General features: G+C 28.8%; 43 protein-coding genes and 1 tRNA gene. 4 read left to right on the top strand and 40 right to left on the bottom strand.

Translation table 11 applies throughout. The features are described from left to right. Positions 1-74 precede the first annotated feature (74 nt). The 6 genes from L21TH_RS08685 to L21TH_RS08660 form a co-directional block, all read right to left on the bottom strand. Entirely contained in the window at positions 75-1,811 is a 1,737-nt protein-coding gene (locus tag L21TH_RS08685) for an ABC transporter ATP-binding protein (RefSeq protein ID WP_006314213.1), read from the bottom strand. A 13-nt stretch (positions 1,812-1,824) separates the two neighbouring features. Further along, positions 1,825-2,265, bottom strand: a complete 441-nt coding sequence (locus tag L21TH_RS08680) for a MarR family winged helix-turn-helix transcriptional regulator (protein ID WP_006314212.1) — start codon at positions 2,263-2,265, stop codon at positions 1,825-1,827. A gap of 142 nt (positions 2,266-2,407) precedes the next feature. Then, positions 2,408-4,375 carry a hypothetical protein gene (locus tag L21TH_RS08675; protein ID WP_006314211.1) on the bottom strand — a complete coding sequence of 656 codons (1,968 nt, stop codon included), beginning with the start codon at positions 4,373-4,375 and terminating at the stop codon, positions 2,408-2,410. Positions 4,376-4,642: 267 nt separating this feature from the next. Continuing rightward, positions 4,643-4,849 (bottom strand): hypothetical protein, encoded by a 207-nt coding sequence (locus L21TH_RS08670; protein ID WP_006314210.1) that lies wholly within the window; start codon positions 4,847-4,849, stop codon positions 4,643-4,645. A 50-nt stretch (positions 4,850-4,899) separates the two neighbouring features. Continuing rightward, positions 4,900-6,531 (bottom strand): MBL fold metallo-hydrolase RNA specificity domain-containing protein, encoded by a 1,632-nt coding sequence (locus tag L21TH_RS08665; protein WP_006314208.1) that lies wholly within the window; start codon positions 6,529-6,531, stop codon positions 4,900-4,902. A 130-nt stretch (positions 6,532-6,661) separates the two neighbouring features. Beyond that, positions 6,662-7,027 carry a helix-turn-helix domain-containing protein gene (locus L21TH_RS08660; RefSeq protein ID WP_006314207.1) on the bottom strand — a complete coding sequence of 122 codons (366 nt, stop codon included), beginning with the start codon at positions 7,025-7,027 and terminating at the stop codon, positions 6,662-6,664. A 239-nt stretch (positions 7,028-7,266) separates the two neighbouring features. On the opposite strand from L21TH_RS08660, the gene L21TH_RS08655 reads away from it, so the two are divergent. Continuing rightward, complete coding sequence (locus L21TH_RS08655; RefSeq protein ID WP_006314198.1) at positions 7,267-7,476, top strand: hypothetical protein; 210 nt, start codon at positions 7,267-7,269, stop codon at positions 7,474-7,476. A 76-nt stretch (positions 7,477-7,552) separates the two neighbouring features. Further along, positions 7,553-8,347 carry a methyl-accepting chemotaxis protein gene (locus L21TH_RS08650; protein WP_006314197.1) on the top strand — a complete coding sequence of 265 codons (795 nt, stop codon included), beginning with the start codon at positions 7,553-7,555 and terminating at the stop codon, positions 8,345-8,347. Between the two features lie 384 nt (positions 8,348-8,731). Here the strand turns inward: L21TH_RS08650 and L21TH_RS08645 are convergent, their stop codons facing one another. The 12 genes from L21TH_RS08645 to L21TH_RS08590 all read right to left on the bottom strand — a co-directional run bounded on the left by L21TH_RS08645 (position 8,732) and on the right by L21TH_RS08590 (position 23,365). Next, the gene (locus tag L21TH_RS08645; protein WP_006314196.1) at positions 8,732-9,001 is read right to left on the bottom strand and encodes a hypothetical protein; all 270 of its coding nucleotides are present in this window, start codon (positions 8,999-9,001) and stop codon (positions 8,732-8,734) included. A gap of 110 nt (positions 9,002-9,111) precedes the next feature. Further along, complete coding sequence (locus L21TH_RS14970) at positions 9,112-11,448, bottom strand: coiled-coil domain-containing protein (protein WP_006314195.1); 2,337 nt, start codon at positions 11,446-11,448, stop codon at positions 9,112-9,114. Positions 11,449-11,648: 200 nt separating this feature from the next. Continuing rightward, a complete protein-coding gene (locus tag L21TH_RS08635; RefSeq protein ID WP_006314194.1) occupies positions 11,649-13,547 on the bottom strand; it encodes a coiled-coil domain-containing protein in 1,899 nt (632 codons plus the stop codon). Next, positions 13,531-14,283 (bottom strand): DUF6063 family protein, encoded by a 753-nt coding sequence (locus tag L21TH_RS08630; protein WP_006314193.1) that lies wholly within the window; start codon positions 14,281-14,283, stop codon positions 13,531-13,533. Before L21TH_RS08630 ends, L21TH_RS08635 begins: the two co-directional genes overlap by 17 nt. Beyond that, a complete protein-coding gene (locus L21TH_RS08625; RefSeq protein ID WP_006314184.1) occupies positions 14,273-15,787 on the bottom strand; it encodes a hypothetical protein in 1,515 nt (504 codons plus the stop codon). The genes L21TH_RS08630 and L21TH_RS08625 overlap by 11 nt, the downstream gene beginning before the upstream one ends. Next, on the bottom strand, positions 15,784-16,797 hold the full coding sequence (locus L21TH_RS08620; RefSeq protein ID WP_006314183.1) for a Wadjet anti-phage system protein JetD domain-containing protein: 1,014 nt from the start codon (positions 16,795-16,797) through the stop codon (positions 15,784-15,786). Before L21TH_RS08620 ends, L21TH_RS08625 begins: the two co-directional genes overlap by 4 nt. Positions 16,798-17,218: 421 nt before the next feature. Next, positions 17,219-18,271: a hypothetical protein gene (locus L21TH_RS08615; protein ID WP_006314182.1), complete on the bottom strand. Its 1,053-nt coding sequence runs from the start codon at positions 18,269-18,271 to the stop codon at positions 17,219-17,221. Then, positions 18,268-19,449: an FtsX-like permease family protein gene (locus L21TH_RS08610; RefSeq protein ID WP_006314181.1), complete on the bottom strand. Its 1,182-nt coding sequence runs from the start codon at positions 19,447-19,449 to the stop codon at positions 18,268-18,270. The genes L21TH_RS08615 and L21TH_RS08610 overlap by 4 nt, the downstream gene beginning before the upstream one ends. A 4-nt stretch (positions 19,450-19,453) precedes the next feature. Next, positions 19,454-20,131: an ABC transporter ATP-binding protein gene (locus L21TH_RS08605; protein WP_006314180.1), complete on the bottom strand. Its 678-nt coding sequence runs from the start codon at positions 20,129-20,131 to the stop codon at positions 19,454-19,456. Further along, entirely contained in the window at positions 20,124-21,836 is a 1,713-nt protein-coding gene (locus L21TH_RS08600) for a hypothetical protein (RefSeq protein WP_006314177.1), read from the bottom strand. The genes L21TH_RS08605 and L21TH_RS08600 overlap by 8 nt, the downstream gene beginning before the upstream one ends. Positions 21,837-21,930: 94 nt before the next feature. Continuing rightward, the gene (locus tag L21TH_RS08595) at positions 21,931-22,404 is read right to left on the bottom strand and encodes a hypothetical protein (RefSeq protein WP_006314175.1); all 474 of its coding nucleotides are present in this window, start codon (positions 22,402-22,404) and stop codon (positions 21,931-21,933) included. Positions 22,405-23,095: 691 nt separating this feature from the next. Next, complete coding sequence (locus L21TH_RS08590) at positions 23,096-23,365, bottom strand: hypothetical protein (RefSeq protein WP_006314174.1); 270 nt, start codon at positions 23,363-23,365, stop codon at positions 23,096-23,098. 246 nt (positions 23,366-23,611) lie between these two features. On the opposite strand from L21TH_RS08590, the gene L21TH_RS08585 reads away from it, so the two are divergent. Next, a complete protein-coding gene (locus L21TH_RS08585) occupies positions 23,612-23,968 on the top strand; it encodes a P-II family nitrogen regulator (RefSeq protein WP_006314170.1) in 357 nt (118 codons plus the stop codon). A 141-nt stretch (positions 23,969-24,109) separates the two neighbouring features. Here the strand turns inward: L21TH_RS08585 and L21TH_RS08580 are convergent, their stop codons facing one another. The 11 genes from L21TH_RS08580 to L21TH_RS08530 all read right to left on the bottom strand — a co-directional run bounded on the left by L21TH_RS08580 (position 24,110) and on the right by L21TH_RS08530 (position 36,740). Then, entirely contained in the window at positions 24,110-24,877 is a 768-nt protein-coding gene (locus tag L21TH_RS08580; RefSeq protein WP_006314169.1) for a helix-turn-helix domain-containing protein, read from the bottom strand. A 176-nt stretch (positions 24,878-25,053) separates the two neighbouring features. Further along, complete coding sequence (locus L21TH_RS08575) at positions 25,054-28,446, bottom strand: UvrD-helicase domain-containing protein (protein ID WP_034429792.1); 3,393 nt, start codon at positions 28,444-28,446, stop codon at positions 25,054-25,056. Further along, entirely contained in the window at positions 28,364-31,561 is a 3,198-nt protein-coding gene (locus L21TH_RS08570; RefSeq protein WP_006314163.1) for a PD-(D/E)XK nuclease family protein, read from the bottom strand. The genes L21TH_RS08575 and L21TH_RS08570 overlap by 83 nt, the downstream gene beginning before the upstream one ends. Before the next feature lie 247 nt (positions 31,562-31,808). Continuing rightward, complete coding sequence (locus tag L21TH_RS08565) at positions 31,809-32,156, bottom strand: DUF5320 domain-containing protein (protein WP_006314162.1); 348 nt, start codon at positions 32,154-32,156, stop codon at positions 31,809-31,811. A gap of 146 nt (positions 32,157-32,302) precedes the next feature. Next, on the bottom strand, positions 32,303-32,737 hold the full coding sequence (locus tag L21TH_RS08560) for a hypothetical protein (RefSeq protein WP_006314161.1): 435 nt from the start codon (positions 32,735-32,737) through the stop codon (positions 32,303-32,305). A gap of 125 nt (positions 32,738-32,862) precedes the next feature. Continuing rightward, complete coding sequence (locus tag L21TH_RS13805) at positions 32,863-33,315, bottom strand: hypothetical protein (RefSeq protein WP_006314160.1); 453 nt, start codon at positions 33,313-33,315, stop codon at positions 32,863-32,865. Beyond that, positions 33,315-33,557 carry a DUF6429 family protein gene (locus L21TH_RS08550; RefSeq protein WP_006314159.1) on the bottom strand — a complete coding sequence of 81 codons (243 nt, stop codon included), beginning with the start codon at positions 33,555-33,557 and terminating at the stop codon, positions 33,315-33,317. Before L21TH_RS08550 ends, L21TH_RS13805 begins: the two co-directional genes overlap by 1 nt. Before the next feature lie 299 nt (positions 33,558-33,856). Further along, positions 33,857-34,462: a hypothetical protein gene (locus tag L21TH_RS08545; RefSeq protein WP_006314158.1), complete on the bottom strand. Its 606-nt coding sequence runs from the start codon at positions 34,460-34,462 to the stop codon at positions 33,857-33,859. Between the two features lie 114 nt (positions 34,463-34,576). Continuing rightward, entirely contained in the window at positions 34,577-35,143 is a 567-nt protein-coding gene (locus L21TH_RS08540) for a hypothetical protein (protein ID WP_006314155.1), read from the bottom strand. Positions 35,144-35,326: 183 nt separating this feature from the next. Beyond that, a complete protein-coding gene (locus L21TH_RS08535; protein ID WP_006314154.1) occupies positions 35,327-35,806 on the bottom strand; it encodes a hypothetical protein in 480 nt (159 codons plus the stop codon). Between the two features lie 424 nt (positions 35,807-36,230). After that, positions 36,231-36,740 (bottom strand): DUF134 domain-containing protein, encoded by a 510-nt coding sequence (locus L21TH_RS08530; protein ID WP_006314153.1) that lies wholly within the window; start codon positions 36,738-36,740, stop codon positions 36,231-36,233. Between the two features lie 236 nt (positions 36,741-36,976). Between L21TH_RS08530 and L21TH_RS08525 the strand changes: the two genes are divergently transcribed. After that, the gene (locus L21TH_RS08525; RefSeq protein ID WP_006314149.1) at positions 36,977-37,318 is read left to right on the top strand and encodes a bactofilin family protein; all 342 of its coding nucleotides are present in this window, start codon (positions 36,977-36,979) and stop codon (positions 37,316-37,318) included. A 70-nt stretch (positions 37,319-37,388) separates the two neighbouring features. Here L21TH_RS08525 and L21TH_RS08520 read toward each other — a convergent pair whose 3' ends face one another. The 11 genes from L21TH_RS08520 to L21TH_RS08470 form a co-directional block, all read right to left on the bottom strand. Further along, positions 37,389-38,840, bottom strand: a complete 1,452-nt coding sequence (locus L21TH_RS08520) for a methyl-accepting chemotaxis protein (RefSeq protein WP_006314148.1) — start codon at positions 38,838-38,840, stop codon at positions 37,389-37,391. Between the two features lie 139 nt (positions 38,841-38,979). Next, positions 38,980-40,107 (bottom strand): YibE/F family protein, encoded by a 1,128-nt coding sequence (locus L21TH_RS08515; protein ID WP_006314147.1) that lies wholly within the window; start codon positions 40,105-40,107, stop codon positions 38,980-38,982. Positions 40,108-40,458: 351 nt separating this feature from the next. Continuing rightward, positions 40,459-40,758, bottom strand: coding sequence for a PAS domain-containing protein (locus tag L21TH_RS08510; protein WP_006314144.1), 300 nt, complete (start codon positions 40,756-40,758; stop codon positions 40,459-40,461). A 126-nt stretch (positions 40,759-40,884) separates the two neighbouring features. Continuing rightward, a tRNA-Lys gene (locus L21TH_RS08505) sits at positions 40,885-40,961 on the bottom strand. Between the two features lie 70 nt (positions 40,962-41,031). Further along, a complete protein-coding gene (locus L21TH_RS08500; protein WP_006314143.1) occupies positions 41,032-41,601 on the bottom strand; it encodes a GNAT family N-acetyltransferase in 570 nt (189 codons plus the stop codon). Positions 41,602-41,701: 100 nt separating this feature from the next. Beyond that, the gene (locus L21TH_RS08495; protein ID WP_006314142.1) at positions 41,702-42,703 is read right to left on the bottom strand and encodes an ABC transporter permease; all 1,002 of its coding nucleotides are present in this window, start codon (positions 42,701-42,703) and stop codon (positions 41,702-41,704) included. A gap of 14 nt (positions 42,704-42,717) precedes the next feature. Beyond that, a complete protein-coding gene (locus L21TH_RS08490) occupies positions 42,718-43,773 on the bottom strand; it encodes an ABC transporter permease (RefSeq protein WP_006314141.1) in 1,056 nt (351 codons plus the stop codon). Beyond that, positions 43,774-44,628: an ABC transporter ATP-binding protein gene (locus tag L21TH_RS08485; protein ID WP_006314140.1), complete on the bottom strand. Its 855-nt coding sequence runs from the start codon at positions 44,626-44,628 to the stop codon at positions 43,774-43,776. 14 nt (positions 44,629-44,642) lie between these two features. Continuing rightward, positions 44,643-45,260 (bottom strand): TetR/AcrR family transcriptional regulator, encoded by a 618-nt coding sequence (locus L21TH_RS08480; RefSeq protein WP_006314139.1) that lies wholly within the window; start codon positions 45,258-45,260, stop codon positions 44,643-44,645. Between the two features lie 205 nt (positions 45,261-45,465). After that, entirely contained in the window at positions 45,466-46,329 is an 864-nt protein-coding gene (locus tag L21TH_RS08475; RefSeq protein ID WP_034429790.1) for a DegV family protein, read from the bottom strand. Between the two features lie 234 nt (positions 46,330-46,563). After that, on the bottom strand, positions 46,564-47,016 hold the full coding sequence (locus L21TH_RS08470; protein ID WP_081627945.1) for an MFS transporter: 453 nt from the start codon (positions 47,014-47,016) through the stop codon (positions 46,564-46,566). Positions 47,017-47,060 lie beyond the last annotated feature (44 nt).

Below are 47,060 nucleotides of genomic sequence, written 5' to 3'. Positions count from 1 at the left end.
GTCAGGCCTGAATAAGTGAATAACTTTAAAGTTATTCACTTATTCAGGCCTGACCCCTTATCTGACCCCTTCTGCTAAGCTACTTCATCAGGAATAAAGCCTTTAAACTGTGCTTTATAAAGTTTAGCATATAATCCATTACTTTCGAGTAACTCTTCATGTTTACCTTTTTCTTGTATACCTTTATCTGTAAGAACAACTATTTCATCTGCATTTTTAATAGTAGAAAGTCTATGAGCAATAACTAAAGTAGTTCTTCCTTCAGATAATCTTTCAAGGGCTTCCTGTATAATAATCTCTGTTTCATTATCAAGTGCTGAAGTAGCTTCATCTAATATTAATATAGGTGGATTTTTAAGGAATACTCTTGCTATGGATATCCTTTGTTTCTGTCCTCCAGACAGTTTAACTCCTCTCTCTCCTATATAAGTATCATATCCATTTGGTAGTGTCATGATAAAATCATGTATGCTAGCATTTTTAGCCGCTTCTATTACTTCTTCATCCGTTGCATCTGGTCTACCATATAATATATTTTCCTTTATAGTTCCTGTAAATAGAAATACATCCTGTTGTACTAACCCTATATTGCTCCTTAAAGATTTTATTTTTATATCTTTTATATTAATGTCATCAATCTTTATTTCACCCGTATCTACTTCGTAAAATCTAGGAATTAAATGACATAATGTAGTCTTTCCTCCACCAGATGGCCCAACTAAAGCTAAAGTCTTACCTGCTTCTACTGTTAAGTTTATATTAGATAAAACTGACTTTTTCTCGTTATAACTGAAAGTAACATTTTTTATATCTATCCTTCCGTCTACATCTTCTAATTCTACTGAATCTTCCTTGTCAACTATTCTAGGTTTTATGTTCAATATCTCTATAAATCTTTCAAAACCAGTCATACCATTTTGAAATTGCTGAGTAAATTGTGTTAGACGTCTAATAGGCATCATAAAGAAGTTTACATATAATACATAAGCAAACAAATCTCCTAGCTGTATAATACCTTTATAGACAAAAAGCCCTCCAACGCTTATAACTACCACGTTAAGTATATTAGATAAAAAGTGAATACCTGTAAAGAATTCAGCCATAGATTTAAATGCAAACTCCCTAGACTCTTTAAACTCTCTATTTCCTACACTGAATTTATCCATTTCATATTCTTCATTTGTAAATGACTTAGCAACTCTAATACCTGATATACTGTTTTCAAGCTGTGCATTTATATTTGCTATCTTCTTTCGTACCTCTCTAAAGGCCTTCATCATTTTCTTTCTTTTATAAATAGCAAATATAAGCATTATAGGAACAAATGCAAAAACAATTAAAGTAAGTCTCCACTCAACTGTCATAAGAATTACAAATGAACCCGCAAGCATAATTATAGATAAAAATAAGTCCTCTGGTCCGTGGTGTGCAAGTTCTGATATTTCTCTAAGGTCATTAACTATTCTCGACATTAATTTCCCAGTTTTCATATTATCAAAGTAGCTTATATCTAAAGTTTGAAGGTGAGCGAATAAGTCCCTTCTCATATCATGCTCCATCCTAGTACCAACAACGTGTCCCCAATAATCTACTATGTAATTGAATATAGCTCTCATTATATATAACACTACTAACACTGCTGTAATAATATAAAGTAATCTTATATTTCCTTCAGGTATAATTTCATTAATTACCTTTCTTGAAGCAATAGGAAAAATTAGGTCTAAAACTGCTATCATTAAAGCACAAAACATATCTAGTATAAAGAGTTTCATATGTGGTCTGTAATAAGATATAAACTTTTTAATCATTTTAATATACCCCCTATCCTTTATTTAATTGCTCACTAAGCTCTTTTAATCCCCCTAAGAGATTATCTACTATTTCATTGTCTATTTTTTCTAATGCATTATACACAAATTCATATCCTGCTTGACGCTTAATAGTGTCTAATAATTTTTGCCCTTTTTCTGTAATTACCACTCTACTTATTCTTCTGTCTTTTTCGTCCCTTACTCTTTTTACTAATCCCTTTTCCTCAAGTCTTGTTACCTTTTCCGATATAGTATTATGAGCTTTACTTGCTCTATCTGCTATTTCACTTATCGTAGGTGGTTCTTCTCGTTTTGGTAAATGTACTAATAAATGAAACTGGTCAAGGGTCAAATTATGCTCTTTTGCTACTTCATGGTGCTTCGTATGTACAAGTCTATTTATCTGTTTAATGTGCTCTATTATCTGCTGTGATTTTTGCCTTGAATCCATACTAATCACCCCTTTACTTCGTAAGTCGAATATATCGTGACACGATACATTCGACTTACGAAGATTATATTTCATATGCATATATGTGTCAATGAATGAGCAAATATGTTAAAAAAATTTAATAAAAAGAAAAGAACTCGCTTTAAAACAAGTCCTTTTTTTCTATATTATGCAAACCTATTATAATACTTATTAGATATGTATTCATATAAGCAAAGGCTATAACCCCAGTATCATTAACAAACAATGTAATTATAGAGCCTATAAATATTACAAAGGATGCTCTTACCATATCAGGATACTTTTCTTTCAATCTTTCAATAATTATTTTATTCCTATTATAAACTCTAATTATAAAATAAAATTGTGAAACAAGAATTATACTCCAAGGGGGAACTATTATCATAAATATAAGCTGCTTGAGCTTATTAGTTACAAATCTAATCAATTCATTTATTCCTAAAATTTCTGTTCTTATAACTAAATCGCCTAAATGACTTTTTTCTAAACTATTTAAATCTATAAATATATTAGCAATAAAAATAACTATTCCTATCAATAGCAAAATTACAATACTTCTCTTATTCATAGCCTTATCAAATAAAGTAATATATATCATCATTAAAAATACTGCTACTGCCGTTAAATATCCACCAATATTAGCTCCAAATCTACTAGATAAAGAAATTATAACTATAGGGAAATAAAAAAATAAAAATGTAAGTTCAAGTGTTTTAAATTTTATCAAACCTTTTATAAAGAAAAAACTAATGATAGATGTCGCTATTAAAACACCCATTATTTCATTGTTAAGCCCATAAAATCTACCCCCTGCAACAATATTGTTATATCCTATATATGAATCGTACAAAATCTCTCTTTTAAAAAAATTACTAACAAGTATAAAAATATTAGTGAGTAATGAAAAGAAAAATATACAATAGTACTCATAATCCTTTAATAGTATTGATATTCCTGTAGATAGTAGAATAAGTACTATATAATATAACAGAATATTTCTATGAAACTTAAATATACCTATCACGAAGGACAAAAATATTCCTATAACTATACTACTAATTAAAAAAGTAAAAACATCGTCTTTTTTTATACGTCTATTAAAATAATTAATAATAATATATAGCTGAACTATTACAACAATTCCATGGGAAAGATATTTAATAATATTTAGATTAAGAAATTCTTTGAATAAATTAACAGTTTCTTGTTTTGGATTTGTACTAGGCAATATTTTAATACTTTTTCCTATAAATTGATTTGTATCTTGTTTATATAAATTGGCTACAGTTGGAAAAATATCTAGATTAGTTATAACTCCTCTTCTTCTTGTACTTTCACTTGTTATAATTCCATTCGTTTTGTTAGGAGTTTTATATACAAAAGGAACAAGTGTATTATTCCATTTTAAGTTTATGTCTCCTTTTATAGCTTCAGGGAAAATTATTACATTATAATTTTTTAGTTGAGCAATATAACTCTGTAATATTGAAATTCTTTCATTATTTTCATTTGTCTTATATGTAACAACTAAAATATCGGTATATTCCAAAAGCTCTTTAGTTTTGTCTATTAACCACTTACTATCATATTTTATTGTTGGTTCCCCATACTCAATATAACCATTTTTATCTGCAGCTAACAAAGAACCGGTCCCGCCACCTATACAACCTACAGCAATATAACGTTTTTTAAAATACTCACCAAAACGGGGTATTTCCCGGGAAAAATCTACATACTTATCTTCCAACTGATTAAGTATATTATTATATCCTTTTATACGTAATTTACCATCTTCCTTTATAAGTCCTTTATACAATCCCGATTTAACGCTTACCCTTTTTCCCAATGCTATTGTCATAAATAAACTTTCTTTACTATTATTTTTATATATACCATCAGTTTTTGTACTCATAATACCTAAAGATGTATCTTTATTATTTACAATTTTGTCTATTAGTTGGTTATCTAATCTGTCCGTTACCATAATTATAGTTTCTGTTATTCCGTCATAGGCAAAGGCTCTAGGCGTATGAATACTGAATATAAGTGGTAATAGTAAAAGTATCAATATAAATTTTCTTCTTTTCATTTATACACCTTCTCACAAAGCAGCCAAGCTACTTTAGGTACTGGGTACTAGATACTAGCTTTTAGCTGTTGGTTTTAGTTAGGCAATTCATCTAATCTTGAGGGACGTGGGCATCCCTCGACAACAGGGACGAAACTTATCGTTATTGAGGGACGCCCACACCACTTAATATTTTCTAGGTTTGATTATCCATTTTCTTTAACTTCTCTTGTTACGCATACTCTAGCACTACTATATACGTTTTTATAACGTCCTTCTAGACCATCATTAAATATAAAAATAGTTAATCAAAGAAAAAACTCCAACAACTATAGCGAATAATCCTACAGCTAACTTAAACTCATAAAATCCATCTGTCTTAAATTTTTTTCTTTTCTTGATTTCTCTTTCCTTTATAAACACCTCTATATTAATAACATCCTTAACTATGGTATATAACCCCATAGCTATTAGTATAACCCCTATATACAACATAAAAAACACCCCTTTTTAGTATTGTAAACTTTTTAAAGGGGTGTTATTCACTATTCACCTAATAGTATGTTTATATCCATAAGCTTTTGATGAAGCTCTATAAGACTATTTTTCAAATTGTCATAATCACTTTTCAAAAACTCTGTATCTAAAAGCTTGTTGGTTCTTGATACTATACTTTCAAATTCATCATAAACCTGTTGTAGTTCTTTCTTAATACTTTCCTTCTGTTTTAGTGGTACCATAACTTCACCAGAATAGCATTTACTAAATTCACAAGATAGCTCAAATACATCACCTATATTAGGTACTATTGTTTCAACTTTAAACTTTTCAGATATAGTCTCTGCAAAGGAATGTGATGCTTCTTTTTCACCATGTACTACAAATACTTTGCTTGGAAGCTTTTTAAATCCCTTTAACCAATCTACTAGTCCATCTCTATCTGCATGTGCTGAAAATCCTTCTATACTATGAATTTCTGCTTCAACAATTACCTGCTCTCCTAGTAGTTTTACCCTTTTTACTCCATCCTTTAATAATCTACCCAATGTACCCTCTGCTTGATAACCAACAAAGATAACACTATTTCTTCCTTTCCATAAATTATATTTTAAATGATGTCTAACTCTACCTGCAGTACACATACCACTGGCTGAAATAATCACCTTTGGATATATAGATTTATTTAACTTAATTGACTCCTCCTGACTTCTTATATAATGAAGATTAGTAAATTCAAAGGGATTATCTCCACCTAATATTAGCTTTTTAGCTTCTTCATCAAAGCAATCAGAGTTTTTTCTAAAGGTATCTGTTGCTGATACTGCCATTGGACTATCTATATAAATTGGAATTCTCATAAATTCTTCTATATTATTGTTATATTCATAATACTTGTTAAGTTCATATATTAACTCTTGTGTCCTACCTACTGCAAAAGATGGTATTACTACTGTTCCTCCACGTGATACAGTTTTATTGATTATGTCCACTAATTTTTCTGCTCTCACTTCTACATCTTCATGGAGTCTATCACCATAAGTAGATTCAATGATAAGATAATCAGCATCCTCAATAATCTCTGGGTCCCTTATTATAGGTCTATCTTTCATACCTAAATCCCCAGAAAATACTATCTTTATCTCTTTACCTTTTTCTGTTATCCATAACTCAATTATTGATGAACCTAGTATATGTCCGGCATCTCTAAACCTAACAGTAATATCTTCATTGATATCTATTTTCTGTCCATATAAGGCTGTAGTAAAGTAATTTAGACTCTTAACTGCATCTTCTGCTGTATAAAGAGGCTCAATTAATGGTTTCCCTGCCCTTTTTCTTTTATTATTTTCCCACTTTGCATCAGTTTCCTGTATATGACCACTATCTACTAGCATTATGTCACATAAATCCTTGGTAGCTTTTGTACATACTATCTTTCCATTGAATCCCTCTTTAACCAGCTTGGGTATCCTACCACTATGGTCTATATGTGCGTGACTTAAAAATAGAAAATCTATTTCTTCAGGAACAAACTGAAAATCTTCAAAATTAAGCCTTTCAAGCTCTTTACTTCCTTGGAACAACCCACAGTCTATTAGTATCTTATATTTGTCTGTAGTAATTAAGTAATTTGAACCAGTTACTACTTGTGATGCTCCTAAAAACTTAATTTTCAATACAACTCCCCCTTCCTAAAGGCTACAAAGTCGCTTTGTTTTTTTGATTTTTCTGACATCGTTATATATAATATTCTATTTTTCTTTATTAAAATCCTTTTTTATAAAAGTTTATGATATAGGAGGAATTTTAGTCTTTAAAAAGCTTTATAGCTTCTGCTATTTTTTCAATTGTTGATGCTGATAATTCATCAATCTCTGTAAATAATTTTTTGATTGCTTGGTTTTTATATGAATAATTTGACTTGGTCTCTTTTAATTCTTTTGTATTATAATTTCCATATCCTAATCTTATATTAGAAGCTCCTAATAAATAATCTAATGATACGTTAAAATAACTTGCTAATTTTCTAAGGAACTCCTCATCGTTTGGAAACCTAGAACTACTTTCATAATTACTTATTGTCTGCCTACTAATTTTAAAAGTTTTAGCTAAATCCTCTTGACGTAAGTTTCGCTCTTTTCTTAATTTCTTTAACCTAGCTCCAAAGTTCATTTTATCACCTCTTTCCTCTAGTGACCTAAAAGTGCTATATATTTAATTATATCTGTTATAAACCTTAATGTTTTTTGTTTGCTGTTGTAATTATTTACCAACATCTTGTTGTTACAAAATTTTAATTTTGTTATTTTTTGTTTAAATTCCCTAAAATTCAACTGAATTTGTATACAATGTGTAGATTTTTTTGGTATAATGTTAATGAATGTTTTTATAGTATAAGGGAGTGGAAATTTATGATAAATTCGTTACTAAAAAACTTAGTACAAGAAGAATTAGACATTAGAAATAGTGACTTAAAAATTTCAGATATTGATTTAGATGAAGCTATCGAGCAAGTTATGAGAGATTTGGCCTATAATCATTTTGCTTTTAAAAAAAATGTAACTTATGAAACCTTTATCAATACTCTAATTAACTATGTTACTTTAAGAAAAAGATATTAGAAAAAATATTTGCACTTTATATTTTTTATGATATTATATGTAGTATAAAATGTAGTAGTATAAAGGAGTGATAGAGGTGAATATAGCAATTGTAGGAGCGGGAAACGGTGGCACTAATATCTTAAAATCCTTATCTAGAGTTGACGAAGTAAATGTAGATATAATAGTTGACACTAATCTAAATGCACCTGGAATTTCATTAGCTAAGGAACTTGGAATTAACTACTCTAAATCTGTAGATGATATAAATGCAAGCAACTTAGATGTAATAATAGAAGCTACAGGAATAGAAGCAGTAGCAAATGAAGTTTACGAAAAATTTAGTTCTGACTGTAAGATTATCGACTCCACTGGTGCTTTTTTAATTATGACCTTAGTTGAAAGGGATATAGAAACACTTGAAAAACTTAATAAACAAATGGATATTATTAATGAAACTTCAACTGTTGTACAAGACCAAATAAAAGAAATATCTGACTCTGTAGAAAGAATACACGATGTTACTAATAATCTAATAAGTACTACCGAAACTTCAAATAAATACATAGATAAAAGTGACAAAATCATAAACTATGTAAATAAAATAGCTCAACAAACTAAAATTCTAGGACGAAACGCTAATATTGAAGCGGCAAGAGCAGGAAAGTATGGAAAAGGTTTTTCTGTAGTTGCTAATGAGATTCAAAAGCTTGCAGGCAGTAGCGAAAATTTTGCTAAAGAAATTAATAATATTTTAGTAAAACTATCTAACGAGTTAAGGAAAATTAATTCAGAAATTGATAACCTTAAACAACTTTCCGAAATACAATTAGGAGCATCAGAGAAAGTTGAATTTGTAGTGGACAAGCTGAAAAAGCAAACTGATATGTAACACTTTTTTCACCCCTTGCATACTTTGTACCACACAAAAAAGGGGTGAATCTTGATGGATAGAAATTATAACGATGACTATTATCGTGACCAAAATTTCAGATGCCCTTACCCATATTGTCCTTATCGAAGATATTGTCCTTATTATAGATTTAGAAATAGTCCCAGATTCAGTCCCGGTCCAGGATATGGGCCTGGCCCTGGCTATGGTTATGGTCCACGTCCTTACCCTTATCGGTAGTTAATAATATATTATCTACTAACCAGCTAATTAATTGATACTAGTAATTTAAATCAAATTCATTTTATATCTTTATTATATCAGAATTATTATCTGTATAAAAACAAGGTCAAGCTTTTATATTTCTCTAGCTTGACCTTTAAATTATTTCGCCGTCTTTAATACTTGTAGTTTTATCTCTTGGTTCTCCACTTTATCATTTAATTTATCTACTTTTTCTTTTAATTCATTTATACCTTCGATACTTTGCTTATATCCATCGTAAAGTGCTTTGACGTCGTTTTTCAATTCATTTTCCATTCTCATCATATTGTTTTCTAATCTCTTTATATCGTCCTTTGTTGCCATCTTTGATTCAATTTGCTGCATTTGTATATATAATTTCTCTAATAGGTCAAATACTTTTTCTTCCACAATAGGACCTCCCTGTTTTAAAATTGGAACACCTTAATCTTCTTCTAAGATCCGTACCTTATACCTATTCTTTTATTTTATATCAAAAGCTTATAAATAACAATTAAGATTTAGGTTTCAAATAAACTAAGTTGCTCTTGTTCTCCAAGTCTTTCTAATGATTGAGGGTCATTATCCTTAAAGAATGTATATCGTATTTCCTTTTCTTTAGTTATAATCAAACTCTCGTTATTTACCGAAGGTCTTAATTTGCAACTATATACAACTGGAAAATAATTTCTTATAAACTTTCCTTCAGCATGGGCAGTAAGTGCTATTATTTGAAATCCTAATTGTTCAGCTATAAAAAATACAGGGTCTAAAACATGGTCACTTGAAGCCTTACCAAATGGATTATCCATGATAACTGTTCGATTTCGTTTTTTATTTACAGATATATGTTGTCTTTTTTCTGCTAAATAATTTAATATACCTAAAAATAGAGCCATATTCTTACTCCATTTTTCTCCACCTGACCATTTATTTGACCTTTCCCATGAATGTGGAGCACTATTTACTTTACCATCGTTTGTAACCTTTCTACATTTAACCTTTATCTCATTACTCTTCATTACATTTTTTAAAAGTTGCTTAGATTGTAGCCATTTTTCAATGTTTTTCTTAATAAGTGCATAATCTTCTTTTCCATTCTCATCTTTATATGTATCCCCTTCTAATTGAGATACCATCCAATCAATATGCTTTCTTAACTCTTCTTTACCCTCTTGTTCATCCCAACTTGGCACATCAAATATATATATTTCCTTCCATCTACCATCAATTTTAACCTTTGTTTTCTTAGGTATCATACGAAGTTCTTCAGCTAAATTACTTAAATAAGTGTGTAAATGGTTTATAAAATGCTGAAGTTCCTCATCATGTTGTCTCATATCATCTTCTGCAATTTTTATAGTTCTTGATATTCTATCTTTTAGTTTTGTCTTCCAGTTTAATATTTCATTATATTTATTCTTATTTTCAACTCCCTTTACTGCCATTTTCTTAAGCTTGATATCCTTTATATTATCTTCACAAAAAATTATAAACTTATTCTTGCGTTTCTCTACTATTTCATTTAGTTTATCTACATTGATATATAATTCTTCTAATTTTTCTATCAGATTTTTTACTATTTCTTTACGTTTATAAGGATAGTCCTGTATTATTTCTGGAGATAAAGATTTTACTGTCACTTCATCTATAAGGAAACTATATCTCATATTGTATCTTTCTAATTCATTAATTGAATTGTCTATATCTTTTAGTTCCTTTTTACATCTATCTATTAGTGTACTAATATATGTGTTTTCCTTTTGTAGTTCAGTTTCTTCCCTATCTAGTTCTTCCTTCACTAAAGATAGAGATTTTTTAAACGTATATATATCATTATATTGTTCATAAAAATCTTTTTCTCTTATTTCATATTCTTTAAACTTATCATTATATTCTTTTGTTCGTTTTTCAAATTCTTTCTTTATTTCATCTATTTTAGGTTTTAATTCATTTATTTGATTAATCAATCTGTCAATTTCATCTTCTCCATTAATAGGAAAGATAAATCTCTCATCTATATCATATTCAGCTTGTCTATAGGTTTTATTCAGTTCTATTTCCAAATCAGCTTTTATTTGTTCATAATGTTTAAGCTCATTTTCTATTTCGCTACGTCCACTTTGTTTTTCGTTTAATATGTCTTTAAGATATTGCCTCTCCTGCTTTAAAACTTCTTTACTTTTATCAGTATGTTTAGCTGGAAATTTTTTAACCTCTTGATAAAGTTGATTTGTTTTTATATCGTTAATTAACTCATTTGTTTCTCTAAGATCTTCGTTTATATCTACTAGTTTCTCGTTTATATGTTTAACTTCAACATCATATTTATCAATATCATTATCAATAGCTTTAATTCTTTCTTCTACTCTATATTTATCTTCCTCTGTCCTTTGCTTTTTATCTTTTTCTTCAATATATTCAAAATACTTTTGAATCTTGATATTTAACAGGTTTTCTTCACCTTTAAATTCTTCTATCTTTCTTTGATAGTCATTTATTTGCCTGTCAATCTCACTTAACCTTATCTCCCTATCTTTGATTTTAGTTTCTAGTTTATTTATACCTTTCTTTAATTCCTTCAAAGTTTCTTGTAGTTCTTGATAATACTCATAAGGATATTCATCATAAAATCTTTTTAATTCATGTAAGAATCTATTATACCTTTCAATTTCATTTTCTTTTTGTTTTCGGTTTTCTGTGGATTCTTTTGCTTTTACTCCTACAATTTTCTTCCAATTAGTGAAATTATCTTGCTCTAAGTTCTTTTCCCATGAGGTTGGATATAAATATCTTTCTTCTATCACTTCATCCTTTTCAATTATATTTCTTCCTTCATAATCTGTAATAATGAACACTGGATGAGTTAAGGTATCAACCTTTGACTGTATTTTCTTTATGAGCTTATTTACTTCACCCTCAGAAGTAACTACAGTAATTGACCAATATGGATAGGAATTATACAGTTTGGATTTAGAAACATCAAGGACATTAGATATCCTTTGGAAAAATTCAGTTCCACTTTCAAGTAAGTTAAACTGACTCTTCCAGGATTCTATTAAATTCTGCAGTTGTGGGTCGGCTGTAAAATATTCATTATCTTTATATTCTGTATAAAACCTATTGGATAGCGTTCTTCATTTAATAGCTTCTCTTTTTCAAATCTTAACTTCTCTATTCTACCTTCAAAGAAATTAGTAATAGAGTTTTGCTTTAAATATAAAGAATCATAGCGCTCCCAATCTAATGTAAACTCTCTTAATTCTAATAATAATTCTTCTTGATTTTCTGATATTCTATCTAATATACTACTAGTTTTACTTTCTTTCCTTAATAAACTCTTTAGTTCATTTCTTAGTACGGGTAATTCTCTTGTTTTTAAGTTTTTTTCCTCCTGCAATACATTTACAGCCATAGTTATATTATTTAAGTTTTTGCTAAGTTCTTCTATTCTTTTTTTCCATTTCATATATTCTTCTTCTATGTCTTCATATTTGTAATTATCTAAAACCCGTCTACATATATTATCCATTCTCTCTTTTGTTTCGGTTATTATTGCATCAAAGGTTATCTTTTCATTGTTTAACTTTTCTCTTAAATCCTGATATTTTTTTAATTCTTTCTCGCTATATTTAAGCTCTTCTTTTAACCTATCTATTTGTCCTTTTATATATCTGTTTTGTTTTTGTAATTCGTCTTCTTGTTCTTCAAATATTCCTTTTAATTCTGAAGAATTAGTTTCGAGTCTTTGTTGAATATCTAAAATGTCATTGTCTTTATCTAGTTCTTCAAGCTGTTTTTGATAAAATTCTATTTTATCTTGACTCTCTTTTATTTTCTTTTTAAGTCTTGCTACCTCTAGATTTAATTTTCTTTTTTGTTTTTCTTCATATATTCCTTTTATATGATTATAGCTTTCCTTGACTTTTTTGTACCTTGTTTCAAAATCTATTAGTTCTTCTTTTAATAACGCAAGAGCATAGGATGCTTTTTTTCTATTTAATTCTTCTATCTTTTCTTCTGTTTCGTTTTTAGCTAATTCATTTTCTTTTATTTTATGCTCTATTTTGTTTTTTTCTGCTATTGCATAGTTGAATAATGCTTTAGCTTCTTCCTTCTTTTTTGAAAAATCTTCTTCAGCTTCATGCAAATTAGAATAAGTTAAAACATAATCATCTATTTCTTTTTCAATAATTCTACTTTGTTCAATTCTCTCTCTTAATTGCTTATGTTTTTTAAATCTCTCCCTTTGTTTTTCAAAAGTCTCTACAAAATCCTTTGTCCCTTTGCCTGCTAATGCTTCTTCAACAGTTGGAATTAGTAAGTTATCTACAAGTTGACCTGTTGTCTTACATCCATCAAAAAAATCCTCAACTCCACCTTCTGCACTATTTATAAGCACTATATTTTTCCATTCAGAAGATATTATTTTATAATTTTCTTCTAAATATTTATGATAGCTCTTTATTGTTTCGAATAGTTTTGCATTCATATGGTTTTGCTTCATGTATTGATAATATTCATATATTTCCTCTTTACTAGATGGACGAGCTTTTCCGTCTTTAGTTCTTTTAGTAAAAGGAATGTTTTCTAAAGAGTGGTCATCATTTCCTTCGTATTCGTATAAATACTTATAAGAATTCAATTTACCTTTATTAATAAAAAGAGTAACTGCCGTAACTAAATACCTTCTAGGTCTTTCATTAATTATCCATTCTATAGCTATATGAGCTGCATTACCTTCAAGGGATAATGTTTCTTTTATTTTTCTTTCTGCTAAATCAGAATGTGGAAGTATAGCTTGTATAGCCGTTTGAATAAATACCGTTTTTCCTCCACCATTTTCTAGTAATATTGCTCCATTATGTCCATCAAAATAAAATATATCGTCATTATATCTTTTTTGTCCTCCTTCATATATCACATTTGTAAATCGTATTTTAGATATGGCTGGCATCTTTGTCTTCCTCCTCTCTTTTATCCAACTGATACATAAATTCCAATATCCCTCTATTGTATTCTAATTCCATATAATACCGTTGTATAATCGTCTTAGCTTTTTCAGTCAGTTCTATTTCATCATTTCCTATATCGTTAATTAACCCTTGTTCTTCTAAAAATTTCTTTACAGTGTTTAAAAAGCTTAGTCTACTATTAGTTCTTGCATCTTGGGTCTTTACATTCTCTTTAAGATCATCCATTGCATCCCATTTTTCTACTATTGAAATCCAATTGTATTCATAATCCTTCTCTAATTCCTTTAATTCTTCTTTATCATATTCCTTTAATGCAAGTACCCTTTCATTTATACTTAGAAGCCAATTCTCTAAGGATATAAAATCCCTTGTTGCTTCAATAGTTTGATAGCTATCATAAAATTCTCCAAAAAGGACTATAATAGCCACATACATCATGTATATGTCTAAATTTACTGCTTTAGATGGTAGGTATTTTCGTTTTATAGTATCATTAGATACATGAAAAATTGAATCCATAGAGATCGGTATAAGATATATATAATCTCCTGCTGTAATAATGGTACAGTCTACTTCCTTTGCAAATTGGTCCACAAGTCCCCTTATCTCATCATCTGCTAAATATAATCTCAACTCATCTTTTTCACCGTAGCCATTAACAGATAATTTTGTATACAAATTAAATGCTTTTATGACTTCTTCATGATTATACATCATTGTTCTTTTCCTCCAACTCTAGTTTTATATTTCCTATACTAAATCGGTGGCTTCCTTCTATTATGCCTTCTACTTCTGTTGCTGTTATTATTTTGAATTTACCCTTTAGAAGATTCTTTACTTCGACAAATATGTCCCTTCCCTCTTTCTCAGTCTTATCTATAACTAATGGAGAATACTGATGTAATATAATCCAAAAATCGTAGAAAAAACGGTAATTTAATAGCGGTCTGTATTCTTCACTTTCTTTTATATATTCAACTATCTCTTTAAGAGTTATTTCCTTTCTATCACCTAAAATAGCTAAAATCATTTCCATTACTGTTCTAAAGTTTTTCTTTAATATATCCCAATGTTCATCTATTGAACTTTCATCACTTACTTCTAAAAATTCATAAGAATTTTGTTCTTTTGTTTCCGATTCAATTCTTTGAGAAGCAAATACCGTTAAAGGAGACCATGTTTCAAACCTTTCCATAAATAAGAATGGTTCGATTAATCTACGAGATGCTTCAACGGGTAATGGTGAAGATATTAGTCGACTTGTTATTTCTTGGTCAAAGTTAAAGGAATCTATTCCTACATAATATAGAGATTCTTGAGCTGCCTGTAATGCACTTGTCTTTAAGATAATACTTTCCTGAAGCAACTTGTTATGCTGATGATGTACTATTCCTAGCTCTTTATCAATGTCTAAAATTAGTTGATAGGCTTTTCTATCCTTTTCTTCATTTGCTTCATATTCAAGTCTCTCCTTTGTATCCCTTACAAAAGCCCTTAATTCATTAAATTCTTCATTTTCACGATTTAAGCGTAGATTTACATCTTCTATAATTTTCTTGTATCTTTCATATGTATCATCGGATATTATATTCCGTTGTATTTCATGCTTTATTTTTATTATTCTATCCTTAAGATTTTGTACATCTATTGCCATTTCATCTATTTGACGAAGAGCACTAACAAATTCACCCTTTTCTAACTGCTTCCTTAGTACCAACTGATTTATTGAAAGCTGAAATTCACTAAAGTATTCCTTTGTTGCAAATACAAGCTCTAATCCTTGCTCATCCAATGTATAATACTGGGTATTGTTTTTTATATCTGATTTTTCTGCTTTCAATATTGAATACTGTACAATTTCTTCTTTTCTAGTCTCCCAATTATAAAACTTTCTAAAGTTACGTTTACCTCCTGGAGGTCTAAAGGTTTCAATGATTGTTCTTGCAGCCTTTTCAAAGCCTTCTAAGTCTAAATCTATTTCGCCTTGATTAATTTCATAAAAAAATTCTGCTAACTCCTTTACCCCTGTCTTTTTATTCCTCATTAACATATTTTCAAAAAAGAAAAGCAGGGCTAAAAGTCCAAGACTATGATAATCAATAATATTACCACTATTGTCTCTTGTTTTCTTTCTCTTTAGATCAAACAAGGGGTCAAATAAAGCTAATCTCTGTACTCTCTCCCTATAGTTTTCAGTTAAAGCTTTAGTGTCTATTATCATAGGATTTTCCTCCATATTTCCCGTAATTCTTCTTTATTTAATCCTTCTTGGGGGTAATATCCTCCATTTTGTAAGACGTCTTTAATTTTTTCTTGGTCTTCTTTATCAAAGAAAGCTAAAAAGTCATTTAAAGCTTCTTTATTTTTAGCTTGATTTTCTTTCCCCTTTGAATAATCCTTTTGTAAAAGAGATGTATAAAATTCTATAGCAAGCTTTACTAGCTTTTTATTGCTTAATGCATACCAAATAGATATTCCTTCAAAGTCTAAATCACCAAAATAGTATAAAATATGCTCACTATCCTCTAATCCCAGCTGTTTTTCCAGTGCCTCAATACCTGATACTATTTTCCAGCCAGCTCCATAGATTAAAGATGTGAATTGAGTATTTTTTAGTTCTTCTAATAATCCATAGTAAGTTGCTTTGTTTTCAACTATTAAATGTCTATGTACTGAGTATGAAAAATTTTGTGGGTTTACTGCTAACATAAGAGGGTCTGGCACATTGTTTATTTTTAATTTATCCCAAAGCTCTAACCTCTCTAATAACTTTTTACCTCCACCTTCATCTATCCATTTTTCATCACCTACAAGATAATATGATCGTTCTTGTGATGTAGCTGTACTTTTGGGTAATCCCTTTTCCTTTAAATATGCATCTATCTTTTCTATATATGGTAAATCTTTTTCCCATTGTTTTTCAGTTAAGGATAAATAGACGGTGAGATTGATGTGTGGACTAATTTTTAGCTGCATATTTTGAATTTCGTCAATAAATACTTTTTTTAAAGCATATTTATTTAAGCGATAGGTATTAGCTAAAGGAATTATTTTATGATTGGTTCCATGTTTCTTTACTTCTTTGAGTATATCCATCTGTACAAGCTTATTTATCTCTTTAGCAAAGTCTTCGTATTCTTTATCCCCTGAAAACAGCTTTTCTAATTCTCCTAAAGTCACAGTTTTTCGCCTTTTTAATGTCTTTAAGTAAGATAAAATCTTCTCATCCATAAATATCACCTTTATTTTACGAAATTAAACCATTCTATATAATTATATCATTATTTGAAAAAGTCCACTATGTAGATTTGTCAAAGAATAGGGGCTGGGATTATGGCATTAAAAAAACTCTAACCTCTGACTTAAGGTTAGAGTTTATAATTTGTTCATATTTACCTGACAAACGAAACGTCCTCCTGTCACTTAACTTTTTTCGTAGCAGCATGTCCAACTAAAAATAATCCCACATTGAAAACTAATATTAGTAAATCACATATGTTTATTGAAAAAACCACTATCATTCATCGTGGGTTTTTCAATATCCTAAAAGCAGCTAAAGCTACTTTTAGATACTAAATGCTTAATGCTAGGTCTAAAGAACAGATAGTATGTTTTATAGTTATTGACAATACAAAAAGGTAAAAATGCTAAATTACTTACTTAGAAAAACTAACTCTTTACCATCAAAGCAATAAAAGCCATTATTAACGACATTAGCTACTTTTATGTTAAAGTTATTCATAGAATCTTTCTCTATCAAATCACCAAAAGGATTTATTTTAAATACTTTGATAGTACCATTTCCTTTATACTTAAATAGCATTGAATAACTACCATCTTTATTTAGTACAGCCTCAAGACAATCACTACCGTTAAGCTCATTGTTTTTATCTTTTATGTTAACTATCTTATCTATACTTGCTTTTAATTGGTTTTTTTTAATATTATAAGTTACAAAAAGTATTTTAGGCTCACTAAAACTTTTCAAACCATTTTCCCTATAACCTTTATATATTACTGCTTTGTTTTCTTCATTTGCTAATATTTTTATATCCCTCATAATATCATCACTTATTTTCTCATATATTACATTCTTATCGTTGACATAGGCAAGATAAGTGCCATCTGCTTCCCTAAAAAGAAATATAAACTGATTATTTCCTAAACTTACACCTTCGTTCATTTCTGAACCTGTTTCATTTATATCTTTATAAAAAACACTTTCGCTTATTGTAGCATTAAATTTGTTAAATATCTCTAATGTCCATTGTTTTTTATTATGATTGAATCGCTGTAATAGAATACTTTCATTATCTTCAGCTATTATTTGATAACCACTAGATTTAAGTATATAACTCTTTAAATTATCTAGTGATATAAGTTTATCTATACCTTTCCCCATATTTTTCTGAGTCAATATATAATTTCCACTACTACTTAAAGTCAAAAGATCTTCTTTTTTTATGTCTTCATATCCAATATTTATTTTTTCAACTATTGAATTAGTCCTGTCATAATATGTATATTTAATATATCCGTCATAAGGCTCTACATAAAAAATTGAATTCTCAGTTATATCTAACCTCTCATTGTTTTTATTGTTTTTTTTATCAATATGGAGGTCAACTTTTGTACTAATGTTACACCCACTTATAATCACTAAACATATCAATAAAAGTGTAATCAACCTTAAGACTTTTGTCATTGTTTTAACACCTCTTTGTAAAATTTCATACTATTATTAGATTTAAATGTTGTATTAAGTTTTATAATTCCAATTAAAACTAGCATACCAACAGCTAAAACAAAATTAACTAATATGTATAAGTGTATGTACTGTGAAAATATATCGAATTCTAAAAATCTCTTAAGTAAATAAAATAAAACTCCTGTAATTGTGGTGCTAATAGTAAATGTCAATATCCCGTGTATTGCAAGTTCAATCATAAACATTCCTTCCACTTTTTTATCCTCTATCCCAAATATATTAAACAATACAAAATCTCTTTTCCTTAAGTTGAGTATTTGGCTTATATTAGATGAAACATTAAAAATACTAATTAAAAACAAAATTCCTATTATTAATACACTTACAGCTACAATTATTACTGCAAATCCTGGTAGATTACCTGTTGATTCTAATGTATATCTTGCTGTTAAATTGTTGTTTTTGCTTTCAATCATATTTGCTACATGTTTTAGTTTATCTACTTCAGGTACAATAACTATAAACCTACTAAAATATGGTTTTCCTGTTTTTGTCATGCCTCTTGCAATTTTTTCAGCTGTATTATAGTTAATTAAAGATATATTGTTTCTGAATATGTGGTTTTCATTAAACTCAAAAAAACCATAAAAGGTTCTTTCCGTTAGATATTCAACTCCATTCATCTCACCATCTTTTTCTACATATTTATAGTCTCTAATATAAACTTTATCTCCTTTTTTTAGTCCCTTAAACTTTTCATTATTAGAAAGTTTTTTATTTATAAAAATAAAATCATCTTTAACATTAGTATCCTCAATATTGAAATATTTTAATGCTTTTATCTCAACTCCAAGTATATTCGTCATATCAAGATTATTTTTTTGGCTATCAGTAATCTTTACTGGATGTGAAAAGTCAAAAAAGGATGATTCTACTCCATCAAAGGAATTAACTTCCTTCCTTAATTCAGGAGGTATATCCATAGGTGAATCTTCATTAAATACTTCTATAAAATATAAATCACTATTATCTACTAAATCATTCTTAAAATGTTCTTTTACAGATAATACTATCCCCAATATAAGATTCATAACTAAAAGGAACGATATCATTGAAAACATTATGCCTGTGAATTTTTTGAAGTTTCTTCTGAAAAATAATAAAACTATTTTCATGTTCTTACCCCCAATATGTCTCACTTAAGTTTCCGTTTTTCAAAACATATATTTTATCTGCAAGTTTATCGTAGTAATCATCATGTGACACAATTACTATGGATTTACCAGCTTCCTTTAATTCTATTAAATAATCACTTATTATTCTTTTGTTTTCATCATCTATATTGGCTGAAGGCTCATCAGCAAAAACAATAGATGAGTTAATTAGAAAGGCTCTCATTATAGCAACTCTTTGTCTTTCTCCCCCTGATAAAAATCTAGTATGTGTCTTTTTTCTATCCTCCATTTGAAATTTCTTTAAATATTCCTTTATTTTCTTTTGTATTTCATCTTTTTTCATTTCTGTTGTTAGGGATAAAAAAACTTCTAAATTTTCTTCAACTGTCAGATTTTCAAATAGATTAAAATCCTGAAAAATAAATCCCATTTCTGTTCTTCTAATATTTTTCTTTTGTTTTGTATTCAAATTTTCGGTTTTTTGACCTTTCCATAGGAATTCACCAGTATCCTTTGTTTCTAAAAAGGCTAGTATATTTAATAATGTTGTTTTTCCTGCTCCAGAGTTACCCTTTATTATTACTAATTCGCCTGCGTTAAGCTTTAAACTTACATTATCTAATACTTTTTTATTTCCATACCTTTTTGATACATTCTTCAATTTAATAATAGTATTAGTCATTATGTCCACTCCTATCTAATTTTAGTAAAAGTCTTTCAATCTCTAGACCTCTATGTGTTGATGATATACTAACAGATTTAAATTGAGGATTCTGAAAATAGCCATTTTTAACCCTATACTTACTTAATTTTTTGTCTATAGAAATCTTCATTTCATTGGAAATCTTTAAACCTAAATTTTTATGAATTTTAAGATACATCTCTAATAACATTAATTCAAGATCTCCATTATAATTAGATACCATATTATCTAGCTTTTTAATCCGTTTCTCTACATTCTTCTTGTAATAATACGATTCAATATCTAATTTTATCATTTCCAAAAATACCTCTTCTTTTGTTCCCCTAAATTTCAAAGCACCATTATTAAAGTAATCATCAAACTTATCCTTTAATTCATCTTTATATTTCCTTTTAGATAAAGTGTAGAAAAACATGTAGTTTTCAAACAGGTTTTGCTCGGTAATTTTGATTTCATCTATATTACTTATATGTTTATTAATACTATCTACTAGTATTTCTTCTATTTGCTTGTTATTCATATATTCTTGTAGTTTAAATACATAATATAATTCTTGCTTATTTACTATTCTTGTTTTATATGTATTAACTATTGTTTTGAGATAATTTTCTATATTATTTTCTATCCCAGTAACATCCATATTATTTAATTCAGCAATCCTAATAAACAAATATAAGTTTCTAAAAGTTGGAATCAAGCTAACTGGTTTAGGATATATATTTTCAGTGCTTTTAGGCATATTCATTGCCCATTCTTTTAAAGCATCATCACATAAACCTAGATTAGCAACTAATTCATAAACCTGAGTTTTGACAAATACTTGGAAATCATTTTTACTTAATAACATAGTCTTCATTTCTTCAACAATTTCTTTTAATTTTTCATTTTCCTGTAACTCTTCTGGAAATACTTTCAAACCTTTATTTAATATGACTATATTATTTATATCTATATTTCCATTAATCTTATACGATTCAATTAGATTTAGAAGTTCTTTCTTCCCTTCTGCTCTTAGACCTTCTTTTTCGATACCTATTTTGTTGAATAATTCTAATAAATTAAATGTAATCATTAATCGTTCTGGTTTAGAATATTTTTCATAATCAATATTTTCTATATCATAGATCTTTTCCTTAATATTTGCTTTAATATTATCATTTTCGTATATTGATACAATTTTATTTAATATGTCTAAGTACATTACTAATTTTTTAGGACTATTATAAATATAACTTAAAATTAAATCAACATCCTTGTTGATATTTCCTATTGAATACGTTATTAAATCATTATTTTCTATTCCAAGTTCATCTAAACAAATTTTATAAGAATAAAGATAATCATACTTCTTATATAATGACATATCATCTGATTTATCTTTAAAATCTTTCATTTTTTCTGTTACCATGTTTTTTACTATATCGTGATTAATGTCTTTGGGATTTGTCAAGCCAAAATCATTCATTATCCTCCAATTGATTAATGTATTTTTTAATGATGGTGAGTCACTATACTCCATCATCTCTAAACTGTTTTTAGTTAAAAAATTAAAAAAATAGTTCTCAATATCTTTTTTGTTCTCTAAAGCTATACTATCTAATTTAGAATATGTATTTTGCTCTGATATATTTATAAATAAGAATATTAGCAAACATATTAATATTATTATAAGTATCTTTTTCATAATTTTTCTACTCCCATAATTTTATTAATAAATATAAGTAAAATTCTCTAATAAAATTAGAGAATTTTACTTATTTTAATATTTACAGTTTATACTATACTCTTGCAGTAGTTGAGAATGGTACCCCTGCAGCATAACCTGATGCTGTGTTTTCACAACCAACATATATAGTTAACCCATTAGCTCCAACTCTTCCTCTATACCAAGCCATTGAAGCTCCATTAGAATTTTTCCAGTATCCACCACTAGTTGATGTATAACCAGAACCCTCAATTGAACCAGAACCAGGTTTAAAGTCAATTGAAGCAGATATACCTATAACATAAAAATCCCATTCTGTTTTTATCCAAGATGGACTTGGATAGGTAGAACTATCATAATCCGCAGTAACTTGAAATTCTCCAGTTCCATCTGGATCTGCAATAGTTTGAATCCATACATCTGATCTTATGGTACCATTTAATTGTGGTATATCATCTGTTCTTGTATCTGAAGTTGCAAAACTAGCTTGTCCAAACGTTGAAATACAAATCAACAATGTTAAACCTATTGTTAATATTTTTTTCATCAAAATTCCTCCCTGTAATTTTTGTAGTATCAAAAGCTTATAGTGCTTTTGACATCCATATATTTAGTTTTATGCATAATTATTAAGTGTCGATTCTAATAAGTTAAATAAGTCTATCAAACATGCTTGACGGCATTTGTTTGATTGTGTAGTTTTTTTCTGTTTGGTGGCCTCGCATATACCATGTTTTCACCCCCTTTCAGTAGAATAAATATAATAATTATTAAAATTTTCACCATTAAATATGTATTTTTGCTACATTTCATATATTGCAAATTTTTATATTATGCTAAAAGTGATTATTGTCATGTCTATTTTCACTTTATTTGTTTTCATTATACCGTTGTTGTTTATATATGTAAATAGTATCATGTATTTGTATGCATAGTTCTAGTTTCCTATTTTGTAAATATTAGTATCCGTTTCTAAGGTATATTTTTATTAATGTATATAATAAAGTTTCAAAAAAGCATAAATATGTGTTATAAAAATAAGGTCAAGCTTTATAAAAATATAAAAGCTTGACCTTTAAATTATTTCACTGACTTTAATACTTGTAATTTTATCTCTTGATTCCAACTTTATCGTTTAATTTATCCACCTTTTCTTTCAATTCATTTATACCTTCGATACTTTGCTTATATCCATTGTAATTTGTTCATATTTACCTGACAAACGAAACGTCTCCCTGTCACTTAACTTTTTTCGTAGCAGCATGTCCTACTAAAAATAATCCCACATTGAAAACTAATATTAATATATCATATACGTTTATATCGGGATATCTATTTAAAAATCTATAAACTGCCCAAACAGACAATCCCATAAACACAGCTACTACAAGTCTAATAAGTTTCCATTCTATTCTTGCCTGTGTAGCTATTGTTATCATTATCTGCCCTAACACCATTATACATCCTAATACTATTATCACTATTGATGATACCTCAATAAACTCCATACCTTCGTCCCACCTTTTAATCATACCAAAATAGTTAACTTTATTTCCATTATAATACATGTCCTTTAATACCACAATTATCAATTAACCATAATCTATAATCCATCATCCTTAAGTTCTAATCTAGGAATGTAAACCAATTCTTAAATTTTCAAAATATTTAATAAATACACTTTCTAAAAAAACAAAACATGCTATAATAAAAGCTAAGGAATATTTCACTTTACTTAGAGGGGGGAAAATTTAATGTATGCATTGTTCTTAATACTTAACGATATCTATAAACTCGATGATATAAAGGAAATATTTTATGAAGCAGGTGTAGGAGCTACTACATTTGACAGTAGAGGTATGGGAAAGGTTCTTCTTGAGCACAATGTTGATGTTCCTATTGTTGCAGGACTTAGAAGATTAATAGAAGGGGACAAGCCCTATAATAAAACGATAATTAGTGTAATAAGAGAAGAGGATAAGCTAAAAAAAGTAATAGATAGAATAAATGAAGAACTAGATTATTTTAATGAACCTGGTGTAGGATTTATGTTTGTTTTACCTGTACTAGAATGTTACGGCTCAAAAGTTGATAATAAAAAAAACAGCTAAAGCTGTTCTTTTAGTTAGTAGCTTTTTTACAGACTCCTTAGTCTTTAGTCCTTGTGGGTATATCATTATTTCCCTTACCCTGCAAAACAGGATATACAGCAAATTTAATTTTTTGAAAAAAAGGTGGCAAGTAGCCACCTTTTATACTATCCTATCTGTTATTTTATTTTCCAAATCTAACACTTGTTCATCCTTGTCTTCTACATCATCTATTATTGCTTTAGATTTTTCAAGGTTTCCTAATGCAAAATAGCATAATCCTTTGTAATACCTTATATCTTTCAAGATATCATAGCAATCTTCTTCAATTTTCTGTGCTGTTCCCTCTGCTAAATTTAAAACAGATAAAGCCTGATGTATTTGTTTCTGCTCATAAAATGCTATTGCTATGTTTTTATACGTATCTGTTATTTTTTTATTTTTATTATATTTAGAAAAATATACTATAGCCTCTAAAAATTGAGGAATAGCACATGTATATCTTTGAGCATTTATCGAATTTATACCTTTTAAATATAGTGCATCCCCTATGTATTCTTCTAATCCAAATTTTTCAGCCAAATACATAGTCTTATATAAGTTAAGATTTATTTTATAATTGCTAAGCTTATAATTATTAGATACTTGCTCTATCCATTTCTCACACTTATCCTGTGCTATATCCTTTGAGCTTTTTAAAAAGTAAGATGCTGATACCTGTAAATCAATTCTTTTTTCTTTAGCTATTTCATTTACTTTATTAGCTAAATACGTGGCATTTATAGCATTTATCTTTCTTCTATCATTTTCAAACATTGAAATGTAATTTTTACAAAACATATCCCCTGCTAATTCATCCTGTTTAACCTTCAACATCTTCCTCACTTTTTTTAGTCTTTTTCCTGGACTTAATATCTGTAAATCTTTCATCTTAACTCCCCCATCTGATAAATGTTGCTTTTTTGTAATTATACTATATATTATAAATATTCTGAAATTACAATCCGATTTTTTAGTTGAGGATATAAAAGTCCCTCAACTAAGCATGTGTTATAAAAACCTCTTTTCCCTTCATAAATAATATATGATTTAATTATATAATTATACTAATCAGTACACAATCCATTAAACCTACAATACTTACAACCTGCATTTCCCTTTTTATACATACTTATCTCCTTATTGTCATTTACAAACTGTATAAACTCCTGTAAAGCCTTTTTATTATTATCTAAACTTTGCTTATCTATATCTATCTCTATAAATTCTCCTGTTTCTAACATCATAAGTCCTGCTCTTTTTACTTCTATGTCGTAAATATCCTTAAATGCACTGGTATATAATTGGATTTGTGAGGCATATTTGTTTACGATATCTTGCTTGTTATTATATCTGTTAGTCTTAAAGTCGATAATTTCAGCAGTATTTCCCTTTATATTTACTCTATCTATTATACCATAAATATACTTGTCTTTTATCCTATAATAGAACTCTTTTTCGTTGAAAATATGGTCATAATCGTCTCGATAATGTTTAATATAATTATCTACATACAGTCTTAAATGGTCTAGAATTTCGTTGCTTGGTTCAATATTATAGGCTTTAACTACATTTTTAGTCAGTTCTTTAACGTCCATACCGGTACTATATGTTTCACATATTTTATGAACTATTTGACCTTTAATTGCTGGGTCTATTAATACATTATAAGTGTCGTATTCACTATCAATAAATGATTCGTCTGAAGGTAAACCCTTATAATAAGTCATATAAAACTTCCTTTGACACTCATTAAATGTCATATACTGAGTAACAGTAAATCTATTGAAGCTTTTACTGTTAAATTCATTATAAGTCTTTAATAGAGGAACTATATTTTTATCAAAGGGTTTCTCTTCGTCAATATCAATTCCTACTATTTGCTTAAATTCTCCCTTTTCTACCTCTATATTATTTATTCTTTCAAACTCTCCATATTCAAGGTGTTCCTGAATTAATTTTTTAAAGCTTTCTCTTAATCTTTCAGTGCTTTGATTTCCTATTATAAGTTTTTCTTCAGCTCTTGTCATCGCTACATAAAGTATTCTCTTGTTTTCTTCCATATCCTTTTCTTTATGAGCTTCTAAAATATCTTTATATAAATGAGAGGTTTCTTTGTCTGGCTTTCCTAGTTTATTTGGGTGCTTTATACCTATCCCTTTCTTTTTATCAAACAAAATATTAGGATACGAAAAGTTAAATTGTTTAGATAATTGAGGAACAATAACCACCTTAAACTGTAGCCCCTTTGACTTATGAATAGTCATAATCTTAACTGTATTACCTTCTTCTGATTCAACTTGAGCTTGTCCTTCATCTATATCATTTTTTATTTTATTATCTATATAGTCTAAAAAGCCTTGTAAGTCACTATTATTCCTTTGGCTAAATTCTCTTGCCATTTCTGTAAACTTTACAATATTGGCCATAGTCTGCTTATTCCCAAACTTAAGCATACAAGTTTCTATATAGTACGTTTTTTCTATTAATTCATTTATCAAGTCATATACCTTTACAAAGGATTTTATATTATTAAGTCTAGTTAAAATCTCATATGCTTTTTTGACCTTTTCTCTTTCCTCTTTAGATATATTATGGATATCTTCATTTAGTCTTTCTAATATATCCGATGTGGTATCTCTTAATATCCAATACAATGTATTATCAGAAAGTCCAAACATAGGGCTTCTAAGGGTTGCTACAACAGATAGAGTATCAAATCTATTGTTTATAGCCTTTAATGCATTAATAATGTCAATTATCTCCTGTCTTTTAAAAAACCCACCACTACCTATATTATAAAAGGGTATTCCGTATTGTTTTAATGCCTCTTCATATATGCTATTATCAGTTGTTGACCTGAAAAGCAAAGCTATATCTCTATATCGATATCCATCCTTTTCTACTAATTTCTTTATTCTCTTAGCAATAAGCTCACTTTCATATTTTTTTACATATTCAGCTTTATTTTCTTCTTCTGGTATCTGTAAATCTTCACATTCTAATACTTCTACATCTACTTTATTTGATGATTCTTTATTAGGTCTTAATTTATCGTATGCATCACCCATTACACGCTCAAATATACTGTTTATAAAGCCCATTACACTGTCTACAGTTCTGAAATTGTCTTCCAATGTTATAGGCTCTATATTTGATACTTCATTAATGTCATTCATTACGTCATAGAAAACTTCAACATCGGCTCCTCTAAACCTATATATAGACTGTTTAGGGTCTCCAACTACAAAAAGGTTTTGCCTATCTAGCTTTGAGTTTTCACTACATAGTTTATATATTATCTTTTTCTGAAGCTCATTAGTATCTTGAAACTCATCTACCATTATATATCTAAATTTTTTCTGGTATTTTTTTCTTATTTCATTATTATCTAAAAGCTTAAGTACTCTAAGCTGTAAATCTTCATAATCCAGTACCCCTCTTCTTCTCTTTTCTTCACTGTATCTTGTATCTATATCTATGAGTATATCTAAAAGCTTTTCATATATATGCCTTTTATTCTTTTCTTCTATTTTTACAATCTCTGATATTGACCTTTTTAATTCTTTAATAGTTTCCTCTTCATTCTTCATTTTGCCGATATTCTGTGATAAATACTTTAATGTATCGATTACTATATTATCAATCTCTGTAACATGTTCATCCTTAAATTGTATCCATATATTATCCTTTTCTAGTTTTGCAAATTTAGAATTCTTCCTTGCCTTTGACATTAGATATATAAATTTCTGTTTTATGTCTTCTATTAAGCTAATATCTACCTCTAAATTATCTATTGTGTTTAATGTTATATTTTTTACTTCTATAAATGAAAATCCTGTACTTCTTATTTTATTGTAAAGATTTTTTATGTTGTCAATTATACTATTATTAGATTTATCTAATGAGTCGGCTGTAAAATATCTAAAAAACTTAAACATATCATGGTCTTTTTCTAGTCCTTCGTTTATATATGTTTCTATTATCTCCTTTAATATGTTATCAGCTTCATAATCTTCTAAAACTGAAAAACCAGGAGTTAATTTACTTTCTATCGGATTTTCCCTAAGTATTTTTGAACAAAAACTATGGATAGTAGATATCTGTGCCCTATCTATGTCCATATATATTCTCTTCCACTTTTTATCCTCTACAATTTTTTCAGATACAGATTTTCTTACTCTTTCCTTCATTTCTGCTGCAGCTTTATTTGTAAAGGTAATAGCTAATATAGACTCTATTTCTTTATCTTTTTCTAATACTCCATTTTCCAATATGTATATATACCTTTCTACTAGTACCCTAGTTTTTCCTGAACCTGCCCCTGCATTTACAGCTACGTTTTTATCTATGGTTTCGACTGCTTTTCGTTGGCTATCAGTTAAATTCATAGCTATCACCCTTTCTGTTAATTCGCTCTTTATTATATCTACATAAGCTGCTAAGTTTACAGTATTCATCACATTCTAAAGGAGCTAATCTAAAGTCCCCTCTATATATTCTTTCTATATAATCTCCTATTCTGTTCTTTACTTCTTCTAATAACTTGTCCCATTCTTCTTCCTTTAATATACCTTTTCCCCTTCTTTTGTTTACAAGTGACTTTTTACTATCCTTTATTATTTCTATAGAAGACTCTCCATCTTTTATAATTATATATCCCCCTGCCATAACTTCCCTGTCCTTATCTAATTGAGACATAATATACACTGGAAGTTGGAAAGAAGTACCTCCATTAATATCTTTAATCTTTTTAACTCCATAGGAAGAGCTTTTATAATCATATACTACATATGAGTCATCACCGTCTAAATTATCTATTCTATCTATCTTACCCAGTAATTTTATATCTCTCGCTCCTACCGATATTACAAACTCCTTCTCATATCCAAACTTAACCTCAAATTCATAGGGAAGTAAATTACCTTTGTACTTATTAAGCCTTTCGAGGTCTAATTCTACTAAGTTAATTACTGTATCAGTTATGTGTTCAATTCTTAATCTCCAAAGGTTATTAAAGCTAGTTATGCCTATGTTTGCTAAAGTCTTTTCTGTAATTTTTATTATTTCGTTTCTAGTACTTTGTACATCAAACTCTTCACCATCTAATATACACCTTCTAAAATCATCTAAATGATTTTTATAATAGATTGCTAATATTTCGTGATACACATTCCCTTTATCTAATGATGAAAACTCCTCTATATCCTTATCTATTCCCTCAACATTTAATACGTGCTCATATAAAAATCTAAATGGACATTTACCATAGGTCTCTAAATGAGTTATACTGAATTTCATATCTTTAAATTGATTTTGAATATCTTCAATTATTCTATCATCCGTTAAAACTCCATCATATTCATTAAAGTCCATCTCATTTCGCTTGATTTCACCTTCTAATTTAGTCATGATTTCTTTAATATCATCAGGATGTAATCCATTTAACATTTTTAAATACTCTGATACATCGTTTCCTAAGTAATGGTGATAAAGTAAATGTCTTATTAGCTCTCTATCATATGTTACATCTTCAAGTTTTTCTTTAAGTAGATAATCCATATCTAATGTTATATAGTTTATCTTATCTTCAATCTCTTCACCTTTAAATAGGTTTAAAAGCTCGTCTAAAAACATAGAAGGTATGCTTACATTTTCTCCTCCATTAGACTCTGGATAGCTTAATATAAGCATGTCCTTAGGTCTAGTTATACTAACTGTAAAAAGTAAGGATTGTAAATCTAACTTTTGACTGTATTTCTTTATATCTATTCCTATGTCTTTAAACATGTCGTAATCATCTTCTTTAAAGAACCAGTTATTTTCATTTACACACGGGTATTCTCCTTGTACTAGTCCCATTATAAAAATTGTAGAAAAGCTTAGTCCTCTTACAGTAGCCGGAGTTAATATATTAACTCCTTTTTTATTCCCCATAGTTATCGTTATAGTTTCGTCTTTTAATAATCTTATTAATATATCACGAATTTCTTTTAAAGTGATTTCGTTTTTATATGCAAGCTGTGATATTGTAATTGCTTTATTTAGCATCTCCTTTAGTTTTGATAATGCCATTAGGTCTCTATGAAGTAATGAATAATTGTTACTATGTTTATATACGCTCTTTATTTTCTCCTTTATGTTATATTCATTTATAACGTTTAATAAAGTATCTACAATTTCTTCAGCTGGAGCTTTTGTCGGAATTTTTTTAGTTTCATCTATTAAAGTTTGAATAATGAAATTTAGATTTGAAAAGTTCTCAAGTCTTTCTTCATACAATTCCCTTTTTTCTTCATTGTTTTTTATTAAATATCTTAATTTCTTCATTTCATTGTTAATGATGCTTTTAAATTCTTTATTTACATTCTTTATTTTTAAAGTATGAAGCAAATATTCAAACTTATCTCTATTATGTCCATCACAAATGTCCAGATAGCCTGATTTAATAACCTTTATAACAGAATCTTTATCAAAGTTATTTAGTTTAAGCTCTATTAGATTAATTATTTCTTTAGTAAGTGGTATATCTATTAATTTAAGTTCTTCTTTTAATGTGGATGGTATTCTTTCTTCATTTAATGTCTTAATTAGAACGTCTTTATAGTTATCAACATTACCTACTACTATGCCTATTTCGTTTAATTCTAAACCTTTATTAGTCAATCGCTTTATTTCTTCACATACCTTTTTAACTTCTAAATATCTATTAGGAGCTTTTATTAACTTAAGCTTTTCACTTTTTTCATATACAGGATGATTTACATTAAATATATCTTCTCCTATTTTTTCAAATATATTTTTATCACTTTTTTGCTTTATCTCCTGTATTTCAAAGCTCATGTCCTGTAAAATCTCTAATGTATTGTTTACCGTAGTTTTTTTGTTATTCGTTTTATACGGAATATTTATGTAAATATCTATATCACTTTTAGTCATCTCTTTTATTATCTGTAACTCGTGGGGTCTAAAGTCAAAAAATTCATCAATCATTATACAATCTAAACTGTCAAAAAAACTTTGGTCTTTATTTAAACTCTCTAGTGCCTTTATGAAACTCTCTTGTTTATCAATAAGGTTATTATCCTTTAGAAACCTTTGATACTCACTATATATAAGACCTATCTCTGTATATTTAGGCTCTTTAGAAATTTTACTATTAAACTCCTCTGGTGTAATCAACGACCTCTTAATCTCTCCTATAATATAACTTACTGAGCTAATAAATCCTTCTATATCTATTAAATCCTTATAATAATTTATTTTACCGCTTTCATATAATTCAATAGCTATGTTAGAAATAATAGTTTCTTTAGTGGCATCGTCAATTTTTGTATATAACTCCTTTGATAAAAGGGATTTTACTATATCGTCAAAGGTGATAACTTGTAGGTCAAAAGCACCTTTTAAATTTTCTAATAGTTGTTCTCTTAATCTCATCATTAAGTTACCCGTCGGTAATATATAATAGAATTTATCCCCTTTATTTTGTTTAAGATATTCTTTAGCTTTATGTATTAATGTTTCTTTATGGTTATTATTGATAGGTCCAAAATAAACTATTTTATCACCCATTTCACCACTCCCTTTTAACAACAAAATCGACTTCGTCGATTTGTTGGTTAGTAGTAAGAATTAAGTTAATTATTACATATAAAATTATACCATATTTAGGGTACAGGGGACTGGGAACTGGGACTAGAAAAAATTAGGCTATTCGCTGTTCGCCTTTCGCTTTTCGATAATAATTCTGTAAATATTTTCTCTTATAAATAAAAAAACCGTGATGGAATTTAAAACTCCACCACGGTTTCTTTGGGGATTATTCATTGTCTTTTTTATTATCTTTATCTAATTCTGCTAATCTTCTTTCGATATTTTTCATTTCTTGTTTTAATACGTTCATTTCTTCTGTTAAGTATTCTTTCATTTCTTCCTTTGATGGTGCATCGTAATATGCTGCATATCTTCTCCCATATCCTAATCCTCTTGCACCTCTTCTGAAACCCAAGCCAAAGCCTCTTCCGAAACCTCTTCCAAAACCTCTTCTAGCTCCCATTCTTCCGTATCCAGTTTCATATCCTGGTCTATCATTACCAGAACAATATCCTAATCCTCTACCTGTCATTGGTCCCATACCTTCTGGTCCTCTTCTATCTCCCCTAGGCATAATTATTCTCCTTTCCAAATATTTTATTAGCATATGCTCATTATTAATTATAATACTATTATGGGCATATGTCAATAATTCTATGCAAAAAAATTCTCTACTATTACAGCAGAGAATTTTTTATTATTATTTAAATTGTTTTGGAACTATAATAAATAATGTTTATATTTATTTTTGTTTTTGGAATCTGTTATTTTTGTAAGATACAAATATAATATTAACATGAGTATCGATGAAAACAACCCAAAATAAAACTCGGGATAGGTCATTGCAAAGCTAATTTCTAAACTGATTCTTCCTGTTATAGTCATATAATGCCAAGTTAAAAATTCATAAACCTCAATCAAAATAATCCCACTTAATGCTATCAGTGGAATCATAGTATTTACTTGTTTTTTCTTAAATCTATACCAAACACCTATAAGAAATACCACTATACATAGTATAGTAATCGGATTAAATAATACTATTGTTCCTTTTATCTCTTGCACTCCTCTCGCACTACCAAACCAGCTTAAAAACATAGGTAATAGACTTATGACTAATGCTATTGTTAAATAGCTTTTTTTCTTTTTATTCATGATACCACACTCCCTATCCTTCCTCATAATATAAAGTAGTTCTATCAATCTCATTTTCTCTAACGAAAAATAATACCTTTACTCACTATATATGTAATGTTTTTCATTTTTGACTAACAACTTGCTTAGAAAGGAATATCTTCATCAAAAAACTCATAATCATTGTATAATCCAATTTTTTTAATATTCTTCTTTTCATCTTCTCTATCCTCAGTCTCTTCTTTAATATCTCTCTCATATTCTTCCCATGTTATTCCATAAGGAGTACCACCTGATGTATATGCTGTAATAAAATAAAAGTCACTATCTGGCCAAAATTCTAATTCTTCTCTTTCTTCATTATTTTTCTTTTGTCCATCTTCTGATTTAAACTTATGTTGTTTGAAAATTTGTTCTTTATATTTTGAATCAATCTCATGTCCTAACAACTCTAATTCAGTTATAGCACATACTTTGTCAACACCAAACCATTTACTATAACCTTTAACTAAGTTTTTTCCTTTATATGTAGGTATCCATTTTTTTGCAACTGGTAATCTTTGTTTTCTGTTATATCTTTTTCTTCTTGGTGCAACCATTAGTGAACCTCCTGGTCTAGGTACTTATCTATTAATTCTTCTGCTTTTTTAATACCTTCTTCAGTAAAATAAACAGATTTTGCCCTCTTACTTCCAAAAACTAGTTTTTCATCAACTAATTCGTCCAAAATTTCAAAAGGGTATCCCTTCCAACTTCTTCGTAGCTTATTGCCAAATTCATCTTCTTCCCATGATGTTAAATACAATAGTAAAAGTGTCAATTCTTTTATTTTAGTATTCACTTAATCCGCTCCTTTTTAAATTTGCTTATATATTTTATATTACATATTATTTCTAGAAAAATATTAAATCCCCTGTTACACAAAACCTATTTTTTATTCTAATTCAATTCTACTAGTTTTCTAGTTTATCCAATTTTTTTCTGTATTTGCATTTTTTAACATTAACAATATCTCCATACTTGTCGTTTGGGTTTCCACTAATGTTTTTAGTAGTTAATACATTTCATACCATTTTTGTGAAATGTATTAACCCTTAGACTATACAATATTTCCAATACACCCCAGAAAAAAATATAATATTAATTTTTAAAATAAACTTTTACTACAATAGCCCAGTCAACTTTTTCAGCCGTTTCTTCGATAGTTTTTTCTTGACTAAAAACACTATCGTCACTTGCCATTAATCCCCAAACACTTATGTCTGAATCATCAGTTACAATTATTTCTTCAGTTAGTTCATACGGTGAATACCCATAATTTTCATCAAATCTTTTAATATACTTTGTAGAACTACTATATCCGTTTTCATTTCCTAAAGAAGTCGTCATTATCATATTATCTGATTTTTCTAGTTCATTATTTATTAATTGTTTAAGTGATATATTAATTTCGCCATCAAACTCTCCATCAATTCTAGTTGAAAATATATCACTAGTTTCAGTTATCTCACCATTTTCCCAAATTTCATACTTGCAGCCAATGAAATCCTTATCACCATTATATTCAATTTTAGCACTTCCTGTAATTAATCCCATATGAGGCTCCAATTTCTTTAATTCTCCTTCAAAAAGGTCACTATCTGAAACCCTAACAGTATTTTCTTCAATTATCTCTGTTTTAGAACATCCTATCAGAACTAATATTATAATTAATACTATACCTCCAATTTTACATTTATTAATCATTATTCTTACCCCCGTTGATGTTTCCTAATGTTAGTAATATATTGTTACCTAAAGTTCCATCTGGTGATAAGTTATATTTAGCTATATTTTACCATCAAAGTATAATAATATCTATCATAAATATCTTCTAAGTATTTGATGATTCCAAATTTGAACTTCTATATAAGGAAAAAAATCATCTGGAAGATCGCCCCACCAACCTTTTTTCGGTAATCCTCTTTCTTTAAATATTGAACATATTTCAGATATTGTAAACACTTTTCCATGATACTCAGGTTGATAATATTTAGGAGACTTATCTCTTCCCAATTGGTATGAAAACATACTATCTATATAAGTAAAGCTTATGTCCTCTTTCTTAAAAGCTGAAAGTGGTATTTGTATTTTTGCTAGTTTTTGTTCCTCCATATTTTGCTCTATCTTTTCGCATTTTCCCAAAACCGCATAAATTGGATAATTTTCCTTAGGGAGGCCTCCTTTTAAAATAAATTGTTCTCTTAACCATAATTCTGTTTTCTTTCTTTGTCTTAAATACCATACTGGATCTTTAAATCGACCCCACATTGCATCATCAACATATAATTTTTTCATTTTTTTTATTGCTTCCTTTTCTGGTAGTGCTGATAAACTTTTAAAAGGAGTAGTGCCATCTCTATAGTAATGAGTTAAATACTTTATCATAAAATACCTCCTTTTTTCAAATATGCCTCCACCTATTTGCAATGTCCTCTAACGTTCTGTCTGTTCACAACGCAACATCCTTTCTTGTTCCTGTCGTATCAAGAACACTCTGTTAGGTAATGTAGATGCCAGAAATAACCAAGCAATTAATTTATGCTTTCCTTGCATAGTATTATTATACTCTCACCTGCTTTTTATCTCTTTATTTAACTTAGAACTTTTAAAGTTAAGTGTTTTAACCCTTGCCAAAAATTCTTTTGGAGGATATGATAATCTGATAAAATAATAGTTCACGTATTCAATTAATGAAAAGGTTAGTATAAATAGATTAAATACTTTATGTTCGCCAAATACTATAATTACAATTAAATCTAATACAAACAATACGATATTACTATTTCTCAAAATAATGAAAAACAGTTGATATCGCTCTTTATTATTTACTCGACGTAAAGTTTTTCTTTTCAAATATAGCCAAAAGAAACTACCTTGTAGTAAAATATAAATCAAAATATAAAATGATATGATATCAATCCAACCTATACTTATATTCAGCGTCCAAACCCATGTATAAAAACAAAATGTAAATGAAACAGCAGCTAAAAATTCTCCTAAACATAAACTGTTTAATTTTCCAATAACACTTTTTCTTTTTTTACTCATTTATTCCTCCATATCTCACTATAGTACTTTATAGAGCCTGCAAACGCCTAATGCGACAACTGACTCGGTTATAGAGATTGATAATCTAAAGATAGATATAGTATTCCTCTATTTAAAACATAGGCTCTCAAAATAAAAATAGCTGTTAATGTTCCATAATATGCTTTATCATAATATTTTCTTTAATTAAGGTATTCTTTAATAATTTGTAATTTCCTCTATTTTTTTCTAATGTTTATGATTATGAGACTTATTAACATAGAATAGGAACAGGAATCTAGGGATAAGAGGAATAGTGGCTCATTGTTAGTAACTTTTAATCCATTTCTTAGCTCTTAATTCTTATGGTCTATTCGCTGTTCACCTTTCGCTTTTCTATAATAATTTTATACAAAAAAATCCCCTGCCATTGCAGCAGAGAATTTTATTCATTATCATCCATTCTTCCTCTTCTTCGATGTCTTCCTAAGCCTAAACCTCTACCTCCACATCGTCTTCTACGACAAATTTCCATAGGCTTACTATCACAATGAACATCTTCAGAGCCACATTCTGGACATTTATAATGTGTGATTTTTTCATCTAAATCTTCTACTCTATTTTCCCATGTATAGCCACAGTCTTCACATACAAGTTTACATATCTGTTGAGTGTATTTTCCACCCTTTATTCTTACTGCCTTACCATTAATAAGACTATCAGCTACCTTCTTCTTTGCTGAATTATAAATTCGCTGGAAAGTTTGTCTGGAAACTTCCATTCTTTCAGCACAAGTAGCCTGGTCTAATCCTTCAAGGTCTCTTAATCTTATTGCCTCTAATTCTTCTACCTTAAGCACATTTTCTTCTAATTCACATTCAGAAACATCTATCGGAACAAAATGTCTATATTCTGGTAAACTTTCAATTCTACGCCATTTTACAGGCCTAGGCATCCTTACACCTCCAAAAAATAATTCTATAATTAATATTATATTACTAATTAACAAAAAATAAAAGACATATTGTTTGTTAATAGTCCGTAGTCAGTAGTCAGCAATTATAACGTGTTTTTCCATATTACGACAATATAGCCCTTTCGTACTACATGATTTTGGTATTTTCGCCTCATCACTTATCTTCAGAAAAGTATTATACTTAAAGTAAGTAATTATAACGGAGGTCATATAATATGACTAAAAAAAATATAAACATGATGGTTAAAAAAAATGCCCGTTTAAAAGGAACTATAAATACGTCAGAATCAATAGAAATACAAGGTATATTTAAAGGTAAAATCTTTTCAAATAAAACAGTATATATAGAACCAACAGCACAAATAGACGGAGATATTATAGCAGAAAATGTAATTATAAGAGGTAATGTAAAAGGAAATGTCACTGCTAAAGCTAAGATTCACCTTACATCAACTAGTAAACTAGAAGGTCAAATAATTGCTAAAAGGTTCATTATTGACAATGGAGCATATTTTTTAGGTCAATGTAAAAGAATAAAACCTAAATTAGCTAGCTAGTTTCTAATTCCCCTTTCATATATAAAGAGTAGGGCTAGATGTATCCAGCCCTACGTTTTTTCATTTCAATTTAAAACACATAATCATTATTCTCTGATAATTCTTTAGCTTTATCTATAAGCTTATTTAATAAGGTTATCATTATTTCTGATTTTTCATATGCTTGTTCATAATGTTTTTGTGCACTATGTCTATCATTATCTCTAATGAAATCTATTACTAAATGACCTATGCTATGCAACTCATTATGATGCTCTTCTATTTCATTCCATATCTGTGTCATCTCTTCATTTTGTGGTTTTATAGAATAATAAAAATGTCCAAAGGAGCACTTATGTCCATCTGTTTGTAAAGGTTTTACTTGCATCTCTTCTACCATCTTTCTTAAAGTGTCTACCCATTCTCTGTGCTTATCTACAGCAGGCTCAATTATGTCTATAAACTCACTGTTATTAAATCTATAAAACTTATTTATTCCTAATTTACCACCTATTTTACCTGCTTTATTTGCTTTATCCTCTATAGCTTCTATAGAGTCTGCAACATTTGATATTCTCTTTGCTATATCTGTTAGTTCTGTGGTAATACTTGATATTTCTTCTACTGATTCAGTTGTGTTGTTTATAGTTGCAGAAACTTCCTCTGTTGCTGCATTAAGCTCTTGACTAAAACTAGCAATCCTAGCTATATCGTTTGTAATTCCGTTTATAAAGCTTAAGTTTTCTTTAAATATTTTATTTAATTCTTCTAATTCTTCTTTAACTTGATTTACACCATCAACTGCTTTTCTTACACTATCAGAACTATTCTTAGATGCTGCATTTATTTGCTCCATTAATTCATTAAGAGAATCTATAAATTCTTTAGTATCAATAGATAGTTTTCTTATTTCCTCTGCAACAACATTAAATCCTCTACCATGCTCTCCTGCTCTGGCTGCTTCTATAGATGCGTTTAATGCTAATAAATTTATCTGCTCTGCTATTTGATTAATTCCTTCAATTGCAGCTTTAACCTTTTCAGTAACATTAATCAACTGTTCTACATCTGTATTCATCTGTGTTGATAAATTACTAACGTTATTTATCTCATCTTTTATACCTTCTAATGAGCTACTACTTTTATTGGTATTTGTATTAATCTCAGCAGCCTTATCTGATATATGTAGTATAGAATTTACAAACTCATCTGAATTTGTAGAGACTTGAGTAATACTTGCAGCTATTTCTTCAAAAATACTATATAAATTATCTGATACATTACTTATCTTTTCTGTCGTATCATTTATTGTTTTTGATTCGTGCTTTAACTCCACATCAAATGTACTAATCTCAATTGCTATATCTAATACTAAATACATTAATTCTTTTATGTCATACTTATCAGTCAATAATCGTTTTCTTAAATCTACTAATTTTTCTACTACCTTGTCACCCTTTTTATTTTCTAAGCTAGTGTCTAAGTCTCCCGATATTATCTTATCAATAATTTCCTCATAGATTTTCCTTTTATTACCTAACATTTTTTCACTCCTTATGTAGCTTTTTTAACAATCCTAAGTTAATTTATATATACCCTTTTTTTATATTGTTAACTGTTTATTTTATATTAATTTTTACTTCTTTTTAAAAAGGCGACTAAAGTCGCCTCAAATAATCTCTCTAACCAATATTCTTATACTTTAAAATCAATCCTGTAACTAATGCAGTCGTTGGTATAGCTATAATAATTCCTATACTTCCTGCTAATGACCTTACTATCTCTGTAGCTATCAAATCTAAATTTAATATTTCCTGCATAGGTGTATCATATGCCATAAAAAGTAATAGTAAAGGTATAGCACTACCAGTATAAGCTAATATTAGGGTGTTAGACATTGTCCCCATCACATCTCTACCTACATTCAAACCTGACTTAATTAATTCTTTTGGAGATATGTTAGGATGAATCCCTCTCATCTCATACATTGCAGACGCAATAGACATACCTACATCCATCACTGCTCCTAATGTACCTATTATAATACCTGCAAATAATAATCCTCTAAAATCGAAGCTTATGCCTTGTGGAATATACATAAGCATACTAGCTTCGTGACTACTTAATCCAGTTAGTTTAGCTAAACTACCTACAATATAGGATAAAACTGCAGCAAAAATTACTCCGCCAGCTGTTCCTATAATAGCTGATATAGACTTTATGTTTATACCACCAATTATGAAAATTGTAAGTATAGTTATTGCAATAGATGAAACTATTGATACCCATATAGGATTATAGCCTTTTAAAATAAGAGGAAGCATTACTTTAGCAACAATTAAAACTGTAATAGCCAATGTAGCCATTGATTTTAATCCTTTTATCCTTCCCACTACTAAAAGCAATAGTATAAAAGCAATTAATAAGTACATCATATATTTATCTCTAACAAAATCAGAGATAAACATTTGTGGAGCTTCCCCCTCTGTCTCTTCAACTGCTAAAACTACTTCATCTCCGGCTTGCACTTTTATATCATATGCTACATTATTACTCAAATTGTTTTCTATAATAAACTCTTCCCCTTTATATTTTCCAGTAAGAACTTTTACCTTTACAATCTGTGTAGAAAATGTAAATGAATCCTCACTCTCATCTGCATTTGTTTCTGATATTACTTCGATAACTTTTCCCTTTGCAGTTCCCATTGTAGGTTCATGTACTGATGTTTGTTCAAAATCATCTGCAAATACTGGTAAAGTCATTACTAATATTATTGTGATAATTGTAGCCAATATTCTCTTCAACATTAAGCACCCCTTTATCTATAGTTACTTTCATAGTTTATTATACTATATAATATTGATTTTTTATAGCATTAGCCAATATTAGAACAAAGTCTACTTTATGTTTTTATAAGTTAATAGTTCGTTGTTAGTAGTTAGTAGCATTTTAGTCAGTTCTCAGGTCCTAGCTGTCAGCTCTTAGAAAAAATAAGAAAGCGACTAAAGTCGCTTTTTAAATACTAGGGGTACTGATTTAATAGAAAGAATAACATTTTTTCTTCATTTTATCCTTATACATCCTATTATCAGCTATATTGAATAAATTCTTCATACTATCTTTAGATTTATGACTATACGCTGTTCCAATAGAAATTTCTATTGGTAACTTTGGTTTCTTAATATTGAACCGTTCTTATGTACTAGCATTAATTCAAGCTGTCCTTCTTCTTTGCCTAGAATATCTTTACTATTACCTTCTAATATAAACTCCTGAAAATTTCGTCCCTTCATTCCGTCTGAAGTATATCCAAGTAAATCTATACAGTTTGAAGTCACATGTTCTATATTACCCATCGAATTTAATTTTATAAAGATTTCCCTTGCTATCTGCTCTGAAAAATCCTGTATCTTAAATTCCATATAAACCTCAATTCCCTCATCAAACCTTATACCCACATATTAATTATACATAAATTTAATTATATAGCAAATATAACCACAATTAATAATGATTAAAATATTTTTAAAAAATTAGAAAACAAAAAAAACCACCAGGCAATCAAATACCTAGTGGTTTTTATCTGGTACCCCTTCAGGGACTCGAACCCTGGACACCTTGATTAAGAGTCAAGTGCTCTAGCCAACTGAGCTAAAGGGGTATAATTTTACTGTGTGAAATTTATTATACTACTTTTATGGGCATTTGTCTATAAACATTTGTTGGTTTTTCTATTTGTTTTTTCTATATTTAAAAGTTTTTATATTTGTTATGTCTATATACTCTTCTCTTAATATTCCCATAACTATTTCATCATGGTATTTGCCATTTCTAAATATCCTTTGTCTTATTCTTCCTTCTTCAATAAATCCACATTTCTTATATGATTTAATAGCCCTTTCATTAAAGGCAAAGGCATGTAGTTGTACTTTGTTAACATTTATTTGGTTAAATATAAAGTCTAATAAAACCCTCATTGCATCTGTTCCATATCCCTTGCCTCTATAATCCTTATGGCCTATCATTATACCTACTATTGCAACTCCATTTTTTAAATCTAACTCATTGATTCCGCATCCACCTATATATAATCTATCTGCTAATGTTTCAATTGCAAAATTATAGGTGTTTTTATTGTCCTTTTGACTTTCATACCATGCTTTTTCCTGCTTAAGAGTTACAGGATATGGTATTCCAGTCCAAAGGTTCAGTATAACATCTGGGTCATTCATATACTCATATGCTAACTGTATATCCTTTTCTTCTAGTCCCCTTAATCTTACTTTTTCCCCTATTAACATAAGATTTTCCCCCTTTATTTAATCCCAATTATAATTATAATATAAAAACAACTCCAACAATAGATTTATATAAGTCTATTGTTGGAGTAATATAATACATTTATGCTAATCCCCTACTAATTTTCTTTCTAAATAGAAGGAATATTATAAAGGTCAATCCTAATATCCAACTCGCGTATACTCCTATTTGCCCCCAGGTTATATTATTTAATAATATGTCTCTAAACCCTATAAAAGACCAATAGGGTGGAGCCCAGTACAATAGAAAATGCTTACTTTCAGGTAGTAATAAAGCTCCTATTATTGATAATGATACTATTATAAACACCGCTTTCATGTTTGTAATTCCTGTAATCTGATTATTGCTAATTACACCTATTAAAAATCCAATCAATATTCCAATCAAAGAGCTTACTATAGTCATTACTAATACCATCATTTTATTTACATTAAGCATACCTAAAATCCATAATACAATATATACGTGTATTATAGGAAGAACAATACCTACAATACTTCTACCTATTATAAACTCAAGCTTAGTCATCGGTGTAACATTAAGTGCTTTAATAGTATTGGATTGCTTTTCTTCAATAATATTAAATCCAATAGTCACTCCCCCAATTAATACTGCCATTTGGATTATAGATATTGCTCCTATTAATGCCACCGGTGACCTTTTCACTCCTATATCCGTTACATTTAAGTCTATATTCAACTTATTTTCTCTCATCATATCCTTAATTATCATTTGAGGTATTACTTCTGTATCATGGGACTCATTACCTTCTAATATTACTTGAAACTTTCCCTCATTATTTTTAGTTATCCCTGCAACGTCATCTACATCATTAACCCTATCTTTTATTTCTTCTATACTGTTATACTTTTCAACTTTTCCGTACTTTTCAAATTCCTTTATCACTTCTCGGTCTAAATTTTCATCTACTGCAAATTGTAGTGAAGCAGATTGTACACTGGGAATAAAAAAACTAAATCCTATTGTCAAAAGAATCGGTGCTATAAACATATATAACATCAAATAATCTCTAAAACTATTCAACATATCCCTTTTAAAAACATTTAATATTCTTCGTATCAAATCTTACACCCCCTTTAATCCCTAGCTAAATGTAATCTATATGTTAATATTGAAATTCCATAGGTGATAATACTAACAACCAATAAATACAATGCTGTCGAATAAATAATGCTACTGTTTCCTGTTTGAAATATGGCTTCTCTAATAGCAAACATTAATGGATATGTTGGAAGTATAGTAAAAAACCATGGAGCAAAACTTGGGAAAAAATATGATACTGTTGGAATACTTAGTACAAGAGTTATAGCTATTATCCATATCATTGCTTGAGATAAATTCTTAAAGAAACTTGCTACAATTAAGCCCAATGAAGAAGCAAATATTCCTCCCAATATAACTATAATTAACAGACTTACATAATCAGCATCAAATCCAACCACCAATATAGTGCTTATTAGTACTGATATTATCCCTAATATTAGCATTAAAGTAATCTTTGATGCCAAGTATTCAGGAAGTCTACCTGGTGTTACAATATATGCTTTTATCGTTCCTTCATCCTTTTCCATAAATATCAATGCTGCTATTAAAATAAATCCAAGCATTACTGGTTCTGTTAACACAAATAACGGAAGTACGTTTTTGTTTGTAGGTATCTTTTCAACGTTTAATCCCTGTTTTAGTTTTACAACATCTATTTCTATCTCCTCATTAAATACACTATTTATTTCATCCCTCATTGATAGAAGTAGTGCATTTTTTACCTGCTCATTTTCATATCCCTGTAATATAAATTCTATCGAAGGTTTACCTTGTTTTGCTGTAATTACCATCCCAATGGAATTTGTACTCTTCTTCATATTGTCTATTATCTCTTCTCTCGAATTAGCTTTATAGATTTTATCATGTTCTTCCTCTGATTGACCTATCATCTCTTGCAAATATGCTTTCATTTCACCTTCGTAATCTATATAGTAATATACGCTAGGCTTTATACTTGTATCTTCAGGTATTACAAACTGGATTATACCAACAAATAATAAAGCAACTATTATAACCATTAGAAAATAGTAATTTCTAAATCCAGTTATTATATCTTTTTTAACCAGTCCAAGAAATCTATTAAGCATCTATTTCAACCCCCTACCTGTAACCTTCATAAATATTTCTTCTAGGGTAGCTTCCTGTGAGTGCATTGTTTCTATTTTTCCTTCATTTATCAACTTGTTTAGCTTTTGCTTATCCCTATCATCAAGTAATGATAGACTTTCTTTCTTTAGTTCTTCATTTTCTCTATATTCTACCTTCACCAACTTTTCTCCATATTTAAGTTTTAGATTTCTTGGTGAATCTATAAGCTCAATTTTTCCTTCATTTATAAAAGCCACTCTATCACATAATTCATCAGCTATATGCATATTGTGAGTTGTTAAAAACATAGTAACTCCTTCCTGCTTTTTCTGCCAGATTATATCCTTTATTTGACTAGCAGTAGTAGGGTCTAGACCTGAAATAGGTTCATCTAAAAACCAAAGTTCAGGATTATTTATCAGTGATCTAGCAAAAACAAGTCTTTGCTTCATCCCCTTGGAATACTCTCCAGCTTTCTTTGTAGCTGCATGTTCTAATCCTACCATTCTTAATAGTTTCATTGGTTCTTTAGTGGGTACACTAAACATCTTTCTGTAAAAATCTAAATTTTCAAAGCCAGTTAACTTTTCATAGATATTTGGATGCTCAAATGATACTCCAATTAAATTAAATATTTTTTCAGTTGGCTTTCTAACGTCTATTCCAGCGATAAAAGCTTCACCTTTCTGTAAAGTTAATAATCCCGTAAGAATTTTTTGAGTAGTTGATTTACCTGCTCCATTTGGACCTAAAAATCCAAATATCTCTCCTTTTTTTATTTCAAAACTAATCCCCTTTACTGCATAATTTTCATCGTTAGTATAAGAATGATATAGGTTCTTTACCTTTAACATCCTATTTAACCCCCTTATTTTTTAATACCATTTTCAAGTACATAAATCATTGTATCTACTAATGACATTATTTTGTCATCATCTGCAATTCCATTCTCAAGATAAAAATATTCACCTATTGATATACTTAATGATGTAATCATATGAGCAATTACTTTTACATCTAAATCTTTAACAATCTCTCCCTTTTCAATCTCCCTTCTTAATATTTGTTCAAAAAAGTTATCACTTTTAGGCATGTTTTCTCCTAAAATTTCTTCCTTTAACTTAGTATCTGTATCTTTCATAAAATTTTGTCCTATAGTTGCTAATTTGGGGTTATCTTTTGCAAATTTTAATCCTGCTATATAAAGTTCTCTAACTATCTGAAAGAAATTCATATCCTCCATATTTCCAATTACATGCATTAAATATTGTAACTTCTTTTCAGAAGATAATTTTATGATGTATTTAAATAAATCTTTTTTATCTTCAAAGTACTGATAAAAACTTCCCTTTGCAATATCTGATTTTTCAACAATTCTATTTATGCTAGCCTTGTGATAAGTATGTTTAGCAAACTCATCTATTGCGGCTTCTATTATTCTTTCTCTTTTTTCTTCAGGTAAATTGAAAAATGTATCCTTTGGCAAACATATCCCTCCTTTGTGTGTAGTATGTGACTAAACAGTCATATTTATGGTAAAAAAATAATTTCTTGTGTGACTCTTAGGTCATGTGACTCTTTAGTCATATTGTACTACATAAATTTCCTTTTGTAAAGGATTTTTGAGCAAAAAAATTTGAGCTGGATACATCCAACTCAAATTCCCTACTAACTACTTACTGGTAACTAATCTACATCGGTGCTTTTTCATTTAAGAAAAATACTGACAGTGTTCCTGGACCCGAATGGGCTCCTATTGCACACCCTGCGAAGTTAACAACAAAATCTTCACATCCAAACTTTTCTCTTATCATTTCTTCAAGTTTCTTAGCTCCCTCTATGTCATCTCCATGATTTATACCTATTGTTTGATTTTTTAAGTCTACTCCTCTCTCTTCCATTATTTCAATCATTCTTTTTAATACTCTCTTTCTACCTCTAATCTTTTCAATAGGTATTAGCTTACCATCTTCAACATCTAATATAGGTTTAATATTTAATAGTCCTCCTACAAATGCAGCAGTACGGCTAACTCTCCCACCTCTATATAAATATTCTAAATTATCCACTGTAAATATGTGCTCCATATGTTCAGAATAAAATCTAACTGCTTCTAGAATCTCCTCCTTAGTTTTACCTTCTTTAGCCATTTGTGCAGCCTTATATACTACAAGTCCAAACCCAACAGAAGCACATTTTGTGTCTACTATATCTAAGTCAAAGTCAGGATACTCATCAAGTACCTCTTCCCTTGCCATCAGTGCAGAATTATATGTACCTGATAATCCTGATGAAAACGCTATATATATACAACTTTGATTTTGTTTAGCATACTCTGTAAATCTTTCTTTAAATATATTAGGTGGTATTTGTGCTGTCTTATATATTAGTCCATTCCTCATATCTTCATATAATTTTTTAGGTTCTATTGTTTCTCCATCTAAAAACTCATTATCGTCTAAATAAACTAAAATAGGAATTTGGTCAATTTCATACTCTTTTAGAATATTAGCAGGTAAATCACAAGCACTGTCAGTAATTATTTTCACAGTCATCATATCAACTCCTCATCGTTTATTCTACCTAATTATACATAATTATTATACATATGTAAATATTTCTCAGTTTGTACCAATTATATTATTACCATTATAATTATTTAGCAAACCCTTATATTTGTATATCTACTTATATATATTCTACATTACTTAATAACTTCCTTTTTTAAAAATGAGAACAAAGTTCAGGTTTTGGCTATTAGCTCTTCGCCATTAGCTATTTGCTAAATACTACATTATATCTTCTAAAGTCTGAGTCTTAGGATTATAGTTTATAAATCGCTTGAATGAAGGTATAAACGCTAATGGAATAAAAAATAACAATGTTATCATAAAACAAGAAAATATAATAATTTTAATAGGAATAAATTCAGCTATTATTCCTCCAACTGCCATAGCTATCGGAGTTAATCCTTGCAACACTGTTCCTAATAAACTATTTACTTTACCTCTCATATTTTGAGGAACCGTTAATTGCACTGAAGAATTGAGAAATATGTTTATAATAGCATTAAAAAATCCTGCTATCAAAAGTAAAATCAACATAGGAATTAAGTGGTTAAAAAACGGAAAGAAAGCATAGCAAACTTCTGATATTATGGCTGATATAATAAATACTTTAAATCTTTTTTCAGGTGTTATGTCTTTTAGGGATGTATATAGCATTCGTGAACTACTCGCCATTGAAATGGCAAGCTTCGAAGTCGCAAGTTAAAAACTTGCTACCT

This window comes from Caldisalinibacter kiritimatiensis, from assembly GCF_000387765.1.
Classification (GTDB): Bacteria; Bacillota; Clostridia; order Tissierellales; family Caldisalinibacteraceae; genus Caldisalinibacter; species Caldisalinibacter kiritimatiensis.
The sequence above is the reverse complement of the archived record's forward strand: the minus strand, read 5'-3'. Positions and strand labels throughout refer to the sequence as shown.

What these genes read in the sequence shown, in the direction of transcription:
- L21TH_RS08685 (WP_006314213.1), bottom strand. Translation starts at nt 1,811, where the DNA reads ATGATTAAAAAGTTTATATCTTATTACAGACCACATATGAAACTCTTT.
- L21TH_RS08680 (WP_006314212.1), bottom strand. Translation starts at nt 2,265, where the DNA reads ATGGATTCAAGGCAAAAATCACAGCAGATAATAGAGCACATTAAACAG.
- L21TH_RS08675 (WP_006314211.1), bottom strand. Translation starts at nt 4,375, where the DNA reads ATGAAAAGAAGAAAATTTATATTGATACTTTTACTATTACCACTTATA.
- L21TH_RS08670 (WP_006314210.1), bottom strand. Translation starts at nt 4,849, where the DNA reads ATGTTGTATATAGGGGTTATACTAATAGCTATGGGGTTATATACCATA.
- L21TH_RS08660 (WP_006314207.1), bottom strand. Translation starts at nt 7,027, where the DNA reads ATGAACTTTGGAGCTAGGTTAAAGAAATTAAGAAAAGAGCGAAACTTA.
- L21TH_RS08655 (WP_006314198.1), top strand. Translation starts at nt 7,267, where the DNA reads ATGATAAATTCGTTACTAAAAAACTTAGTACAAGAAGAATTAGACATT.
- L21TH_RS08635 (WP_006314194.1), bottom strand. Translation starts at nt 13,547, where the DNA reads ATGCCAGCCATATCTAAAATACGATTTACAAATGTGATATATGAAGGA.
- L21TH_RS08630 (WP_006314193.1), bottom strand. Translation starts at nt 14,283, where the DNA reads ATGATGTATAATCATGAAGAAGTCATAAAAGCATTTAATTTGTATACA.
- L21TH_RS08625 (WP_006314184.1), bottom strand. Translation starts at nt 15,787, where the DNA reads ATGATAATAGACACTAAAGCTTTAACTGAAAACTATAGGGAGAGAGTA.
- L21TH_RS08620 (WP_006314183.1), bottom strand. Translation starts at nt 16,797, where the DNA reads ATGGATGAGAAGATTTTATCTTACTTAAAGACATTAAAAAGGCGAAAA.
- L21TH_RS08615 (WP_006314182.1), bottom strand. Translation starts at nt 18,271, where the DNA reads ATGACAAAAGTCTTAAGGTTGATTACACTTTTATTGATATGTTTAGTG.
- L21TH_RS08610 (WP_006314181.1), bottom strand. Translation starts at nt 19,449, where the DNA reads ATGAAAATAGTTTTATTATTTTTCAGAAGAAACTTCAAAAAATTCACA.
- L21TH_RS08605 (WP_006314180.1), bottom strand. Translation starts at nt 20,131, where the DNA reads ATGACTAATACTATTATTAAATTGAAGAATGTATCAAAAAGGTATGGA.
- L21TH_RS08600 (WP_006314177.1), bottom strand. Translation starts at nt 21,836, where the DNA reads ATGAAAAAGATACTTATAATAATATTAATATGTTTGCTAATATTCTTA.
- L21TH_RS08595 (WP_006314175.1), bottom strand. Translation starts at nt 22,404, where the DNA reads ATGAAAAAAATATTAACAATAGGTTTAACATTGTTGATTTGTATTTCA.
- L21TH_RS08590 (WP_006314174.1), bottom strand. Translation starts at nt 23,365, where the DNA reads ATGGAGTTTATTGAGGTATCATCAATAGTGATAATAGTATTAGGATGT.
- L21TH_RS08585 (WP_006314170.1), top strand. Translation starts at nt 23,612, where the DNA reads ATGTATGCATTGTTCTTAATACTTAACGATATCTATAAACTCGATGAT.
- L21TH_RS08580 (WP_006314169.1), bottom strand. Translation starts at nt 24,877, where the DNA reads ATGAAAGATTTACAGATATTAAGTCCAGGAAAAAGACTAAAAAAAGTG.
- L21TH_RS08575 (WP_034429792.1), bottom strand. Translation starts at nt 28,446, where the DNA reads ATGAATACTGTAAACTTAGCAGCTTATGTAGATATAATAAAGAGCGAA.
- L21TH_RS08570 (WP_006314163.1), bottom strand. Translation starts at nt 31,561, where the DNA reads ATGGGTGATAAAATAGTTTATTTTGGACCTATCAATAATAACCATAAA.
- L21TH_RS08565 (WP_006314162.1), bottom strand. Translation starts at nt 32,156, where the DNA reads ATGCCTAGGGGAGATAGAAGAGGACCAGAAGGTATGGGACCAATGACA.
- L21TH_RS08560 (WP_006314161.1), bottom strand. Translation starts at nt 32,737, where the DNA reads ATGAATAAAAAGAAAAAAAGCTATTTAACAATAGCATTAGTCATAAGT.
- L21TH_RS13805 (WP_006314160.1), bottom strand. Translation starts at nt 33,315, where the DNA reads ATGGTTGCACCAAGAAGAAAAAGATATAACAGAAAACAAAGATTACCA.
- L21TH_RS08545 (WP_006314158.1), bottom strand. Translation starts at nt 34,462, where the DNA reads ATGATTAATAAATGTAAAATTGGAGGTATAGTATTAATTATAATATTA.
- L21TH_RS08540 (WP_006314155.1), bottom strand. Translation starts at nt 35,143, where the DNA reads ATGATAAAGTATTTAACTCATTACTATAGAGATGGCACTACTCCTTTT.
- L21TH_RS08535 (WP_006314154.1), bottom strand. Translation starts at nt 35,806, where the DNA reads ATGAGTAAAAAAAGAAAAAGTGTTATTGGAAAATTAAACAGTTTATGT.
- L21TH_RS08530 (WP_006314153.1), bottom strand. Translation starts at nt 36,740, where the DNA reads ATGCCTAGGCCTGTAAAATGGCGTAGAATTGAAAGTTTACCAGAATAT.
- L21TH_RS08525 (WP_006314149.1), top strand. Translation starts at nt 36,977, where the DNA reads ATGACTAAAAAAAATATAAACATGATGGTTAAAAAAAATGCCCGTTTA.
- L21TH_RS08520 (WP_006314148.1), bottom strand. Translation starts at nt 38,840, where the DNA reads ATGTTAGGTAATAAAAGGAAAATCTATGAGGAAATTATTGATAAGATA.
- L21TH_RS08515 (WP_006314147.1), bottom strand. Translation starts at nt 40,107, where the DNA reads ATGTTGAAGAGAATATTGGCTACAATTATCACAATAATATTAGTAATG.
- L21TH_RS08500 (WP_006314143.1), bottom strand. Translation starts at nt 41,601, where the DNA reads ATGTTAATAGGGGAAAAAGTAAGATTAAGGGGACTAGAAGAAAAGGAT.
- L21TH_RS08490 (WP_006314141.1), bottom strand. Translation starts at nt 43,773, where the DNA reads ATGCTTAATAGATTTCTTGGACTGGTTAAAAAAGATATAATAACTGGA.
- L21TH_RS08485 (WP_006314140.1), bottom strand. Translation starts at nt 44,628, where the DNA reads ATGTTAAAGGTAAAGAACCTATATCATTCTTATACTAACGATGAAAAT.
- L21TH_RS08475 (WP_034429790.1), bottom strand. Translation starts at nt 46,329, where the DNA reads ATGACTGTGAAAATAATTACTGACAGTGCTTGTGATTTACCTGCTAAT.
- L21TH_RS08470 (WP_081627945.1), bottom strand. Translation starts at nt 47,016, where the DNA reads ATGGCGAGTAGTTCACGAATGCTATATACATCCCTAAAAGACATAACA.